The organism is Nitratireductor sp. StC3 (assembly GCF_003015025.1).
GTDB classification, from domain to species: domain Bacteria; phylum Pseudomonadota; class Alphaproteobacteria; order Rhizobiales; family Rhizobiaceae; genus Mangrovimarina; species Mangrovimarina alexandrii.
On sequence record NZ_PYBP01000005.1, the window covers coordinates 1 to 57,671 of the forward strand.

A 57,671-nucleotide genomic window follows, 5' to 3' on the forward strand; every position below is an offset into this window, starting at 1 on the left:
CTGCATCGACCGCACACGAGCCTTGAGGGCCTCACACCGAACGAATTTGCAACCCGGTCACGAATGGACCACAACGTGAACAGCGCTAGCCTATGAATGGGTACATTCAGGGGAGCACGTCACCGACAACGCTAGCCCCACCGCCGCTTCTGCCTCCTTTGCGACCAAGGGGTCTCCAGGCCCAAATAGATCATCTATGTCGAGCGATGCGGGAGACACATCGAAAAACATAAGTGAAATGTGGGCTCCGATTCTCCCGCACCTACTCGTAACTCATTGAAATCATAGCGAATGCGTTAGCCCTCCGGGCCCACCATTTTCCCGATCTCACGGCAGTTGGCGTCGCGCGCGCCCGGGGGCGTCGCGCGCCGAAAGGCGGGCCGCGGGCGCGGTCTTGTTCCGGGTCGGGGATTTCTTTCGCTTCCGGCAGAACCGCTTTGGAATCACCCCGTTTTAGGCCAACCGCCGCGGATTGGGCGCGCGGGGGCGGCCGTGGCTCCGGCGCATCGAGCGAAGAGGGGCGGGCGTTCTTTCGCCTGTCCTGGCTATTCCGGCCCGTGCCGCCGGCGTTTCGCCTGCGTCCGGCAATTTTGCGTCGATCCTTCGCAGTCTGCGGCTTGCCGACGAGGTCGCGACGGCCATGGCCCATCGGACAGGCGGGACTGCGCTCTGGTCAGACGCCGGCGGTGCGCCTAGCCTGTCGTCACGCAGGGCGGGACGCCGAGACGCCGAGACGCACCGGATGCCCCGCCGGAGCGGTCATCCACGCGCATGAGAGGAGCCATCCCGACCATGAACAAACCAGCCGAAATTTCCACCGCGCCGCGGCGCAGCGTCGTCGTGCAGGGATTCACCAACAGCGTGCTCGACCCGGACGCACCGATGCTCGGCCCGGTCGAGAACGGCGGCACCATCATCGCCAACACCGCGCCCGGCTGCTGGGGGCCGATGATCACGCCGCGCCTGCGCGGCGGCCATGAGGTGACGCAGCCGGTCCATGTCGACGGGGCCGAGCCCGGCGACGGCATCGCGATCCGCATTCGCGACATCACCGTGACCGCGCTCGCCACCGCGTCGGGCCACGATTCCTCGCCGGAGGGGTTCTGCCTCGGCGATCCCTATGTCGCCGCGCGCTGCCCGACCTGCGACGCGCTGTGGCCGGAAACCCATCTCGAGGGGATCGGCCAGGACGCGGTCAAGTGCGACCGCTGCGGCAACGCGGTCAAACCGTTCGAGATCGTGCACGGTTACACGGTGGTGTTCGACGAGACGCGCCAGGTCGGCGTTACGGTGCCGAAGGCGGCGGCCGAGACGATCGCGCGCAACGCCCATCACTACGCCGCGCTGCCCGACCGCTCGGTGCAGCATCCGATCCTCGCCTTCGCGCCGTCGGACATGGCCGGCGTGATGGTGCGCATGCGCCCCTTCCTCGGCCAGCTCGGCACCACGCCGTCGCACGCTCTGCCGGATTCGCACAATGCCGGCGATTTCGGCGCCTTCCTGGTCGGCGCGCCGCACGACTATGCGATCACCGCCGAGCAACTGGCGGCCCACAAGACCGACGGCCATATGGATATCGATGCCGTGCGGCCGGGCGCGATTCTGATCGCGCCGGTCAAGGTGAAGGGGGCCGGCGTCTATATGGGCGACATGCACGCCGCCCAGGGCGACGGCGAGATCGCCGGCCACACGATGGACGTCGCCGGCAGCGTGACGCTGCAGGTCGAGGTGGTGAAGGAGTATCCGATCGACGGGCCGGTGCTGTTTCCGCTGCTGGAGGACCTGCCGCCGCTGGCGCGCCCGTTCAGCGCCGACGAGCGCGCCCGCGCGCTGCGGCTGGCCAAGGGGTGGGGCATGGATACGGTCGAGGAGCTGGCGCCGGTCTCGGTGATCGGCACGGCGGCCGACATGAACGCGGCGATCGACAACGGGCTGCAGCGGGCGGCGACGCTGCTCGGCCTGAGCGTTGCCGAGGTGCGCAACCGGGCGACGATCAACGGCGCGATCGAGATCGGCCGCGCGCCCGGCGTCATCCAGGTCACCCTGCTCGCCCCGCTCGCCCGGCTCGACGCCGTCGGCCTGGGCGGCTACGCGCGCGAGCAGTACAATCTGTGAAGCCGGCCCCGGCCGCGCGGGTCGCATCGCGCGGCCCGCGCGCCGGCGCCATCGCCGGTTTGTCCGGGCGGGCGCGATGCGGTGACCGCGCCCAAGCCGGACGATCGCATGCCGACCCCTGATTTTTCGCTTGCGCGCCGCGACCGCGCGGGTTAGACGACCGCAAGTCGAAATATCCGGATTTCTGGAATTATGGATAAGATAGCCGCTCTGGACGCGCTGGCCGCGCTCGGCCAGGAGACCCGGCTGGAGGTGTTTCGCCTTCTGGTGCGCGCCGGGCCCGACGGGCTTGCGGCCGGCGAGATCGCGGCGCGCCTGTCGACGGTGCAAAACACCATGTCGGCGCATTTGAAGGTGCTCGACCGGGCCGGGCTGATCGCGGCGCGGCGCGAGGGCCGCAGCGTGTGCTACGCCGCCGACATGACCGGGTTTCGCGACCTGCTCGCCTTCCTGATGGAGGATTGCTGCAACGGCGCGCCGGACCTGTGCCGGCCGGCGATCGCGGCGGCGACCTGCTTGCGGCGGGACGAACACGAAGCAACCGAACACGATGCGTGGACAGGGGTGTCATGAGCGAACGGATCTACAACGTCCTTTTTCTGTGCACGGGCAACTCGGCCCGTTCGATCCTTGCCGAGGCGATCCTCAATCGGGTCGGAAACGGGCGCTTCAGGGCGTTTTCGGCCGGCTCGCAGCCGAAAGGCGCCGTCCATCCGGCCACGCTGCGGCTGCTTGAGGCGATGAACCACGATACCGGCTTCGCGCGCTCCAAAAGCTGGGAGGAATTTTCCGGACCCGACGCGCCGACCTTGGATTTCGTCTTCACGGTCTGCGACAGCGCGGCGGCCGAAAGCTGTCCGATCTGGCCCGGCCAGCCGATGTCGGCGCATTGGGGCGTGCCCGATCCGGCCGCGGCCGAGGGCACGGAGGCGGAGAAAAACCTCGCCTTCGCCGACGCCTACCGCATGTTGTCGAACCGCATCGCCGTCTTCACCAGCCTGCCGCTCGCCTCGATCGACCGACTGACGCTGCAAAAGCGGCTCGACGCCATCGGTGGCGATGTCGCCAAGGCCGGATGACCCTCGACCGAACCCCGCAGGACAAGCGCATGACAGACCAGGTTTTCAACCGCGCCGCGGCTTCTGCCGGCGGCATCGGCTTTTTCGAAAAATATCTGTCGGTGTGGGTGGCGCTGTGCATCGTCGCCGGCATCGCGCTCGGCAATCTGGTGCCCGGTCTGTTCGGCCTGCTCGCCGGTCTCGAATACGCCTCCGTCAACCTCGTCGTCGCCGTGCTGATCTGGGCGATGGTGTTTCCGATGATGGTCAATGTCGACTTTTCCAGCCTCGGCCAGATCGGCGACCGGCCGAAGGGCTTGGTGCTGACGCTGGCGGTCAACTGGCTGGTCAAGCCCTTCACCATGGCCGCGCTCGGCGTGTTGTTCTTCGAGCATGTGTTCGCGCCCTGGATCGAGCCGGCCGATGCACAGCAATATATCGCCGGGCTGATCCTCCTGGGGGCTGCGCCATGCACGGCGATGGTGTTCGTGTGGAGCCAGCTCACGCGCGGCGACGCCACCTATACGCTGGTGCAGGTGTCGCTCAACGACGTGGTGATGATCTTCGCCTTCGCGCCGATCGTCGCGCTGCTGCTCGGCGTCACCGACATCGCCGTGCCCTGGGAGACGCTGCTTCTGGCGACCGGGCTCTATGTGGTGATCCCGCTTGTCGCCGGCGCGCTGACGCGCCATTGGCTCACCCGGCGCGCCGAAGGCAGGGCCGCGCAGGAGGCCGTTTCCCGTTTCACGGCGTCGCTGAAACCGGTCTCGGTGATCGGCCTTCTGGTCACGGTGGTGCTGCTGTTCGGTTTCCAGGGCCATGTGATCGTCGCCCGGCCGATACTGATCGTGCTGATCGCCGTGCCGCTGCTGATCCAGTCCTACGGCATTTTCTTTCTCGCCTATGCGGCGGCGAAGGCGTGGAAAATACCGTTCAACGTCGCGGCGCCCTGCGCGCTGATCGGCACGTCCAATTTCTTCGAGCTGGCCGTGGCCGTCGCCATCAGCCTGTTCGGCTTGAATTCGGGAGCGGCGCTTGCCACGGTGGTCGGCGTGTTGGTCGAGGTTCCGGTGATGCTGTCGCTGGTGGCCTTCGCCAACCGCACCCGGCACTGGTTTCCGCCGGGGCCCGATAGCAAATAGAACGACGAGACACGCATGACGATCACCATCTACCACAACCCGGCCTGCGGCACGTCACGCAAGACACTCGCCGCCATCCGCGAGGCGGGCGTCGAGCCGGTCGTGGTCGAGTATCTCAAGACGCCGCCGACGCGCGAGAAACTGGTCGCGCTGATCGCCGCGATGGGCGTGGCGCCGCGCGCCGTCCTGCGCGACAAGGCCGCGCCCTATCACGAGCTCGGCCTGGGCGAGGGCGCCTGGAGCGACGACGCGCTGATCGATGCCATGGTCGCGCACCCGGTCCTGATCAACCGGCCGATCGTGGAAAGCCCCAAGGGCACCGCGCTCTGCCGGCCCTACGAGCGCGTGCTGGCGCTGTTGCCGGATGCCGGGCCCGGCGCTTTCGAGGGCCTGGACGGCGCGACGGCGGCCGCCGGTGCGGACAGACATGCCTGCGGTTGACGGGCCCGCGCCGGCGGCCGCTTGTGCCGGCCGCCTGCCGGTTCGGGCGGCACGTTTCCGCGGGGCGGCGGCGCTTTTGCGCCTGGCGCGGATGTTTTTGCCGTGATCGCAATGCCGCGGCGCCGCCGACGCGGGGCCTGCGACAGTGTTGCAGCGAGATCGTTGCACGCCCCCCTTGCAAGGCCGGCTTTCATGACGAGACTGGGCACGCAAGCCGGCCGCGGCTTGCGGCGACGCTGCTGTTTCCTTGCGCCGTCGTCATGTTCTAGTGTGTGTAAGGGTGTGACCGATGCCGGCAACCGCCGGATTGTCCGGTCGCGCCCCTGGGGAGGCTTTATTTGGCCGACGAATTGATGCTGGCGTTCGGCGTGCTTGCGTGCCTGCAGGCCAAGCATTTCATTGCCGATTATCTGCTGCAGCCACGCTGGGTCATCCGCGCCAAGGGGCATTTCGACCAGCCGGGCGGCTATTGTCACGCCGGCGTGCACGCGCTCGGCTCGGTGCCGGCGCTGCTCCTGGCCGGGCTTGGACTGCCGCTTTTGGCGGCCTTCATGGCGGCGGAGTTCGCCGTGCATTTTCTGATCGACCACGCCAAGGCCCGCCACGGCATGAAAAGCTGCAAGGGCCCCGATACGGCCGCCTTCTGGGCCATGCACGGCTTCGACCAGTTCCTGCATCATATGACCTATCTGGCGATGACGGCGGGCGCGCTGCGGCTGGCGGCACGGTCCGTGGTCTGACAGGCGGCGCGCCGGCGCGCGTGCCGCAGGCGCCTTTCGGCGTGAAACCAAAAGCGGCCTGTCGCGTTTGAAGGAACATGTCCTTGAGTTCGAATGACGAGTATCGCCGCCCCGGATCACTCTTGCTGCTGGCGGCGTTTCTGGCCGTCGTCATCGGCGTCGGCACTCTGATCGGTTCTGCGACGGTGCCGGGCGCGTGGTATGCGGGCCTGCAAAAACCGCCCTTCAGCCCGCCGAACTGGATCTTCGGCCCGGTCTGGTTCACGCTCTACGTGCTGATCGCCATTGCCGGCTGGCGGACCTTCCTCGCCGACCATGACGGCACCGCCATGAAACTTTGGTACGGGCAGATGGCGCTGAACTGGCTCTGGTCGCCGGTCTTCTTCGCGCTGCACCTGGTCTGGCCGGCATTCGTCGTGATCGTCGCCATGGCGCTGCTGGTCGTCGGCTTCGCGGTCAATCGCTGGCGCGCCGACCGCCTGGCCGCCGCCCTGTTTGTGCCTTATGCGGCCTGGGTCGGCTTCGCCGCCCTCCTCAACCTGTCGATCGCGATCCTCAATTAAAGCGTTTCCAGGCGAAGTGGAAGCCGGTTCGCCGTTCGGAAACGCGTCAAAACAATAGGTTGGAGCCGGTCTGCGATCCCGCGGAAAGCAGAACGGTTCGAGCCGGGCGTCAGAACACCGGCGCGCCGTCGCCGGCTCAGCGCGTCACGATCTCCGGGCCCATCAGGCTGTAGGGCAGCCAGGTCGACAAGACCGGCACATAGGTGACCAGGATCAGGAAGGCGAACAGCACCGCCACGAAGGGGGCGGCGGCGCGCACGACCTGGATCAGGCTCATGCCGGTGATGCCGGAGGTGACGAACAGGTTGAGGCCGATCGGCGGGGTGATCATGCCGATCTCCATGTTGACCACCATGATGATGCCGAGATGGACCGGGTCGACACCGAGTTCCATGGCGATCGGAAACACCACCGGCGCCACGATCAGGAGCAGGCCGGAGGGTTCCATGAACTGGCCGCCGAGCAACAGCAAAAGGTTGACCGCGATCAGGAAGGTGAACCAGTTGAAGCCGTAGCCGATCATCAGGTCGGTGATGGCGTCGGGGATGCGCTCCGAGGTCAGGACATGGGCGAAAAGCAGCGCGTTGACGATGATGAACATCAGCATGATCGTCGTCTTCGACGCGTCGGTCATGACCTTGCGCGTGTCCTCGTTGAAGAACATGCGGAAGAAGTTGCGGCCCATCAGCGCGACATTGCGGCCCCAGATCGGCAGGCCGGCGACGATGTAGCCGGGAATGTTGAAGGGGTTGGATTCGCGGTCGCGCCACACCGCGTAGGCGACCATGACGGCGAGCGACAGCACCAGGCCGACGAGCGCGCGGCCGCCCGCGGTCACGCCTTCCCATTCGGCGGTGGCGAAGAAGGACAGGATCATGAACACGAAAAAGAAGGCGAGGGCGTAGACGAGGGCCGAAAAGCCGACGCGGGCGCGCTTGCTGTCGGTGTCCTGGATCCAGCGCAAGCCCTTGAGCGGGCCCATGTCGCGATAGACGAACAGCGCGACGAAGAAGGCGTAGACGGCCGCGACCGCGGCGGCCTCGGTGGGCGTGAAGACGCCGCCATAGATGCCGCCCAGAATGATGATGATCAGGAACAGGCCCCAGCCTGCCTCCTTGCCGCCGGCCAGAATTTCGCCGAACCCCTTCCACTCCTCGGCCGGCAGGTTGCGGATGCGCGCCAGCACGTAGATCGCCGCCATCAGCATCAGCCCGGCGACGAGGCCGGGCACGACGCCGGCCAGAAACATGCGCCCGACCGACACGTCGGTGGCGGCGGAATAGACCACCATGACGATCGAGGGCGGGATCAGGATGCCGAGCGTGCCGGCATTGGCGATGATGCCGGCGGCGAAGTCCTTGCTGTAGCCGACCTGGCGCATGCCGGCGATGGCGATCGTGCCGATGGCGACCACGGTCGCCGGCGAGGAGCCGGACAGCGCGGCAAACAGCATGCAGGCCATGACGCTCGCCATCGCCAGGCCGCCGCGGAAATGGCCGACCGTGGCGATCGCGAAACGGATGATGCGCCTGGCCACGCCGCCGGTCGACATGAAGGCGGAGGCGAGGATGAAGAAGGGGATGGCGAGCAGCGTGTAGTTCTGCGAGGCGGTGAAAAGCTGCAGCGCCACCGAGGACATCGAATCGGCGGAGAAGAAGGCGATGATGATGATCGACGACAGGCCGAGCGACACGGCGACCGGCACGCCGAGAAACAACAGACCCAGGACGAGAACGAACAGAATGGCGGCTTCCATGGTGCTCAGTCCTTCAGGATGTCTTTGTGTTCGGAGACGAGCTCCTCGGCCTCGTGGCCGGCGATCACCAGTTCCCGCTCGCCGCGCAGGATGGCGATCATGGCTTCCAGAGACCGGAAGGCGAGCAGCGAAAGGCCGATCGGCAGCATCAGATAGGCGATCCAGCGCTGCACCCGCTCCTGGGTGCCGAACAGCGACTGGATCAGCTCCGGCCAGCGCAGATCGTCGAGGCCGGTGCCGCGGTCGAACATGAATTTCCAGTAGCCGATGGCGCCGGTCTGGCGCCAATTGGTGCTGACGTCGACCCCGAACCAGGCGAGCCAGCCGGCATGCAAGAGCATGAAGGCGTAGAGGAAGGCGCAAAACGCGCCGAACACGGCCACGACGCGGAAGGCGGGCTTGGGCAGGAAGCGGATGAAGGCGTCGACGCCCAGATGCATGTGCTGCTTGATGCCGTAGCTCATGCCGAACAGGATCAGCCAGGCAAACAGGATACGCGTCAGTTCCAGCGCGCCGCTCCAGCCGGTGTTGAAACCGTAGCGCGCGACGACCTGGAAGAACGACACCAGGGTAATGATCGCCATCAGCGCGGCGATGAAGTTTTCTTCAAGCCGGGTGATCGCCTCGGGCCAGCGCCGCTCGGCCGCGAAGAGGATCACAACGAGCGCGATCAGGCCGAGGATCGGCCACAACAATGCCATTGGATGGTTCCCCCGCTTTGGACCGGCCGCGCTTTAAGGCGCGGCAGGAGAAGGACACGGCCGGGTCGCCCCGGCCGTGTCCGCGTCTTTTACGATCAGGAGCCGGCGCCCGCGGCGGCGTCGATCAGGTCCTTGCCGATATCGCCCTCGAACTTGTCCCAGACCGGCTTCATGGTCTTGACCCATTCGGTCCGCTGCTCGGGCGTCAGGGTGCGGATTTCGCCGTTGGCGTCGAGGATGCCCTGGCGGCAGTCGGCTTCCTTCTTGCCGACCTCGTCATTGGCGGCGTTGGTGACGTCCTCGGCGATCGCCAGAAACTGGTCGCGGACGTCGGCGTCGAGGCCGTTCAGCCACTCGGTCGAGGTGACCAGCAGATAGGCCAGCGCCTGGTGGTTGGTCTCCGAGATGCCGTCCTGAACCTCGAAGAATTTCTGCTTGTAGATGTTGCACCAGGAGTTTTCCTGGCCGTCGACGACGCCCGTCTGCAGCGCGCCGTAGACTTCCTTGAAGGCCAGTTTCTGGGCCGAGGCGCCCATCGCCTCGATCATCGCCACGGCGACGTCGGAGGTCTGGACGCGGAATTTCAGCCCGTTGGCATCGGTCGGCACCAGGAGCGGCTTCTTGGCGGAGAAATATTTCATGCCCGACATCCAGTAGCCGAGTCCGGTATAACCCTGGTCCTCCATCACCTTGAGAAGGTTCTTGCCGGCCTCGCTGCCGGTGAAGGCGCCGACGGCTTTCAGGTCGGCGAAGATGAAGGGCAGGTCGAACAGCCGGTATTTCAGCGTGTAGGCCTCGAACTTGGACAGCGACGGGGCGGCGAGCTGGACGTCGCCGAGAAGCAGCGCCTCCATCACCTTGTCGTCGTCGAACAGGGTCGAGTTGGCGAACACCTCCATGCAGGCCTTGCCGTCCATCTCCTTGTTGACGCGCTCGGCCAGAAGCGTGGCGGCGTCGCCCTTGGGGTGGCCGGTCGCGGCCACGACATGGCTGAACTTGATGACCATCTCGCCATCGTCGCAGCCTTCGGACGCGACGGCCTGTCCGGCAAACAGCGCCATGGCGAGCGCCGATACGGCGCCGAGAAGCTTTTTCATGATCGTCCTCCACTTGGTGGGCCCAGGCCCGGTTGTGCTTTCACATCCACGGCTTCCGCCGCGCTTGCGCTCCCCGGGGAGCGCGGCAGCGGTCCGCGCCGTGGCGGCGGACGCGCCGCTCGTCGTCTTGCTAGCAAGAGCGGTGCCAGTTTCGAGACGCCGCAGGCTTTTCTTAAGAAATGCTTTCAAATCAGGCGGCTGGGCGTCTGTGCGCCCGCGACCGCCCGATCCGCTTGAAGTGGCGATGTTACGTCGATCACACATCGCGCCAGCGCCGTGGGTGGATATCTACCCATCGTCGTGCCCACCAAGTCCGAGCTTTTTCATCTTGTCGTAAAGGCCCTTGCGCGAGATGCCGAGCGCTTCGTAGGTCTCTTTCTGGCGTCCGCCGTGGCGTTTCAATTCGGCCTCGATGACCGAGCGCTCGAAGGCGGCGAGCCTGTCTGCAAGCGTGCTGGCGCCCCCGGCCGCGACGGGCGCATCCGGCGAAAAGCCGCGCCACAGCCCGAGCACCCAGCGATCGGCGACATTGCGCAGTTCGCGCACATTGCCCGGCCAGTCATGGGCGGTGAGCTCGGCTTCCAGCGCCGGGTTCATTTCGGGCATGTCGCGGCGGTAGCGGGCGCGCGCCTCGCGCGCCAGATGGGTGAACAGCAGCGGAATGTCGTCGCCGCGCTCGCGCAAGGGCGCGATCTTCAGCGTCGCCACGTTCAGCCGGTAAAACAGGTCGGCGCGGAAGCGGCGCGCCTCGCTCTCGGCCTTGAGGTCGGCCTTGCTGGCGGCGACGAAGCGCACGTCGAGCGGGATCGAGCGGTTGGAGCCGAGACGTTCGACGGTGCGGTGTTCGATGGCGCGCAGCAGCTTGACCTGCAGCTCGAGCGGCATCGATTCGATCTCGTCGAGGAAGACGGTGCCGCCGTCGGCGTGCTCCAGCTTGCCGATGCGCATTTTCTGGGCGCCGGTGAAGGCGCCGGCCTCGTGGCCGAACAGTTCGCTTTCGAAAATCTCCTTCGGTAGCGCGCCGCAATTGATGGCGACGAAATTGGCGCGCGCGCGATCGCCGAAATCGTGCAGGGCCCGCGCCACGACTTCCTTGCCGGAGCCGGTTTCGCCCAGAATGAGCACGTCGGCGTCGGTGCCGGCCAGAGCCGCGATCTCCTCGCGCAGGCGCCGCATGGCCGGGTTGCGACCGACCAGGCGCGATTCCAGGTCGCCGGAGGCGTCGAGCGTTTCGCGCAGGACCCGGTTTTCCAGCACCAGGCGGCGTTTTTCGATCGCCCGGCGTACCACCGATGTCAGGCGGTGGACGGGGAAGGGTTTTTCGATGAAATCGTAGGCGCCGTCGCGCATCGCCTGGACGGCGAGCGCAACCTCGCCATGGCCGGTGATCAGCACGACCGGCAGCGCCGGGTCGATCTCCAGGCAGCGGCGCATGAGTTCCATGCCGCCCATGCCGGCCATGCGGATGTCGGTGACGATACAGCCATAGAGCTCGCGGCCGATGTCGGGCAGCGCCTCCTCCGCGCTGCGGTAGGCGGTGACGGCGAGGTCCTCGATTTCGAAACCCTGGACGAGGGCGGGGCGCAGATCGTCGTCGTCGTCGACAAGCAGGACGCGGGCGTCGCTCATGAGGCTTTGGCGAGCGTCTGCGGGGGGGCGGCGGCGGCCGACAGCAGAACGGTGAAGCGCGCGCCGCCGCCCGGGACGGCGGAGACGTGCACCGCGCCGCCGAATTCGCGCACGATATTGTAGACGATCGACAGGCCGATGCCGACGCCTTCGCCGACGCCCTTGGTGGAGAAGAACGGTTCGAACACCTGCTCGCGCAGCGCGTCGGGAATGCCGGGACCGTTGTCTTCCACGGTCAGCGCGACGCGCTCGCCGAGGCGGCGCGCGCCGATCGTGACCAGGGGCGCGTCCGGCCGGCCCTGCGAGCCGATGCCGCAGAGCGCGTCGAGCGCGTTGTTGAGCAGGTTGACCACCACCTGGGTGAGGCGCAGCTTGCCGCCGCGCACCGCGAGGTCGGGCACGATCGCCTCGCGCCGGATCTCGATGCCGGCATTGCGCGCCCTCGGTCCGACGAGCATCAGCGCCTCCTCCAGCACCGGGGCAAGCGCGACATCGCCGATTTCGGTGCCCGGCTTGCGGGCAAACGACAACAGCGTGCGCGACAGTTCCGACATGCGGTCGACGAGACCGGAAATGCGGGTCAGCGCCTCGCGGACGGACTCGGCGCGGCCGCGCTGCAGAAGCGCGGTCGCATTGTCGGCATAGGTGCGGATGGCGGCCAGCGGCTGGTTGTATTCGTGGCTGAGCGTGGCCGACATCTGCCCGAGCGCGGCCAGCTTGGCGGCCTGGATGAGCTCGTTCTGGGTCTTGCGCAATTGCGCCTCGGCCTCGGTGCGTTCCCTGACCTCGTGGGCAAGGGCCGCGTTGGCCTGGGTCAGGTCGGCGGTGCGCTCCTGGACCAGATGTTCGAGCCGGTGCGCTTCGGCCTCAGCGCGCGCCTGGCGCAGCGCGAAGGCCTCGCGGCGCTTGACGAGGAAGAAGGAGAGGCTGCCGGCGAGCAGGGCCGCCAGCACGACGACGAGGCTGGCCGTGCGTCCGGCGGCCACCACCGGCGCGCGGTCGGCCAGCACATGCAGGGTCCAGCCCATCAAGGGCAGGTCACGCCGGGCGGAAATATAGCCGAGGCCGGATTCGCCGGTTTCGGCGACCACGCCGTCTCCGTCGGGATCGCCGCTCAGAACCGCGTCGCCGCCCGCCGGGCCGAACAGGCGGCGCTGGTTCCATTGCGTGCGGTTGGAGATGAAGACCAGGCCGCCGGCATCGGCCACGGCGATCGGGTTGGCCGAAAGCGACCAGGTCTGCTCGATCCGGTCGATGCGCACATAGACCGCGATCACCCCGACCAGCGCGCCGCCGCGCCGGACGGACGCGGCGAACACGTAGGCGCGTTCATTGTCGTCCGACCGGGTCTCGCGGCCGAGACGGCCCTGTCGCGCGGCGTCGAGCAGGGCGTTTTCGTTGAGGCGCGAATTGTCGAATATGCCGCGCGCGGAGGCGAAGATGCGACCGGTCGCATCGGCGAAGGCGACATCCTTGGCGCCGGAATAGCCGGCGATCTCGAAGGCGACGTGGCGGGCCGCCGCACGCGCCTCGCCGTCATGCGGCGGAGCGAACAGGGCGATGATGTCGTCGCGTCGCGCCAGCAGCGGCGGCAGGAGGCGGTATTTTTCGAGCACGCCCGACAGGGTCTCGGATTGCAGGGCCAGCGCCTCGCTGGCGGACGCCTCGACCGCGCGCCGGGCCTGGGCGCTGCCGAAGGCATAGCCGAGCCAGGCCAGCGCCGCGCCGCAGACCAGCGTGGCGGCCAGCACCGCGAAGCCGATGCGCGCATAGCGCCTCCGGATCAGGCTTTCGCCGGCATGGATTTCGGCCGGACCCACATTCTCCTCCCCGTGCGCCTTGTCCGCGACCGTGTCGTCGTGGTGCGGCGGCGCACTTGTTTTGCCATGGTTTGGGCAAAATATCGGTGCGCGTCCAGCCTTTTCTGGCGGTGCGCATGCTGGCCTGCCACAGGTGGCGCGAACGATGCGGCCACGCCATGACCTGGATCAAGCGCGGCCGGCGCCGCGGGGCGCGCGCCCTCAGCGCGGCTGCCGGTCGAACAGCGGCAGGATCCAATCGCGAAAGGCGCGCGTCTTGGGCGCGTTGCGCCGGGCCTGCGGATAGACCAGGAAATAGGCTTGGCCCTCCGTGCCGACGATGTCGAAGGGCTGGACCAGTAGGCCCGCCTCGATCTCCTGGCGGTAGAAGGCCGTCGTCAACAGGGCCACGCCCTGGCCGGCGATCGCGGCGCTCGCCTCGACGGCCTGCGACCCCAGGCTGGTGTGCGGCCGTCCGGCGAGCGCGTCGGGGGCAAGCCCGGCGCGCGCCAGCCAGTCTGGCCACCAGGGGTCGTTGGGCGACACGATCGGCAGCTTCAGCAGGTCGGCCGGCTCGCGCAGCCCGCCCGCCGAGGCGGCCAGCCCGGGCGACAGCATCGGCGAAAAGTCGGTGCCGATCAGTTCGTGCTCGATCAGGCCCGGCCAGCCGCCGGAGCCCGAACGAACGGCGATGTCGGCCTCGTCGCGGGCGAAATCGATGACCTTCTGGTCGGTCTCGATGCGGACCGCGATGCCGGGATGGGCGATCTGGAAAGAGCCGATATGGCGCGCGAGCCAGGCGGAGGCGAATGTCTGCAGCGTGTTGATGACCAGCGTGCCCTGCGCGCCGTGGCGGGCCTCCTGCCAGGCGGCGGCGATCCGCTCGAAGGCCTCGCCGATCGCCGGCGCCAGGCGGCTGCCGGTCTCGGTCAGCTCTATCCGGCGCGGGCGGCGGACGAAAAGCGGCACGCCGACCCGCTCCTCCAGAACCTTGATCTGATAGCTGACCGCGGCCTGGGTCATGCCGAGCTCGCCGGCAGCGCGGGTGAAGCTATTGTGCCGGGCGACGGCCTCGAAGGCGCGCAGCGCAGCCATGGGCGGGAGCGGCGCAACCATGATGGATAAAACTCCCTTATGTGTTCCGGTTGCCGTTTGATTGGAAAATCTAGGCTTTTCCGGTCAGAGTCCCGATCGACGCATCAATAATCAAACATAGGGAAGGCGGTGTGCCATGGCCAGCGCAGATTATCTCTCGCGACTTTTGGCGCCGCGTGGCCGGTCCTGGATCGGGCGTGTCGCGGCTTTCCTCGTCCGGCCGCGTTCGCGTCGGCGTCGCCTCGATCCGCGCACGCTTCCCGATCATCTCCGGCGCGACATGGGCTTTGCCGACGGCAACGACCCGCGCGGACGGCGCGCGCAGCGCCCGGACTGGCCCGACATGATCTGAACGGCATGGTGGCCGGGAGGGTCCGCACTTCCGCGACATCTGCAATATAATGCAATTATGGTCGCTGCCTTGGGTCAAGTTTTTGACAAAAAAGCCGAAACGAGGCTGATGCGGATGGAATGGTTTGCAATCCATGCGTTCGCCTCCAGGAGAATGCTTGCCTTTCGCGGCGTGTTTGTGCATGATATCGCATAAATCCGCCGCCTGATCATATGGTTGTCGCGGAGCCAGAATCGCATTCGGGAGGAGGATGGTTTTGGGTCAGGAGAACGGCAACGCCGCCGCCTATTTCATCGACAGGCATGTCGCGGCGGGGCGCGGCGAGGCCGTTGCCTTCGTCGAATGCGGGCAAGAGGGGCGGCGGCTGAGTTATGCCGACCTGTCGCGGGAGGCCGGCCGCATGGCCGACCTGTTTTGCCGCCACGGGGTGCGGCGCGAAGACCGGGCTACGATGATCGTGCTCGATCAGATCGAGTTTCCGGTGATCTTCTGGGGCGCGCTGAAGGCCGGCGTCGTGCCGGTGCCGCTCAACACGCTGCTTTCGGCCGATTATTACGAGATCATCCTGGCCGACAGCCGCGCCAAGGCGCTGTTCGTGTCGCGCGAGCTCCTGCCGGTGGTCGCGCCGATTCTCGGCCGGCTGCCGGAGCTCGCCACGGTGTTCGTGGTCGGCGGCGCGGCGGACGGGCATGCCGATTTCGCCGCCGAACTCGCCACCAGCCGGGACGGCGGCACGGTCGAGGCGAGCGCGGACGAATGCGCCTTCTGGCTCTATTCGTCGGGCTCGACCGGCCGGCCGAAAGGGGTTCGCCACCTGCATGGCAGCCTGAAGGCGACCGCCGATACGTTCGGCGCAAAAATTCTCGGCATGCGGGCAGACGATGTCGTGTTGTCGGCGGCCAAGCTGTTTTTCGCCTACGGGCTCGGCAACGCGATGACGTTTCCGATGGCGGCCGGCGCGACGGCGGCGCTGTTCAAGGGGCGGCCGACGCCGGACGACATGTTCGCCGCCATCGCCCAGATCAGGCCGACGATCTTTTGCGGCGTGCCGACGCTCTACGCGGCCATGGTGGCCGCCGCCGGCGGGGCGCGGCCGGACGGGATGGACAGGCTCAGGCTTTGCGTGTCGGCCGGCGAGGCGTTGCCGGCCGAAATCGGCAATGGCTGGAAGGCGGCGACCGGCGTCGACATTATCGACGGGGTCGGCTCGACCGAGATGCTGCACATCTTCCTGTCGAACGCGCCCGGCGACATCGTCTACGGCACGTCGGGCGTGGCCGTGCCGGGCTACGCGCTGCGGCTGGTCGACGAGACCGGCGTCGAGGTCGGGGTCGGCGAGGTCGGCGAGCTTCTGGTCGACGGTCCCTCCGCGGCGGAGAATTACTGGAACCAGCGCGAGAAGAGCCGCTCGACCTTCGAGGGGCGCTGGACGCGCACCGGCGACAAATACGAGCGCACCGCCGAGGGCCGCTTCGTCTATTGCGGGCGCACCGACGACATGTTCAAGGTTTCCGGCATCTGGGTGTCGCCGTTCGAGGTCGAGCAGGCGCTGGTGACCCATCCCGAGGTGCTGGAGGCGGCGGTGGTGGCCGACCGCGACGAGGCGGGGCTGGAAAAGCCGCGCGCCTTCGTCGTCTTGAAGACCAAGGTCGCGGGCGACGGGCTGGAGCAGGCGCTCAAGGACCATGTGAAGGCCAAGGTCGGCGCCTGGAAATATCCGCGCCGGATCGATTTCGTGCCCGACCTGCCGAAGACGGCGACCGGCAAGATCCAGCGTTTCAAACTCAGACAAGGAGCTGCCTGACATGTGGACCAGCGGCGAAAGCATGGTGATCCGGACCCGGGGCGTGTCGCTCGAGGGCAGGGGCTACGGCCCGACGCCGGAGCGCGCGCCGACGATCGTGCTCCTGCACGAGGGGCTCGGCTGCGTCGAGCTGTGGCGCGATTTCCCGCAAAAGCTCGCCGAGGCGACCGGTTATGGGGTGTTCGCCTATTCCCGGCAGGGATATGGCCGCTCGGACGCGGCAGCGCTGCCGCGCCCGCTCGACTACATGACCCGCGAGGCGGTCGACGTGCTGCCCGACGTGCTCAAGGCGATCGGCTTCAAGAAAGGCGTGCTCGCCGGCCATTCCGACGGCGCCTCGATCGCCGCGATCTATGCCGGCTCGGTCCAGGACCACCGGGTGCGCGGGCTGGTGCTGATGGCGCCGCATTTCTTCACCGAGCCGATGGGGCTCGACGCGATCCGCGACGCGCGCCAGGCCTATGACGAGGGCGACCTGCGCGCGCGGCTCGGGCGCTATCATCGCGATGTCGACAATGCGTTCCGGGGCTGGAACGACGCCTGGCTCGATCCGACATTCGAAGCCTGGAACATCGAGGAGGTGATCGCCTATATCCGCGTGCCGGTGCTGGCGATCCAGGGCGTCGACGACCAGTACGGCTCGCGCGCGCAGATCGAGGCGCTCGAGACGCAGAGCTACAATCCGGTCGACATTGCGATGCTGGAAGACTGCCGGCATTCGCCGCATGTCGACCAGCCGGCCCGCACGCTCGCGGCGATGGCCGAGTTCGTGGCGCGGCTCGACGCGATCGAGGCGGCCGAGGCGGAGGCGGCATAGCCGGCGAGGCGCGAACGGTGCCGGAAAACAGCATGTCCGATCGCATTTTCGGTCAAGTCGCGGCCTGGCCGCTGCCGGACACCGCCTTCGTGCCCGGCGTGACGCGCCGGCCCGAAAGCGGGGTCTTCATCGACATCGCCGATGCCGCGCCGGAGACGACCGATCCGGCCGGCTGGGCCGACAACCAGGCCTGGCTCTACGGTTTCGCGCTCTACGGCAACGGCTTCTTCTGGGAGGCGCACGAGGTCTGGGAGCCGGTGTGGATGGGGCTCAGGCCCAACAGCGCCGAGCGGATGCTCGTCCAGGGCATGATCCAGCTGGCCAATTGCTGCCTGAAGCTCGGCATGGGCCGGCCGCGCGCGGCCGGCCGTCTTGCCCATCACGCGGCCGACTGCCTGTGGAACGCCGGGCATGGCCGAACGGAGCGCGTGATGGGGGTCGACGTGGCGCAGCTCGCCGAGGCGTCGATCGCCTTCGCCGCGGCGATCGACGCGGAGGCCGGCTCCGGCGCCTTGGAGCGCCTTGTGGCACGGCGGCCCGTATTGGCATGGAAAACATGAATTATAATTCATATTGAGCATGAAATCTGCGGAGCAATCGGCGAAATATCGCTATAATTGAGCCAATCGGGCTTGGAATTTGCATCATATTGCACTAGAGTGCAGCAGCAAGGTGGAGGCAGAGCGTGGCCAAGACAATCGATTTCCAGACCGACCCGTCGCAGTATCGCCACTGGCGGATCGATTATGACGGCGAGGTCGCGCATCTGTTCATGGATGTCGACGAGAATGGCGGCCTGTTCGAGGGCTACGAGCTCAAGCTCAATTCCTACGATCTCGGCGTCGATATCGAGCTGGCGGACGTGGTCCAGCGGATGCGCTTCGAGCATCCCGAAATCAAGGTCGTTGTCCTGCAGTCGGGCAAGGACCGGGTGTTCTGCGCCGGCGCCAATATCCGCATGCTGGGCGGGGCGGCGCACACCCACAAGGTCAATTTCTGCAAATTCACCAACGAGACCCGCAACACGTTCGAGGCGGCGGGGGCGGAGTCCGGGCAATATTACATCTGCGCGGTCAAGGGCGCGTGCGCGGGCGGCGGCTACGAACTGGCGCTCGCCTGCGACCACATCATCCTGGCCGACGACAGCTCGTCCTCGGTCGCGCTGCCGGAAGTGCCGCTCCTGGCCGTGCTGCCGGGCACGGGCGGGCTCACCCGCGTCACCGACAAGCGCAAGGTACGCCGCGACCACGCCGACGTGTTCTGCTCGATCGAGGAGGGGGTGAAAGGGCGCCGGGCCAAGGACTGGCGTCTGGTCGACGACGTCGTGCCCAACACCAAATTCGCCGAGACGGTCGCGGCCCGCGCGCGGGAATACGCGGCCAAGTCGAAGCGGCCCGCCGACGCCAAGGGGATTACGCTGACGCCGCTCAAGCGCGATTTTTCCGAGGACGGATCGGCGACCTATTCGAGCGTCGAGGTCGAGATCGACCGCGAAAAGCGCATCGCGCGGCTGACCGTGCACGGTCCCGACGCCCCGGCGCCGGCCTCCGTCGAGGCGCTGCACGCCGAGGGCGCCGAAAGCTGGATGCTGCGGGCGGCGCGCGAACTCGACGACGCCATTTTGCATCTGCGCAACAATGAACTCGAGATCGGTGTCATCGTGTTTCGCAGCCAGGGCGACCCGGCTCTGGTCGCCGCGCACGAAGCGTTTTTGCTCGACAATCGCGACGACTGGCTCGCCAACGAGATCCTGCTTTACTGGAAGCGGGTTTTGAAACGCGTCGACATGACCTCGCGCTCGCTGGCGGCATTGATCGAGCCGGGCTCCTGTTTCGCGGGTCCCCTGGCCGAACTCGCCTTCGCCGCCGACCGCTCCTATATGGCCGACGGCGAGTTCGAGGGCGACAACCGCCCGGTCGCGACGCTGACCCTGACCAAGGGCAATTTCGGGCCGTACCCGATGTCGAACGACCTGACGCGCCTGGAGACGCGCTTTCTCGGCGAGCCGGCGAGCGTCGGGGCGGCCGAGGAACGGATCGGTGAGGCGCTGGAGGCGGACGCGGCGAGCGGGCTCGGCCTGGTCACCTTCGCCTTCGACGACATCGACTGGGAGGACGAGGTGCGCATCTTCCTGGAGGAGCGGGCGAGCTTTTCGCCCGACGCGCTCACCGGCATGGAGGCCAATCTGCGCTTCGCCGGGCCCGAAACCATGGAGACGCGCATTTTCGGCCGGCTGACGGCCTGGCAGAACTGGATATTCCAGCGTCCCAACGCGGTCGGCGAGACCGGCGCGCTGCAGCGCTACGGCACCGGGCTGCGCGGCGAATTCGACATGAAGAGGGTGTGAGGACCGTCCACGGCGCACGGCCGTTCGGGCCGGCCCGTTTCCTTCGCCCCGGCGACCAATCACGGCTTACAGTCTTGCGGGAGTGACCTATGTCCGAACTGATCAATGTTTCCTACGACACGATGATCCCCAACAATGTCGGGCTTTCGTCCGACCGGCGCGTTCTCAAGGCGCTGGAGAAGTGGCATCCGGGCTACATCAACTGGTGGAACGACCTGATCCCGCAGAAATTCCAGGAATCGCTGGTCTATCTGCGCACCGCGATCTCGGTCGATCCGAAGGGCTGGGCCAAGTTCGACTACGTCAAGATGCCGGAATATCGCTGGGGCATCCTGCTCGCGCCGCAGGTCGAGGATCGCCGCATCCCGTGCGGCGAACAATACGGCGAACCGGCCTGGCAGGAAGTGCCGGGCGAACACCGCGCCATGCTGCGCCGGCTGATCGTCATCCAGGGCGACACCGAGCCGGCCTCGGTCGAACAGCAGCGCCATCTCGGCAAGACCGCGCCGTCGCTCTACGACATGCGCAACCTGTTCCAGGTCAATGTCGAGGAGGGGCGGCATCTGTGGGCGATGGTCTATCTCTTGCAGAAATATTTCGGCGCCGACGGCCGCGAGGAGGCCGACGAATTGCTGCGCCGCTCGTCGGGGTCCGAGGAGGCGCCGCGAATGCTGGGCGCCTTCAACGAGGCCACGCCCGACTGGCTGTCCTTCTTCATGTTCACCTATTTCACCGATCGCGACGGCAAGATGCAGCTCGAAAGCCTGGCCCAGTCCGGCTTCGATCCGCTGTCGCGTACCTGCCGCTTCATGCTGACGGAGGAGGCGCATCACATGTTCGTCGGCGAGACCGGCGTGGGCCGGGTCATCCAGCGCACCTGCGAGGCGATGAAGGAGGCCGGCATCGAGGATCCCTACGACATCCAGGCGGTGCGCGCGCTCGGCGTCATCGACCTGCCGACGATCCAGAAGAAGCTCAACCTGCACTACACGCTGTCGCTCGACCTGTTCGGCTCGGAAGTGTCCACCAACGCCGCCAACGCGTTCGCCGCCGGCATCAAGGGCCGCTATCAGGAAACCAAGATCGACGACGACCACCAGCTCAAGGATGCGACCTATCCTGTCGTCCAGCTCGTCGACGGCAAGGTGGTGACGGCCGATCTGCCGGCGCTGTCGGCGATCAACATGCGGCTGCGCGACGACTATATCCGCGACTCCCAGGGCGGCGTGAACCGCTGGAACGCGATGATCGCCAAGATCGGCATCCCGTTCGAGATGAAGCTGCCGCATCCGGGTTTCCATCGCCAGATCGGCGTGTTCGGCCAGGCCAACATCACCCCCGACGGCGAGATCGTGTCGAAGGAGGAATGGGACAAGAAGCGCGACGAATGGCTGCCGTCGAAAGCCGACGGCGACTATATCGCCTCGCTGATGGTGCCGGTGTGGGAGCCGGGCAAGTTCGCCGGCTGGATCGCGCCGCCGCGCGTGGGGATCGACAACAAGCCCGGCGATTTCGAGTATGTGCAGCTGCACATGGCGTAAGGCGAGACCCGGCCTGCGCGCCCGCCAGAGGGGGCGCGGGACCGGTCTTGAAACCAGAACCCCGGAGCGAAGATTTTCATGACCGCGCTCGTCAAACAGCATCTGATCGATCCGGAAATCTGCATCCGCTGCCACACCTGCGAGGAGGCGTGCCCGATCGACGCGATCACCCACGACGACAACAATGTCGTGGTCGACGCCTCGATCTGCGATTTCTGCATGGCCTGCATCGCCCCGTGCCCGACCGGCTCGATCGACAATTGGCGGATCGTCAAGACGCCCTATTCGCTGGAGGAGCAGCTGTCCTGGATGGAGCTGCCCGAACAGGAGGAGTTCGAGGCCGGGGACGGGGCGGGCGGCGGCGCGATCGAGGCGCTGGACGACGAGGTCGCCGCCCTTCTGGCCGAGGCGCACAAGGGCGCAGGCGGCGCGGCCAAGGCGCCGGCCTCCGCGGCCAAGCCGACGGTCAACCTGTTCACCGCCGCCAGCCCGGCCGTCGCCACCGTGCAGGGCAATTACCGGCTGACCGGCGACAATGCCGATTCCGACGTGCGCCACATCATCCTCGATCTGGGCACGACCTCGTTTCCGGTGCTGGAGGGCCAGAGTGTCGGCATCGCGCCGCCGGGCACGGACGAAAACGGTCGGCCGCACCGCATGCGGCTTTATTCGGTGTCCTCGCCGCGCGACGGCGAGCGCCCGAACACCAACAACCTGTCTTTGACCGTCAAGCGCGAGCCGCACGGGCTGGCCTCCAACTATGTCTGCGATCTCAAGCGCGGCGACCAGGTCAAGCTGACGGGGCCGTTCGGCTCGACCTTCCTGATGCCGAACGATGCGCGCGCCGCGATCTTGATGATCTGCACGGGAACCGGCTCGGCGCCGTTTCGCGGCTTCACCATGCGCCGCCAGCGCGCCGCGTCTGGCGAGACCGGCGGCATGATGCTGGTGTTCGGCGCGCGCCGTCCCGATTCGCTGCCCTATTTCGGCCCGCTGAAAAAGGTGCCGGACGCGCTGCTCGACAAGCATCTGGTGTTTAGCCGGGTGGAGGGGACGCCGCGCGAATATGTGCAGGACCGGATGCGGGTCGAAAAGGACAAGATCGCGACCATGCTGGCCTCCGACACCACCCATGTCTATGTGTGCGGGCTCAAGGCGATGGAAGCCGGCGTGGAAGAGGCTTTTGCCGACATCGCGCGCGGGGCGGGGCTCGACTGGAAGGCGGTGCGCGACACGATGCGCGACACCGGCCGCTACCATGTCGAGACCTATTAGCGGAGCAACTGGACGATGGATGCCAGGACCGACGACAAGGCGTCTCAGGCCGAGGCGGGCAGCGGTTTCGTGCACACGGTGCATGTGCGCTGGGCCGATTGCGATCCGGCGCTGATCGCCTATACCGGCCGCATTCCGTATTTCGCGCTCGAGGCGATCGACGCCTGGTGGGAGGCGCATGTCGGCCAGGACTGGTACCGGCTCAATCTCGACCGCAATGTCGGCACGCCGTTCGTGCATATGAGCCTCGATTTCCGCGCGCCGGTCACGCCCCGGCACCCGCTTGCCTGCGCGGTGACGCTCATAAAACTCGGCGAAAGCTCGGTGCGGTTTTCGGTCGCCGGACGCCAGGACGGGGGCTTGTGTTTCGAGGGCACGTTCGTGTGCGTGTTCGTCGAGGCGAAATCGTTCCGCAAGATGGCCGCGCCGCCGGATATCCGCGCCCTGATCGGGCCGCTGGCGGTATCCGGCTGACGGCGACGGCCGTTCTTGCGAATCTCGGCAATTTGTGCATTATAATGCATAAATTGGAACGGATCGTGAGTGCATGGACGAGATCGTCGGCTTCGATGGACGGGCAAGGCCGCCGGAAACGGCCGCCGGCGAGGACGCGGCCAACCGGGCCCTTTTGGCGCTGGTCGGCGAACGCGTGCGCACGGCGCGCGCCCGCAAGGGCCTGTCGCGGCGGGTGCTTTCGGAAAAGTCGGGGGTTTCGCAGCGTTATCTGGCCCAGCTCGAGGGCGGCGAAGGCAATATTTCCATCCTGCTTCTGCGGCGCATCGCCGAGGCGCTCGACCTGAAGATCGAATGGCTGGTCGCCGCCGACGATCCGTGGGCGTCGGAGGCGGGCACCGTGACGCGGCTTTTCCAGCGCGCGACGGCCGAGGAGCGCCGGCGGGTGATCGCCATCCTCGATCCGCAGAACCCGGCGCTCAGGCGTGCCCGGCGCATCGCCTTCATCGGCCTGCGCGGTGCCGGCAAATCGACGCTGGCGCGCATGGCGGCCGACACGCTCGGCCTGCCGTTCATGGAGCTGAACGAGGAGATCGAGGCGGCGAGCGGCATGCCGGTGACGGAGGTGATGGCGCTTTACGGCCAGGAAGGCTATCGGCGGCTGGAACGCCAGGCGCTCGAGCGCGTCATCGCCACCTGCGAGGACATCGCGCTTGCGGCGGCCGGCGGCATCGTCGCCGAGCCGGAAACCTTCGACATCCTGTTGCGCAACTTTCATACCGTCTGGCTGAAGGCGGCGCCCGAGGAGCACATGGCCCGGGTGCGCGCCCAGGGCGACACACGGCCGATGGCCGGCAATCCGGCGGCGATGGAGGAGCTGAAATCGATCCTGACCAGCCGCGAGGCGCTCTACGCCCGCGCCGGCCTGCATATCGAAACCTCGGGCCGCACGCCGCAGGACTGTCTGGCCGAGGTGATGGACAAGCTCAAAGGCCTCGGCCGCCCGGCGGGGTAGGGACGGCGCTCGCCTATTCCAGAAACACGTTGACGCTGGCCGCGCGGCCGGCCGCGTCGATGACGGTCAAGGTCGAGGCGCCGGCGCCGTCCGGCGTCCAGGCGGCGGTGCGTCGCCGCGCCGACAGCCGCACCGGGCGGCCGTTGGCGAGCCAGCGGAACGGCGCGCGGCCGCCATTGATCTTCAGCGCCAGCGGCATGGTGGCACCGGCGCGCAGGCCGAGATCGACACGCGCGCCCTGCGGTGGATAGACGATCTCCGGCGCCGGTTCGACCGGCGCGTCGGCGCTCTCGCGCGCCGAGGGGGCGAAGCGGCGCTGGGCGAAGGGCAGGTCGGCGCGTGCAAGCCGGACCGCGCCGGCCGGCGGACGCGGCTGGGGCGCGATGCCGAGCCCGGATTTGGCAAACGCCTCGAACAGGATCGGCGCGGCGGCGAGATAGCCGGTGAGGCCGGGCACCGCGCCGCCGTCGGGACGGCCTACCCAGACCCCGATGACGTGGCGGCCGTCATAACCGACCGACCAGGCGTCGCGATAACCGTAGGAGGTGCCGGTCTTGTAGGCGATGCCGAGCCGCGGCGCGCCCTGGGGCGGGGCGACGCCGGACAGGATGTCGGTGATCTGCCAGACGGCCTGCGGCGACAGGATCGGCTCGCCGGGCGGCTTTGGCAGCTCGGCGCCGGCGCGGCTGTGCAGCCGCGCGACCCGGCCGCGTTGCGACAGGCCGGTATAGAGCTGGACCAGCTCCTCCAGCGACAGGCCGACGCCGCCGAGGCCGATGGCCAGCCCCGGCCTTTCGCCCTCCGGCAGCGTCGGCGTCACGCCGCCGCGCTTCATGCGCGCGACCAGCCGGACCGGGCCGACCGTGTCGAGCAGCCGCACCGCCGGCACGTTCAGCGACAATTGCAGCGCCTGGCGCACGCTGACGTCGCCCTGATACTCCATGTCGAAATTCTTCGGCCGGTAGCCGGCGAAATTGGCCGGCCGGTCCTCGATCGTCGTCTCCTGCATGACCAGGCCGTCCTCGAAGGCGAGCCCGTAGATGAAGGGTTTCAGCGTCGAGCCCGGCGAGCGGGCGACGCGCGCCATGTCGATCCAGCCGGCGCGGGCAGCGTCGAAATAATCGGCCGAGCCGGCCTTGGCGAGAATGGCGCCGGTGTCGGCCCGGGCGAGCACGATCGCCACCGAGACTTTCGGGCCGATGCGCGCCGCCGCCTTTTTCGCGACCCGTTCCAGCCGTTCCTGCACGCCGCGGTCGATGGTGAGCTGGTGGCGTTGCGCGGCGGGTTCTTCGCGCAGCGCGGCGTCGGCGACATGGGCGGCGAAGCCCGGCAGCGGGCGGCGGACCGGCGAGACCGGTTCGGCGGCCGCGCGCGCGACCTCGCTGTCGATGATGACGCCGGCGCCTGCCATGCGCGCCAGCACGCGGTCGCGGGCGGCGCGCGCGGCGTCGGGATGCCGGTCCGGCCGGCGCGCCTCCGGCGATTGCGGCAGGGCGACCAGCAATGCCGCCTGCGGCAGCGACAGCCGGGCCGGCTCCTTGCCGAACCAGGCCAGGCTCGCCGCGCGCACGCCCTCCAGATTGCCGCCATAGGGCGCGAGCGTCAGATAGCGGGTCAGGATCTCGCGTTTCGACAACCGGCGCTCGATCTGCAGGGCGCGCGCCATCTGGCGCAGCTTGGCGCCGAGGCTGCGTTCGGCGCGCGGCTCGATCAGCCGGGCGAGCTGCATGGTCAGCGTCGAGCCGCCCGACACGATGCGGCCATTGGCGAGGAACTGGCCGGCGGCGCGCAGAAGCGCCAGCGGATCGACGCCGCGATGGCTCCAGAACCGCTGATCCTCATAGGCGACCAGCATGGCGACAAAGGCGCGGTCTATCCTGTCGAGATCGGCGCCGAGCCGCCAGCGTCCGTCCTCGAGCGCGTAGGCGCGCAAAAGCACGCCGTTGCGGTCGACGACTTCGGTGGAGATCGCGGCGGCGCTGTCGAGCGGCGGCGGAAACGCGCGGTCGAGCCGGTCGAGCAGCCACAGGCCGGCGCCGGCCACGACCGCCAGAACGGCGACGGCGAGCGCGCTCCGGCGCGCGAGACGGACAAGGGCCGGCCGGTTCAGGCGCATGACCTTTCCGCCCGGCGCGCGCCGCGCGCGGGCGGTCCCGCACGCCGGAAACGGCCCATCGGGCGCGTGCTCATCGTCGGCCTCCGTCTCTTACTCGCCCACCACCTCCATGAAGCCGGAGGCCGTGCGCGCCGAAAGCTGCGGGCGGTACATGTCCTCCACACTGGCGGCGGGGTGGACGAAGACGCCCGGCGTGACGGCGCGCACCACATAGGCGAGCGTGTAGTCGCGATCGCCGCCCTGGCCGCGGGTGAAGGCGGCGATGAACCGGTCGTCGCGGAACTCGGTATGCACCGCGTTTGTCTGGCCGAGCCATTCGAAATTCTTCAGCTCGGCGCTGCCGACCAGGCGCGGATTGTCGATCTCGAACCCGGCGGGCAAGAGATCGTTGACCAGGATGCGCGAGGGCCAGTCGTTGTGTTCGCGCACCTTGATCACCACCACGTAGCGCTCGTTCTGGCGGGCGGCGGCGATCGAGGCGGGCTTGCCGTCGAGCGTGTAGTAGCTGCGCTCGATCGAAAACCCGTCTCCGCCGGCCGGCAGAGGCTGTTCGGGGGCGGCGAGCGTGGTCACCACCGCCTCGACCGGCTCGTCGCCGCTGTTTGTGATCACGAACGGATCGGATGCCAGCGCCTCGCCGCTAAGACGGCGCGAGAAGGCGCCCTCGTGCGGGCTGCCGCCGATGTCGAGGCGGATGTCGTCGCTGGCGCCGGCGACGGCGCGCGCGGCGAGCAGCATCCAGGCCTGGTCCTGCGTGCTGAGATACCGCGTCTGTTTGCGGATATCGGAGACGTAGGAGACCATCTGCGGCACCAGCGCCGGCTCGGGCCGGCTTTCGGCCGCCAGCGCCAGCATGGCCGCGCCGTCGCGCAGCGCCGAGCCATAGTCGGCGCGGGCCTGCAGGCCGGGTTCCACGCCGCGCGCCAGGGTCAGCGCGGAGGAGAAGGCCTGGCCGGCACGCTGGGCGTCGCCGTAAAGCGACAGGCTGGCGGCGAGCTGGGCCCGTGCCAGCGGGCTGGAGAAGGCGCCGAGCTGGGTGTCGGAATAATAACGCAGATCGCCGGCCGACGCCTTGCGGTTGCGCGCCAGCACGTAGAGCGCGTAGGCGACCTCGCTGCCATTGGTGGCGAGATCGACATCGTAGGCGAGCGAGTTCTGCAGATTAAGCAGTGCCTGGTCCATGGCCGCGGCCGGCACGTGATAGTCCTGCTCGCGTGCGCGGGTCAGGAAATCCGTGACGTAGGCGTCGAGCCACAGATCGCCGGAGCCCGGGCCCCACAGTCCGAACGAGCCGGACGAGGCCTGATGGGACAGGACCCGTTCGATCGCGTCGGCCACGCGTCCGCGCAGGGCCGGATCGTCCTCCAGCCCGGCCGATTTCGACAATTCGCCGACATAAAGCAGCGGCAGCGCCCGGCTCGTCGTCTGCTCGGCGCAGCCATAGGGATACCGGTCGAGCGACATCAGCAGCGCCGGCACGTCGAAGGCGGAGCCGCGGGTGACGTTGACGGTGACCGAGGCGCCTTGCGCGATCGACGCGGCGAGCAGTTCGCCGTCGATCCTCAGGCTGCCGCCCTTGCCGGCCAGCGCCACGGTGCGCCGCGTCGTGACTGGCATGACGCCGGGCCGGACCGGCAGCGCGACCGTGCGTTCGATCGCCAGGCCGGAGGCATGGGAGAGCGTGAGCGTGATCGCGCCGTCGCCGGCGGTTTCGGCCGCGACCGGCACTGTGAGCGTCGTCTTGCCGCCGGCGGGCAGATCGAGGGTCGCGGGCAGGGCGCCGGTGTCGGCGACCAGGGCGGCGCCGGTGGCGAGGCCGAGCGTATAGGCGCCGGCCGGCCCGTCGGTGTTGGCGATCTCCAGCAGCAGCCGGGTCTGGTCGCCGGGCGCCAGGAAACGCGGCAGGCTCGCCGTCAGCACGACCGGATCGCGGATGACGATGTCCCGTTCGGCGCTGCCGGTGCCCGATTTCGACCAGGCGACCGCCATCACGCGGGCGGTGCCGTTGAATTGCGGAATGTCGAAGGCGACCGTGGCGCGCCCGTCCTCGTCGACTTTGACGATGCCGGAGAAGAAGGCGACCAGCTTTTCGGTCGGCGGGCTGCCCTGGGGGCTCATGCCGCCGCCGTCGCCGCCGGTGCGCAGCCGGCCGGTCGCGCCGGGCGAGCCGTCGATCAGCCGACCGTAGAGATCGCGCATTTCGATGCCGAGCATGCGCTGGCCGAAATACCAGCCGGCCGGGTCCGGCGCCTCGTAGCGGGTGAGGTTCAAGATGCCGACGTCGACGGCGGCCACCGTGACATAGGCCTCCTCGCCCGGCTGCAGGCCGGTCACGGCGAGCGGGATGGTGAGCGGCTGGCGCGGCTCGGTCTTTTCAGGCAGTTCCAGGGCGACGGCGAGCTTGCGCGGGCCGGGGTCGACGGTCAGCCATTTCACGCCGATGGCGCGCATCGGCAGGCGCGTCTCGGCGGCCTCGCCGGGCCTGAACAGGGTGGCCGTCACATAGGTGCCGGCGCCGAAGTCCTCGGTCACCGGGATCTCGATGGTCGCGCCGTCGGCGGGAACCGCGGCGGTGACGGTCGAAATCAGGCTTTCGGACCCGACGGCGACCAGAACCTGGCCGGCGAAACGCGACTCGATCTTCAGCCGCGCGGTGTCGCCCACCCGGTAGCTTTCCTTGTCGAGCGCGATTTCCAGCCCGTCCGGCGTCTCGGTCGAGCGCGCGGCGACGAACCAGCCGGCGGAAAATTCCACGCTGGTGACCGGCCCCGCGGGGTCGTCCGTCTCAATCTCCAGCCGGTAGCGGCCCCAGTCGACCGGAACGCTGATCTGGGCCTCGCCCGCCGCCGTGGCGTCGATGCTGCCTTCCTCGACCAGGCTGGTCGAAACGATGGGCTCGTAGCGCCAGGAATTGCCGCTGCGATACCATTGATACTGGCGGTTGATCTTGACCAGCGACCAGGACAGGCCGGCGGCGTCGAGCCGCGCGCCGTCCGGGCCGACCGCGATGGCGCGGAAACTGGCGATGCTGCCTTCCGGCACCTGGCCGCCCTCGAATTCGGGCTTGAGGCCGAGCGAGGGACCCTCGGGCTCCACGCCGAGTTCGAGCGTGCGCTCGACGGCGCGACCGCCGGCCTCGACCATGCGCACCGAGATCTCGGCCGAGAGCAGCTGGGTGGTGGAGGGCACTTGCGCAAGTTCGACCGGGAAGGCGGCCTTGCCGTCCGGGCCGGTGCGCGGCAGGCCGTCGAGCGCGACGCGCACGTCCTCGACATCCTCCTCGTCCTCGAGGCCGAACCGGTAACCCGGGAAGCGCGCCCATTCGCGGCTGCGCGTGATCGCCAATTGGCCTTCGAGCGCCAGGCCCTCGGCCGGCGCGCCGTAGAGATAGCGCCCGTCGACCTCGACGGAGGCGGCCTCGCCAAGGGCGATGTCCTCGCGGTCGGCGGCGAGATCGAACTCGATGCGGTCGGGCACGAAATCCTCCACCAGGAAGAATTTCTCCGACAGCGGCGGCTCTTTGGGATCGGCGTGGATGCGCAGGCTCCAGGTGCCGCGCATGGCGTTGTCGGTCAACTCCAGCTCGACGGCATGGCCGCCGAGCTCCGCACCGTTGGAAACGATGCGGCGGTCCTCCACCCCGTCCGGGCGCTGGAAGATGAAGGTCAGCGGCAGGTCGTCGATGGCGTCGGCGGCGGGATTGCGCGCCAGGGCGGCGGCGTGCACGGTCTCGCCGGCGCGGTAGATGCCGCGCTCGGTCCAGGAATAGACGTCGAGCGCGCCGGGCGAGGGCCGGCCGGTGACGCCGCGGTCGGACAGGTCGAAACCGGCCCGTGTCATGTCGAGAAAGACGAAATCCTCGCCGGTCTCGGCGGTTATGACGGCCGGGGCAAGGCCGTTTTCGCCGCGTGCGAGGCCGGCGTCGAAGCGGGCGCGGCCGCCGTCGTCGGTGCGCGCGGTGGCGAGCACCTCGTTGTTGCGCGCAACGAGCTGCAGCGTGACGTCGGCAAGCGGCGCGGCGCTGTCGAGCGAGCGGGCAAAGACATTGAGCCCGTCCTCGCCGGCGAAGGTGGCAAGCCCGATATCGGAGACCAGGAACCACTGCGTTGCGCGCGAATCCCAGCTGTCGCGGCGGTCGTTTTCGGGCACGGCGGTCATCACGTAGACGCCGGGCTCGCGCTCCGGGACGGCCTCGTCGACAGGGAAGGAGGTGATCACCTCTTTGTTGCGGTCGGCGGCGATGTCGATCGTGCCTTCGAAGACCGGCGCGCCGAGATCGTCGGCGATGCTGCCCAGCTCATAGGCGTCGAGCTGGCGCAGGAACCGCGATTCGCCCATCAGCCGGGCGAGCGAACGCGCGCCGATGCGGTAGAGCGCGATCTCGGCCTTGTCGGTGTTCACCGAGACCAGCGGGATGCCGCGGCGCGCGCTGTCCGGCAGCACGAAATTGTCGCCGGTGAAGCGGATCGAGGGCGACCGGTCGCGCACATAGATGTCGAGCGCGACGGGCTCGGCGATCACCTCGCCGATCGCGGCCGGCAGGCCCTGGCGGATGACGATGCGGTAGCGCCCGCCATGCTCGAGCCCGGCGACGCACAATTCGCGCTCGCCCTTGTCGACGGCCGTGGTCGGCGCGTTGTCGACACGCACGAATTGCGCGTAGTCGATGCCGCTCTTGACCAGATCCTCGGAGAACTGGACGCACACGCGCGGCGTGGCGCTGTCGGAATCGATCGTGTGTTCGACGACGCGGAACCCCTTGCGGCGTTTCAGGTCGGCGTAAAGCGCCTGGATCCGGGGCGAGGCTACTAGCGCCAGGCTTTCCTCATAGGCGGTGATCGCCGGGCGGAACATGCTGCGTTTTTCAAGCGCCGGCGCCAGTTGGTTGAGCGCGTCGGCGCGCTGGTTGGCGGTGCGCGACAGGAGATAGGCGTTGATGGCGGCTCCCGTGCCCAGGCGCTGGAAATAATAGGCGCTTTCGCCCGAGCGCGGCACGACCGCGTTGGCGGCGGCGGCAAGCCCGGTCCAGATCGCGGTGTCGTCGGGCAGGATCGCGAGCGCGTTCTGGTAGTTGAGCAGGGCGGCGCGCGGATCGTTGGAGGCCATGGCGTTTTCGGCCGCCTGGACCAGGAAGGCGAGGCCGGCGCCGCCGGCATTGGCCTTGCCAAGCACGTCGGCGCGCAGGCGCTCGGCATCGCCGGTCACGTGGGCGGGCACGAAGGAAAGCGTTTTCGGCGCGCCGATGTCGGGCTCGCCGAGGGCCGTCTCGACCTTGCCGGCAACCGCGCCGGGAAACGGGTTCAGCTGATTGTAGTCGGATTTGAGAAAACACCATTTCGCGCTGGTGTTGAAGGTGAAGGCGCGGCAGGCCGGATCGGCCAGGCAGGCGGCCTTGCATTGGTCGAGCGAGACGTCGCGCTCGGTGCGCAGGTCGAAACCGTAATAGTCCGAATCGGCGGTGGTGACGATCTGGCGCGTTTCCTGGCCGAAGGCCGGCGCCGCAAGCAGGGCGAGCGTCGTGAAAAGGGTAAGAAAAAGGCCTTTGCCCGTGCGTGGCGACATGAAATCCTCCGGCGGTCGGCGCGTGGTCGCCGATATTTGGCCAAGCTTTGTGTCGGCTTGTCAATCAATGTGATGGTAGGCGCGCGAATGCGGCCAGAGCGTGTCGCGCCGCCTTCGCGATCGAGGCCGGACGGCGCCTTTCGCCGTCTTCGCAGCAGGAGGCCGGGCGTCGGGCGGCGACGCACGGGCCGGCCGGCGCTCAGGCGAAAAACGCCGCCAGCCTGTGCTCGACCCTGGCCAGGAAGGCCGCGCGGGCCGGTTCGTCCGCCGCGTCCATTTCGTATTTGGCGAGGTAGAGTGTGCGGCAACGGCGCGCGCACAGCGCCCGGATGCCGCGCAATAGGGTCTTGCGTCCGGGGTGGCCGACGAGAAAGGACCACCAGCGCGGCGCGCCGCAGGTGGTGAGGATGGCGAGCTTTTCGACGTGGCGCATCAAAGGCTCGATCCGCCCGCCTTCGTCCGCAAGCGTGAAGGCGACGTCCTTGGCCCAAACCCGCTCGAACCAGCCTTTGAGCATGGCCGGCTGGCCGTACCACCATGTCGGGTAGACGAACACCATCGCCTGGGCCCAGCGCAGCGCCTGGATATGGGGTGCGAGCCTGTCGTCGACCGGTTCGTGGATGTTGTAGCCGCGCCGTTCCTCGGCGCCCATCACCGGATCGAAACCCTCGGCATAAAGGTCAACAAGGCGTGTTTCGTGACCGGCCGCGGCGAGCGCGGCAAGGGCGCGGTCGCGCAGGGCGGCGCAAAAACTCTCGGGCACCGGATGGCAGTAGACGACAAGCACACGCATCGGGCGCGGTTCCTTCCGTTCGCCGCGCTGGGGGGCCGGTAAAGCCATCCGGGCGGCGCCGATTTGCGTATCAGCTTGCCGTAATGGTGAAAACAGGGCGAAGCGATCGTCGTTTTTTTTCCGGCGAACCCCTTGTGAAATCACCCAAGCATGCGAAGGGAGGGAACCGCGGAGGTGCATCCCGTTTCCACATCCGCTAAAACCTTCAGGGCAATTTTAACCATTATCGCTATGTTGGAGCCATGCTGAGCCCGGGCGCGGAAAGTTCTGGAGTACCGCACGGCAGGCGCGTTCGTCGCGGCCTGGCTTCCGTGTCCGCCGTCGCCTTGGCTCTCGTCCTGGCGCCGGGGCCGGCTTTTGCGTTCGAGCTTTTCGGCATCACGCTGTTCGGCTCCAAGCAGGAAGACGACGTCGCGGCCGTCGTCGATCCGCTCACCTATGCGGTCGAACTCGAAACCGGCGATGCCGGGTCCGAGCTGGACGGCAGGCTGAAAGCCGCCTCGACGCTTCTCGCCGACGCCGACCGTCCGGTGTCGGGGTCGCTGGGCCTGTTGGCGAAGGCGCGCACCGAGCGCGAATTGCTGGTCGCCGCGCTCTACGAGGCAGCGCGCTACGACGGCACGGTGGAGATTTCGATCGCCGGGCGGGCGCTGGACGACCTGCCGCCCGACGCGGAATTTACCGCCGAACCGGTGCCGGTGCGGGTGGTGGTGACGCCGGGCCAGGTCTTCCGTCTCGGCCGGATCGACGTCGGCGGCGATACCGGCGACATCGCGCCGGCCCGCTTCGGTCTCATGCCCGGCGGCGAGGCCGGCTCGACGGTGATCCTCAACGCCGAAGCGAAAATGGTGCGGGCGCTGCGCGACAGGGGCCACCCCCTGGCGCAGGTGACCGAACGCGAGATCGTGGCCGATCACAAGACCGGCCTGCTCGACGTCACCCTGGTGCTGGAGGCGGGGCCGGTCGCGCCTTTCGGCGCGACGCGCGTCGAGGGGACCGAAAGGGTCGACCGCGAGTTCACAGCCTATATGGCGGGGATCGAACCGGGCGCGACCTATTCGCCCGACGAGTTGGAGGCGGCGCGCGAACGGCTCCTGGAGCTCGAAGTGTTCGACAGCGTGGCGGTCAACGAGGCCGACGCGCTCGATGCCGACGGCAGCCTGCCGGTCGATGTGACGGTGTCGGAGCGCAAGCATCGCTTTTTCGGCGTCGGGGCCACGTTCTCCAATACCGAGGGCGCGGGGCTCGAGGGCTATTGGGGGCACCGCAACCTGTTCGGGCGGGCGGAAAAGCTGCGCGTGGAAGGTTCGATCAGCCGGATCGGCGACACGACGCAGTTCGGCAAGCTCGACTACCGGGCCGGGCTGCTGTTCGAAAAACCGGGCGTGATCGGGCCGCCGTCGAAATTCATCGCGCGGCTGGACGCCACGTTCGAGCATCCCGACGCCTTCGACCGCTTCTCGGTCAAGGGCGCGACGGGCCTGCGCTACGAACTCACCGACACGCAGACGGTGTCGGCCGAGGTCGCGCTCGACTATTCCAAGATCGACGATTCCTTCGGCAGCAACGAGCATCTGATCGCCAGCACGCCGATCCAGTACGTGTTCGACAACCGCGACAACAGGCTCGATCCGAAATCCGGCTTCCGTCTGCTCGCCTATGTCGAGCCGGCGCACGACTTCCTCAACGCGACCAGCTTCGTCAAGATCAAGGGCGAGGCGTCCGCCTATCGGGCGCTGGACGAGGCCAAGCGCTTCGTCGCCGCCGGCCGGGTCGCAGCGGGCTCGATCTTCGGCGCGCCGCTTGCCGCGATCCCCGCCGACCGGCGCTTCTATGCGGGCGGCGGCGGCTCGGTGCGCGGCTACGGCTACCAGGATATCGGTCCGCGCAATGCCGCCGGCATGCCGACCGGCGGGCTTTCCTACGTCGAGATGTCGGCGGAGATGCGCATCCAGGTCACCGACAGTTTCGGCATCGTGCCGTTCATCGACGGTGGCGCGGTTTCGACCTCGACCACGCCCGACTTCGCCGACATGCAGTTCGGCGCCGGCCTCGGGGTGCGCTACCTGACGCCGTTCGGTCCGCTCAGGGTCGATGTCGGCGTGCCCTTGAACAGGCGCCCCGGCGATCCGACCTTCGGCATCTATGCCGGCATCGGCCAGTCCTTCTGAGGTGTCCGGCGCCGGTGCGGCACGGCCTGCATGCCGCAGAGGGCCGTTCAACATGATTTCGGCGGAAATCACCCTATAGTCGTTGCCAGACGGACTGATTCACGGTCCGGCCGAAAGGATAGTCGTGCTTCGCAGAATCCTGCGCTCCGTGCTGATCGGGCTCGTCCTCGTCGTGGTGTTCGCGGCGGGGATGCTGGTGGTGTTCACCCAAACGCAGGCCGGGCGTGCCAAGCTGGCCGCGATCGCCTCGGGCCTGGCCTCGGGGCCGGAGCGCACGGTGCGCATCCAGGGGCTGGATGGGCTGCTTTCGGGGCAGGCGCGGGTCGGCTCGGTCGTCGTGTCGGACAGACGCGGCGCGTGGCTGTCGCTGAGCGATATCGCGCTCGACTGGTCGCCGCTGGCGCTCGCGGGGTTCGCGTTCCAGGCCGAGCGGCTTCATGCCGGCAGCATCGACATGCTGCGCCTGCCGGAGGCGGCCGAACCGGCCGACACCGATGACGGCGGCGGCTTCTCGCTTCCGGTTTCGGTCGAGATCGCGCGCATCGACCTGCCGCGGATCGCGCTCGGGGCCGACGTCGCCGGCGAGGCGATGACGCTCGCCGCGCGCGGCTCGGCGATGGCCGATGACGCGCCGCTGAGGATCGGCGCCGATCTTCAGGCCGAGCGCATCGACGGCGCGCGCACCGAGGTCAGCGCCAAGGTCGATTTCGCGCCGGACCAGAACCGTCTGGCGCTCGACGTGACCGCGCGCGAACCCGATGGCGGCCTTTTGGCCGGGCTCTTGAAACTGCCGGGCGCCCCCGCCGTCGAACTCGTGGTTTCGGGCAGCGGCCCGCTTGCCGACTGGCAGGCGCAAGGACGCCTGTCGGTCGACGATAAGGTGGTCACGAGCCTTTCGGCGCAGCATCGCCAGAGCGGGGCCGGGCGCTTCGTGGCGGCCAAGGGCGAAGGCGATTTTGCGCGCTTCCTGCCCGACGGGCTGGCGCCGGCGGCGGCCGGCACGATGCTGTTCGACCTCGCCGCAACGCTGGGCGAGGACGGCGCGGTGGCGATCGAACGCGCGCTGGTGCAGTCGGACGCGCTCAGCGCCACAGCGTCGGGGCGGGTCGATCCGAAAGCCGAGAGCGATCTCGACATTAAGGCCGCGGCGCAGAACGGGCCGGTCATGCTCACCTTCGGCCCCGATGCCGATCCGGTGATCGTGGGGGTGCGCGAGGCGCATGTGCGGGTGACGGGCAAGGGGGCGGCGCCGGCCTTCGAGGCGGCGCTGTCGCTCGCGTCCGCCCAGGCGGCGGGTTTCGGTTTCGCCGACATCGCGGCGCGCCTCTCCTCGGAGGGGCTCGACATCGCCGAGCGGACCGGTCCGGTGTCGCTGCGCCTGTCGGCGGGGGGCGTGGGCACGGTTCAGACCGCGCTCGCGCCGCTGGTGGCCGGGCCGCTCGACATGACGGGCAAGGCGCGTCTGGAGACCGGCCGGATCGTCTTCGACACGATCGCGGTCAAGAACAACCAGCTCAGCGCCAGCGCCGATGGCGCCTTCACGATCGAGGGCGCTGCCGTCGAGGCCAATTTTGCCGCGGACCTGCTGGTTGCGGCCCTGCCGGAAGCCGCGCGCGCCTATCTCGGCGACAGGCTGGCCGTCTCGGGCCGGCTCGAGCGGGGAGGCGATGGCGCTCTGGCGCTCAGCGACCTCGCGCTGCGTTCCGATCCGCTCGCCGCCGAAGGGCGGGTATCGCTTTCCGACGGCGCGCTCGACGCGCGGCTCGACGGCCGCTACGGCGCCGTCGCGCGGCTTTCCGACCAGGCGCAAGGCGCGATCAGCTTCGCCCTGGCGGCGACGGGCGAAGTGGCCCGGCCGGACGTCACGGTCACGGTGGAAAGCGAGCGCATCGAAAGCGCCGGCCGGGCGATCACCGATCTCGTGCTCGAAGCCTCCGGCACGGCCGATCTGGCGCGACCGGTCGCCGACATTTCGCTCAGCGGCGCGATCGAGGGCGAGACGATCAAGGGCAAGGCAACCCTGCGCTCGGCCGACGGCGCAAGCCGGGTCGAGGAGCTTTTGGTCGAGGTCGGCGAGAACCGCATCTCCGGCACGCTCGATCTCGACGACGCCTTCGTGCCGGTCGGCGAACTGACGATCGCGCTGCCCGATATCGGGCCGCTGGCGGCGATGGCGCTGGAAGAGGCAAGCGGCGATGTCTCCGGGTCCATCCGCTTCGGCAAGGACGGCGCGGTCCCGGTGGTCGATCTGTCGGCGCAGACGGGGCGGATCGTGCGCGGCGACATCGTTGTCGACGAGGCCCGCGTGAGCCTCAGCGCGCGCGACTATCTCGCCGCGCCGACCCTTGCCGGGCGCGTGCAGGCAAACGCGGTCAGGGCGGGCGGGGCCGATATCGGCGCGATCGACCTGCGGCTGACGCGCGAGGGCGCATGGACCGGCTTTTCCGGCGGGGCGACGGTTGCCGGCATACCGGCTTCGGCCGCCGGCCGGGTGGCGGTCGCCGACGGCGAGACGACCGTTGCGCTGGACGCGGCCAGGGGCACGTTCCGCGGCATTTCGGCGACGCTGGCGCGGCCGACGACGGTCACGGTGCGCGACGGCACGGCGGTGCTCGACCGGCTGGCACTCGGCCTCGGCGGCGGCGAAGCCGAGATTTCGGGCACGGCCGGCGCAACGCTTGATCTCAAGGTCCGGCTTTCGGGACTGCCGGCCTCGCTTGCCAACGGATTCGCGCCGGGACTCGGTGCGACCGGCGCGATCTCGGGCACGGTGGATGTCGCCGGCGCGGCGTCCGATCCCCGCATTGCCTATGCCGTCGACTGGCGCGACATGGCGACGAGCCAGACCCGCGAAGCCGGGTTCGGCGCGCTGTCGATCGCCTCCAGCGGCACGTTCCAGCAGGGCCGGCTGCGTTTCGACGCCGATGCGGGCGGTGCCGGCGGGCTGGGTGTGAAGGGCGGCGGCACGGTCGACACGGCGGGCGCCATCGCGCTCGATCTCAACTTCGCCGGCAAGGTGCCGTTTTCCTTCCTGACGCGGCGCCTGGCCGCGCAGGGGCTTGCCCTCGACGGCGGCGCCGATCTCCAGGTCGCGGTCTCCGGCCCGGCCGGCGCGCCGGCGATCTCCGGAACGGTCAAAACCACCGGCGCGCGGCTTGTCGATGCGCGCTCGGGCATCGCGGTCAAGGACATCGCCGCCGATATCGGTCTGGCCCGGAATGTGGCCACGATCCGCTCGATGACCGGCACGTTGTCGACCGGCGGGCAGTTGAGCGTCGGCGGCACGCTGGCGATCGACCCGGCGCGCGGCTTTCCCGCGGATCTGACGGCGCGGGTCACCGACGGGCGCTACACCGACGGGCGCGTGGTGACGGCCAATTTCGGCGGTACGCTGACGGTGACCGGCGGGCTGACCCAGTTGCCGCTGCTTTCGGGCCAGGTCGATCTCGGCAGAACCGTGATCACCGTGCCGGAAAAACTGCCGCCGTCTCTGGCCCAGCTCGACGTCAAGCATCGCAACGCCACCGGCGCGATCGAGGCACAGGCCGAAGCCATGCGTCCGGCCGAAGCGGGCGGGAGCGGCGGCGGCGGGCTGACGCTCGACGTCACGGTCGACGCGCCGCGCCAGATCTTCATCCAGGGCCGGGGCATCGATGCCGAGTTCGGCGGCAGGATCCGCCTGACCGGCTCGGCGTCGGCGCCGCGTGCGATCGGCAATTTTACCATGCGGCGCGGGCGGCTTTCCATCCTCGGACAACGGCTGGACTTCACGCGTGGCACGCTCGACTTCGCCGGCTCGCTGATCCCGCGCCTGGATTTCGCCGCCGACACAAGGGCCGACGACGTCACCGCGACGGTGGCCGTGACCGGCCAGGCGAACAATCCGAAATTCTCGTTCACCTCGACGCCCAGCCTGCCGGAAGACGAGGTGCTGGCGCGGGTGATCTTCCGCCGCTCGTTGTCGAACCTGTCGCCGCTGCAGATCGCCCAACTCGCCGCCGCGGCCGCCCAACTGGCCGGCGTCGGCGGCTCGACCTCGCTGCTCGACAATCTGCGCGACCAGATCGGCGTCGACGACATCGACATCAAGACGGACGCGGAGACCGGCAAGGCGTCGGTTGCCGTCGGCAAATATCTCAACGACCGCACCTATGTGGGCATCGAGAAGGGCGACGGCGCTGGCACGGGCAAGGCCCGGATCGACCTCAATATCGGTCGCGGGGTGAAGCTGCGCGGCGAAGCCAGCGACGACGGCGAGGCCAAGGGCGGCATCTTTTTCGAACGCGAATACTGAGCCTGTTTCGCGCCTGCGGCGGCGGTCTCGACAAGCCGGGCGATTTTTTCTGCAACCGCGGCCTGTCGCGGGCAAAAGTCAGGGCAGGCAAGGCCTCGCGTCCCGATGCGTCGCTCCCGCGCGGCCTCGTCACGCCCGCGCGGCCGGTGCGCAACCATGGCGCGAGCCGCGCACGCGATCGTGGCCAGTGGCGTGCTATGCGCAACAATTCGGCGGCTTCGCGGCGATTCTAGCCTGTTCTTGTCGCAATCGCGGCATCTTGTCCTTTGGCGAAGTTGCACATTTCGCTCGGGAATGTCCCGTGTCCGGCTTTTGACAAGTGTGGCCGGATGCGGAATGCTAATAGGCGAAAAGCCAAACAACGGGAGAGTGCGATGAAGTTCTACAAGAGCAATGGCGACCGGGTGCCCGAGAAGATTGCCGAGCTCGCCGAGAGCGTGAAATCGGGCAAGATGGATCGCCGCGAGTTCCTCACCATGGCAAGCGTGTTCGGCGCCTCGACGGCGATGGCCTATGGCATGATCGGCCTGACCGCGCCAACCAAGGCTTTGGCGCAGGAGCCGAAGAAGGGCGGCGTGCTGAAGGTGGCGATGTGGGTGAAGGATCCCAAGGACCCGCGCACGGCGGACTGGTCGGAAATCGCCAATGCCCAGCGCCAGACCCTCGAGCCGCTGGTCAAATACACGCATCAATATACGATCGAGCCTTATCTGCTCGAAAGCTGGGACGTTAACGACGACGCCACCGAATATGTGCTTCACGTGCGTCCGGGCGTGACCTGGAACAATGGCGATACATTCAATGCCGACGACGTGATCTTCAATTTCACCCGTTGGGCCGACAAGAGCTCGGAAGGTAATTCCATGCCGGGCCGTCTCGGTTCGCTGGTGGACGACGAAACCGGCAAGCTCAGGGAAGGCGCGATCGAGAAGGTCGACGACATGACGATCAAGCTCAAGCTGACCAAGCCCGACATCGCCTTGATCCCGAACCTCACCGACTACCCGGCGCTGGTCGTGCACCGCAGCTTCGACGAGACCGGCGCGAACTTCGTCGAGAACCCGATCGGCACCGGCCCGTTCGAACTGGTCTCCTACGATGTCGGCCAGAGCGTGGTCTACAAGCGCCGCGAGAACGGCACGTGGTGGAACGGCGAAGCCTATCTCGACGGCGTCGAGTTCATCGACTACGGCACCGATCCTTCGGCGATGGTGTCGGCGTTCGAGGCCGGCGAGGTGCAGGCCAACCACGAGACCTCGGCCGATTTCGTCGACATTCTCGAAGGCGTCGGCATGGACACGTCGGAGACGGTCACCGCCGCCACGATCGTCGCGCGCACCAATGTCAACAACAAGCCGTATGACGACATCAAGGTGCGCAAGGCGCTGCAGATGGCGGTCGACAACAAGATCGTGCTCGCGCTCGGCTACGGCAATGCCGGCGAGCCGGCGGAAAACCACCACGTGGCGCCGATCCATCCCGAATATGTCGAGCTGCCCCCGCAGGAACGCGACGTCGAGGGGGCGAAGGCGATGATGGCCGAGGCCGGCCAGAGCGACTACGAGCACGAGCTGATCACGGTCGACGAGGACTGGCACAAGAACACCGGCGACGCGATCGCCGCGCAGATCCGCGAGGCCGGCATCAAGGTCAAGCGGACCGTTCTGCCCGGCTCCACCTTCTGGAACGACTGGACGAAATATCCGTACTCCATGACCAACTGGAACATGCGTCCGCTTGGCGTGCAGGTCCTGTCGCTCGCCTACCGCACCGGCGAGGCTTGGAACGAGGCCGGCTATTCCAACGCCGAGCTCGACGGCATGATCAACGAGGCGCTGACCATCGCCGATGCCGACAAGCGCAAGGTGCTGATGGAAAAGATCGAGAAGCACCTGCAGGATTCGGGCATCATCATCCAGCCCTATTGGCGCAAGCTCTACAATCACCACGCGCCGGAGGTGATGAATTTCGAGATGCATCCGACGTTCGAGCACGATTTCGGCAAGGTCTGGCTCGACAACGCGTAAGGAAAATCGGGAATGGGGGCGCCAGCGCCCCCATTTCGCGCGGGGAACGCCGCGGTCGGGCCGCCCAGAGGGAACAAGAAGAGCCGGAAAACCGGCTTGCATGGTGGAGTGGGTTTGGATGGAACGTCGATCCGTCCCGTTTTCGGCACCCGCAAAACATCCTTGATCTCGTAACGGCGACCCCGGCGCGCGGCATCCCCACCCGACCGGCAGGGGATAGAGATGATTTCATTCGTCGCGAGACGGCTCGGCACCATGGCGCTGACCATGTTCTGCCTGACGCTCGTCGTCTTTTTCATGGTCAATCTCGAGCCGAATCTGCGCAAGCTGTCGATCAGTCAGCTCGACATGCGCTCCTCGGACGAGCATATCGAAAGCTGGCTGGTCAAGAACGGCTACCGGGACAATTTCTTCGTCCGCTACGGCCGCTGGCTGGGCGTGGTCCAGAAACAGCCTTATGTCGACCCGGAGACCGGCGTGGCGACGGCGCGGTTCTCCTATTGCGACGAGCCCGACGAGCCCTATTACGGCGGCATTCTGCAGGGCGATTTCGGCTGCTCGACCAAGTTCAAGACGACGGTGGCGGCGAAGCTGTTTCCCGCGCTCGGCGCGACCGGCCTGCTGATGTTTTGGGTGATGATCGTGATGGTGCCGGTCTCGCTGTTGATCGGCGTGATCGCCGGCATGCGGGAAGGCACGCGAACCGACCGAAGTCTCTCGGTGGCCTCGATCGCCACCACGGCGACGCCGGAATATGTCTCCGGCGTCATCTTCACCGTCATCTTCGCCTCGTGGCTGGGCATCCTCAACGGATCGGCGGCAACCGCCACCAGCCGCGGCATCACATTCTCCAATTTCACGCTGCCGGTGATGACGATGGCGATCTACGGCATCGGCTATATCGCGCGCATGACGCGGGCCTCGATGGTCGAGGTGATGACCCAGCAATATATCCGCACGGCGCGCCTGAAGGGCCTGGCCTTCAACGCGGTGGTCATCAAACACGCGCTCAGGAACGCGCTGATCGCCCCGTTCACGGTGATAATGCTTCAGTTCCCGTGGCTGCTGACCGGCGTCGTCATCGTGGAGGTGATGTTCCGCTATCAGGGGTTTGGCTACACGCTGGTGGAGGCGGCCGGCAACAACGACATCGATCTTCTGCTCGGCTGCTCGCTGGTCTCGGTGTTCGTCGTCCTGTTCACGCAGCTCATCTCGGATGTGGGATATGCCTATCTCAATCCGCGCATCCGCGTAAGCTAGGGGGCGCTTCGCATGGAACTTGAATATCTCGGCGTCTTCCAGACCTTTGTTGGCGTGCTTGTCCGGTTCTGGCCGGTTTGGCTCGCGCTCGCGATCGTGTTGAGCCTGAGCATGACCTTCAAGGCCAGGCTCGGCCTTTACGGACAGCTCTTCGACACCGGTGCCGGCATCGCCGGCGTCGTCATCTGCCTGTTCTGGCTGTTCACGTCGATCTTCGCCGAAGTGATCTCGCCGTTCGACCCGCTGGCGCAGCTCTTCGTCATGAAGGATGCGCTGCCCGGCGCGATCGAGCCCGAATCGGGACAGGCGTTCCTGTTCGGCGGCGACCGGCTGGCGCGCGACATCTTCAGCCGGATGGTGTTCGGCAGCCAGATCGTGCTGGTGATCGCGCCGGCGGCGACCTTGTTCGCGCTGATGGTCGGCATCACGCTCGGCCTGCCGGCCGGCTATTACGGCGGGCGCATCGATTCGGTCCTGTCCTTCCTGGCCAATCTGGTGCTGGCCTTTCCGGTGATCCTGCTGTTTTACCTGCTGGTGACGCCGGGCATCATGGACACGCCGATCCCCTACGGCATGGCCGGCGTGTTCTTCCTGTTTCCGATCATCTTCTTCTGCACGCTGTTTTTCACGCGCTACAAGAGCCGCCCGCAACTGCTTGCCGTGCAACTGGTGGTAACGCTTTTGATCGGCGGCTGGGTCTATCTCGGGCTGGTCTTCGACGCCGATCCTTTCGGCATCATCGCCATCCGGCCGAACGAGCTCAACATCTTCGTGGCGGTCGTGTTCGCCTCGTCGCCGGGCGTGTTCCGCATCGTGCGCGGGCTGGTGATGGACATCAAGACCCGCGACTATGTCGCGGCGGCGCAGACGCGCGGCGAGAGCCCCTGGTACATCATGCTGTGGGAGGTGCTGCCCAATGCGCGCGGGCCGCTGATCGTCGATGCCTGCCTGCGGATCGGCTACACGACGATCCTGCTCGGCACGCTCGGCTATTTCGGCCTCGGCCTGGCGCCGGAAAGCCCTGACTGGGGCACGGCGATCAAGGAATCGAGCCGTCTCCTGCGCTCCTATATCCATCCGGCGCTGCCGCCCACGATCGCGCTGATGTCGTTCGTGCTCGGGCTCAACCTGCTCGCCGACGCGCTGCGCGAGGAGTCTTTGAAGGACTGACGGCAGCCGAACCACGATCTCCTCGCGTCCCGCCGCGCGGCGGGGCCCGCACAGACAGAAGAAACCGAGAGCGACGCCATGAACGAAGCCATCAGCATCTCGCGGAACCAGAAGACGGACGAACCGATCCTGGAAATCGAGAACCTGTCGATCTCGTTCTTCACCCGCAAGGGCGAGATCCCGGCGGTGATGGATTTTTCCTGTTCGGTGATGCCCGGCGAGGCGATGGGCATCGTCGGCGAATCGGGATGCGGCAAGTCGACCGTGTCGCTCGGCATCATGCGCGACCTTTCGAATGTCGGCCAGATCGTCGGCGGGCGCATCAAGTTCAAGGGCCGCGACATGGGCGACATGTCGGACGCGGAGCTGCGGGCGATCCGCGGCAACGAGATCGCCATGATCTATCAGGAGCCGATGGCGAGCCTGAACCCGGCCATGAAGGTCGGACAACAGCTCATGGAAGTGCCGCTGATCCACGACAAGGTGTCGAAGGAGGAGGCCTATAGTCGCGCGCTGGAGATGGTGCGCTCCGTGCGCCTGCCCGACCCGGAGCGCATGATGCGGTCCTATCCGCACCAGCTTTCGGGCGGCCAGCAGCAGCGTATCGTCATCGCCATGGCGCTGTTGTCGAAGCCGGCGCTGCTTCTGCTCGACGAGCCCACCACCGCGCTCGACGTGACGGTCGAGGCCGGGATTGTCGAACTGGTCAAGGGGCTCGGCAAGGAGTTCGGCACGTCGATGATCTTCGTGTCGCACAATCTCGGCCTGATCCTGGAGACCTGCGACCGGATCACGGTGATGTATTCGGGCGAGGCGGTGGAAACCGGCAATATCGACGACGTGTTCAACCAGATGCGCCATCCCTATACGCAGGGCCTGTTCCGCTCGATCCCGCTGCCCGGCGCGGACAAGAACTCGCGGCCGCTGATCGCCATTCCCGGGCAGTTGCCGCTGCCGCAGGAGCGTCCGCGGGGCTGCAATTTCGCGCCGCGCTGCCACCATTTCGTGGAAGGGGTGTGCGACGCGGCCGAGATCCCGATGATCGACGTCGAGGGTCACGACCGGCACCAGAGCCGCTGTGTGCGGTTCAACGAACTCGACTGGGAGGCGCTGCCGGAAGGCGCGACGGTCGAGCACGAGGCCACCGAGCCGGGCGCGCCGGCGCTGGTGGTCGACAAGCTGAAGAAATATTACCACGTCGCCGCCAACGCGATCTTCGGCGGCTCGGAGACGCGCACGGTCAAGGCGAACGAGACGATCAGCTTCGAGGCGCGCGAGGCCGAGACCGTGGCGATCGTCGGCGAATCGGGCTGCGGCAAGTCGACACTCGCCAAGGTGCTGCTCGGCCTGGAAACGGCGACCGAGGGAAGGGTGACGCTGGGCAACAAGGAAATCCAGTCGACGCCGATCGAGGAACGCGACGTCGACACGATCTCCTCGATCCAGATGGTGTTCCAGAACCCGTTCGACACGCTCAATCCGAGCCATTCGGTCGGCTCGCAGATCATCCGCACGCTGGAGAAATTCAAGGTCGGCAACAGCCAGGCCGACCGCCATACGCGGATGCTGGAACTGCTCGACCTGGTCAAGCTGCCGCGCGCCTTCGCGGTCAGGATGCCGCGCCAGCTTTCGGGCGGCCAGAAGCAGCGCATCGGCGTGGCGCGCGCCTTTGCCGGCAATGCCAAGGTGGTGGTCGCCGACGAGCCGGTGTCGGCGCTCGACGTGTCGGTGCAGGCCGCCGTCACCGAACTCTTGATGGACATCCAGCGCAAGAACAAGACGACGATGCTGTTCATCAGCCACGATCTGTCGGTGGTGCGCTACCTCGCCGACCGGGTGGTGGTGATGTATCTGGGCTACATCGTCGAGCAGGGCACGACCGACCAGATTTTTTCGCCGCCCTACCATCCCTACACGGAGGCCCTGCTTTCGGCGATCCCGATCGCCGACACCAGCGTGGTCAAGCAGCATATCGTGCTTGAGGGCGATATTCCCTCCGCGCTCAACCCGCCCACCGGCTGTCCGTTCCAGACGCGCTGCCGCTGGAAGTCGCGTGTGCCGGGCAATAAATGCGAAACCGAGGTGCCGCCGCTCAAGGAACTCGGCAATGGCCACAGAAGCCTGTGCTGGCTCGACGACGAGATCCTGGACGAGATGGAGCCGGTGATCAGCTTCGAGGTCGGCGCCAGCAAGGTCGCCGAAACGAAGCGCAAACCGGCATCCGCCAAGGCCACCAAGGCCGCCGAGACGGCCCCGTCGCCCCGGCAAAAGGCGAAGGGCGAAATTCCGGCAGCCCGCGAGGCGGCGGCGAAGAAGACGGGCAGCGCGCGCACGCGCAAGACACCCTCGGCGCTGCCGGGCGAATCCGCGCCGGCCAAGGTGATGTCGCAGGTCGGCGCCGGCCGGCAGGCGGTGAGCGCATCGACCAAGCCGGCCACCGCGAAGCGGCCGAAAACGGCCAAGCAGGCCGCGCCCGACACCGATCTTGCCGGCCGCAAGGCCACCCCGGCGGGGCCGAAGAAAGTGTCGCGCGGAGAGCTTGCCGCGCGCGGACCGGCACCGAAGACCGCCAAAAAAGCGCCGTCGGCTGCGGCCCGCAAGGGTAGCTCCGTCGCCGGGAAGGCAGGGCCAGCCAAGGCCCAGCCGGCGCCCGACCCGGACAAGAACCGCCCGCCGGCGATGAAAAAGCCGGCCAAGCCGGACGATCTCAAGCTGATCTCGGGCGTCGGCCCGAAGATCGAAGGCATTTTGAACGGGCTCGGCATTTACAGCTACGGCCAGATCGCCTCGTGGAAGAAAGCCGAACGCGCGTGGGTCGACGGGCATTTGAAGTTCCACGGCCGCATCGAGCGCGAGGATTGGGTCAAGCAGGCCAAGGCGCTCGCCAAGGGCGGCGAAGCCGAATATGTCAAGATATTCGGCAAGAAGCCGCGCTAGCCGCCGGAGCCGTTCTGCTTTTCACGGCTTCGCAGACCGGCTCTGACCTATCGTCTTGACGCGTTTTTGAACGGCGAACCGGCTTCCACTTCGCCTGGAAACACTATGGCCGCAAAGCGCCGGTCTTGCCGGCGACCGAAGCCGTCGGCCCGGGAGGAGGGGCTGGACGCGATCGCCCGCCCCTCGCCGGACGCGGCCCGTGGCATCGGCCGTGCGGGATGTTTTCCTCCACAACCCACTGCAACCAGGGCCTGTTATGGGCGGAAACCCGCGCGTGTCCGTCTTGGCGGTTATGGTGCCGGCGGGGTGAGTGACAGTTTTGAAAAGGGGGATTTCGTCGTGGGCGCAAGAACGCGGGGAAGCCGGCATCAACGTCTGGTCTATCTACAAGAGCATTTGCGCGAGTTGCGCCAGCTTGCCGAAGGCGACGGGTTGCCCCTGATCGGCTATTTTGTCGAGATGGCCTATATCGAAGCGTGCGACACGGTGCGCAAGGAGCGTCCGTTCGATGCGTCTGTCGGTAACAACAATGTGCCGCATCCGGCCCTGGCCAGGGACTAAGCGTCCTGCTTTCCACGGTTTCGCAGACCGGCTCTGACTTTTCGTCTTGACGCGTTTGCGAACGGCGATCCGGCTTCCTCCTCGCCAGGAAACTCCAAAACGGGCTGATGTCCTTATCGAGTGGGGTTCGGCGGGCTGGATTTTTCGGCCCGCGCGGAAACCGCGAGCCATGAGGACGGATTATCGCTGTGTCGCGCTCTGGTCGCGCGCGGCCGCCGGCGTCCATTTTTCGGGTGTCTGTTGCAGGCAGCGTTTTTCGATCTCTTCTCGAACCGCCCGCGCAAAAACCTTGTTGACCGCCTGATCTTCCGCGCGGGCTGCCTGCCGCAACGCGTGCTGCGGGTCTTCGCCGCCATAAGCTTCCATCACGGCGTCGGCGGCGCGCATCACGTCGGCGGGATCGGGTCTGCTTGTCATGCGGGTCAATCCAGGCTGAATGATTTGATATCCAAGTTTTTATAGCAAGAAACTTGCGTTCATACGATTCAATCCATCTATTTTCCGCAAGGCCAGTGAAGAAGTACACAGGAATCGTCAGGATTTTTGAATATCAGACCTGACGCGGACTTGCGAGTCGGACGGAGCGAAAGTAGTCGCCGTCTTCGGTCGGCTCAATTGTGAGAAAATCTGAGAAAGATTGAATTCTTCTCAGCGATGTTTGCCGGGCGGTCGGCCCCGTTGCGGACTCGGCGGCGACGGGGTCGCGGCCTTGCCGACACGCCGCGTGTCCCGCACGGAGCGACCGGCCGCGGGTTGCGCGTCGGGTGGCGATGACGGCAATGAAACCGGAAAAGGGGACGGGCGGCGACGCGGCTGTCGCCGGCCCGCCGTCCCGGTCGGGGCCAAACCCGCCATGCCTGGAGATGACCCGGATTCCCGTTCCATAAAAACATGAAAGTAATAGTCAAGTAATAATCGTGGCCTGGCGCGGTTTAAAAATTTGACCGATTGATAAAAAAACAAAACGTGCTAGATTTTTCCCAAACCAAGAATGGGGAACAGGGATGGCACAAGGCCAGTTCAAGGACGGGATCGTCGCCGGGCGACTGTCGCAGACGCAGTATTCGGACAATTTCTCCGACTTGCATCCGCCGCTCGACCGTCACGAGGCGGTGGTGGAGGCGGATCGCTGTTATTTCTGCTATGACGCGCCGTGCATGCAGGCCTGTCCGACCTCGATCGACATCCCCATGTTCATCCGCCAGATCGCCACCGGCAATCCGCTCGGTTCGGCCAAGACGATTTTCGACCAGAACATTCTCGGCGGGATGTGCGCGCGTGTCTGCCCGACCGAAACGCTGTGCGAGGAGGTGTGCGTGCGCGAGGTCGCCGAGGGCAAGCCGGTCCAGATCGGGCGGCTGCAGCGTTATGCCACCGACGTGGCGATGGAGGCCGGCAAGCAGTTTTACGAACGCGCCGCGCCGAGCGGCAAGTCGGTCGCCGTGGTCGGCGCCGGGCCGGCCGGTCTCGCCTGCGCCCACCGCCTGGCGGTCGCCGGCCATACGGTCACCATCTACGAGGCCAAGCCAAAGGCCGGCGGTCTCAACGAATACGGCATCGCGGCCTACAAGACCGTGGACGACTTCGCCCAGGCCGAGGTCGACTATGTGACGGCGGTCGGCGGCATTGCCATCGAATACGGCAAGGCGCTCGGCCGCGATATCGCGCTTGCTGAGCTCGCGGCCACGCACGACGCCGTTTTCCTGGGCATGGGGCTTGCCGGGGTCAACGCGCTGCGCGCGGAGGGCGAGGACGCGCCGGGCGTGGACAACGCGGTGGAGTTCATCGCCGGCCTGCGCCAGGCGGACGATCTCGGCTCGATCCCGGTCGGGCGCCGGGTCGTGGTGATCGGCGGCGGCATGACGGCGATCGACGCGGCCATCCAGTCCAAGCTGCTCGGCGCCGAGGAGGTGACGATCTGCTACCGACGCGGCAAGGAGCACATGAACGCCTCGGAATACGAACAGGATCTCGCCGCCTCGAACGGCGTCGTCATTCGCCACTGGCAACAGCCGAAGCGCGTCGTTGCGGTCAACGGCACGACGGTCGGCATCGAACTCGAATATACGCGCCTGGACCAGGGAAAGCTGGTGGGCACCGGCGAGGTGGTCACGCTTGCCGCCGACCAGGTGTTCAAGGCGATCGGCCAGACCTTCGATGCCGCACCGCTCAACGGCAGCGGCAACGCGATCGCGCTCGAACAAGGCCGCATCAAGGTCGACGAGGAGGGCCGCACGTCGATGAAGTCGGTCTGGGCCGGCGGCGACTGCATTGTCGGCGGCGAGGATCTGACGGTGTCCGCGGTCGCGCAGGGGCGCGACGCGGCCGACAGCATCAACCGGGCGCTGTCGGGCTGACGGCGCGACACCGGCATGGACACCGCCCGTGCAAGGGAGGACGGGACCATGAACCATCATCCGGCACAACCGCACGGCGCGGCGACCGCTGCCTGGCGGGGCCCGTTCGTTCGGGACGCCCGCGAGCGGTATTGTGAGCATCGTTGCGTGGAAACGGCTGCAAAAAGCCAGGGCCGGCGTTGCGTCGCCGGCATCCTGTTGCGGGCTCGCGCAACCAACAAGGGGAACTGACCATGGCAGATATCCGCAACAATTTCGTCGGCATCAAATCCCCCAACCCGTTCTGGCTGGCTTCCGCCCCGCCGACCGACAAGGAATACAATGTGGTGCGCGCCTTCCGCGCCGGCTGGGGCGGGGTGGTGTGGAAGACGCTCGGCGAGGACCCGCATGTCGTCAACGTCAACGGGCCGCGCTACGGCGCGATCTGGAGCGGCGACCGGCGCCTGCTGGGCATGAACAATATCGAGCTGATCACCGACCGGCCGCTGCAGACCAATCTGCGCGAGATCAAGCGGGTCAAGAAGGAGTGGCCCGACCGCGCGATGATCGTCTCGCTGATGGTGCCGTGCGAGGAGGAGAACTGGAAGTCGATCCTGAAACTGGTCGAGGAGACCGAGGCCGACGGCATCGAGCTCAATTTCGGCTGTCCGCACGGCATGTCGGAGCGCGGCATGGGCTCCGCCGTCGGGCAGGTGCCCGAATATATCGAGATGGTGGTGCGCTGGTGCAAGCAGAACTCGCGCATGCCGGTGATCACCAAGCTCACGCCCAACATCACCGACATCCGCAAGCCGGCGCGCGCGGCCAAGGCCGGCGGCACCGACGCCGTGTCGCTGATCAACACGATCAACTCGATCACCGGCGTCGATCTCGACAGTTTCGCGCCGCAGCCGACGATTGACGGCAAGGGCTCCCATGGCGGCTATTGCGGGCCGGCGGTGAAGCCGATCGCGCTCAACATGGTGGCCGAGATCGCCCGCGATCCCGAGACCGCCGGCCTGCCGATCTCCGGTATCGGCGGGGTGACCACCTGGCGCGACGCGGCCGAGTTCCTGGCGCTGGGGGCGGGCAACGTGCAGGTGTGCACGGCGGCCATGACCTACGGCTTCAAGGTCGTGGAGGAGATGATCGAGGGCCTGAAGACCTGGATGGACGTCAAGGGCCACGCCACGCTCGACGACGTGATCGGGCGCGCGACGCCGAATGTCTCCGACTGGCAGTACCTCAATCTCAACTACGTCACCAAGGCGCGCATCAACCAGGATCTGTGCATCCAGTGCGGCCGCTGCCACATCGCCTGCGAGGACACGTCCCACCAGGCGATCACGGCGATCGTCGACGGCCAGCGCCGCTTCGAGGTGATCGAGGAGGAGTGCGTGGGCTGCAATCTGTGCGTCAATGTCTGCCCGGTCGAAAACTGCATCGACATGGTGGCGCTCGAGGCGGGGGCGCTCGACAAGCGCACCGGCGAGACGGTCGACCCGACCTACGCCAACTGGACGACGCACCCCAACAACCCGGCCGCAAGGCAGGCCGCGGAATAACACGCAGACGGCGCTGCCGTGGCCGATTGCGCGGGCGCCGTCACGCCCCGCCGGAGAGCATTGCGGCAGGGGCGGGCGGCGGTCGGGTATCGTGTCCGCCAAACCCTGCCGCGCCACGCGGAGACGGCTAACGCTGCGCCGAGACCAGCAGCATCATCGGCCGTTCGACCTCTTCGGCGAGATCCGGGTTCTCGGCGATCTGGCCGGCCGTCGGCGCGAATTCTTCGACCTGGCGGATCGCGAAACCCGCGCCGATCAGGCTGTTGAGGGTCGTGGCGACCGTGCGGTGATATTTGAGCACGCCGCTGGCGAACCAGTCGGTGCGGCGCTCGCCCTCGCGCGAATAGCCGTTGACCGGCCATGTCTTGCGACCGTCTTCGTCGCTCAGCCAGTGCGGATGCGCGGCGGCCATGAAGATGGGATGCTCGATGGTGAAGACGAAATGCGCGCCCGGCGTCAGGGCCTGCCGGACGGTTGCCGCGAGGGTGCCGAAATCCTCGATATAGTGGAAGGTGAGGGCGCTGTAGGCGACATCGAAACCCGCCCGCGGCAGGACGAGCTTTTCCAGATCGGCGATCTCGAAGCTGACCATCGGGTCGGTCGTATCGGCCCTGGCGCGCGCGATCATGTTCTGCGACAGATCGATGCCGAGCGCGCGGGCGGCGCCGTTTTCGCGCGCCCAGCGCGTGAACCAGCCGAAGCCGCAGCCCAGGTCGAGCACGCGCTTGCCGGCAAGGTCGGGCAACATGGCGCGCACGGCCGGCCATTCCGGCGCGCCGGCCAGGCCGTGCACCTGGCGCGGCAAGGCGCTGTAGCCTGCGAAGAACTCGGGTTTGTCATAGATATTCTGTGCCATTTTCTGTCCATCGATGGTGGCCGATGCGACGGGGCACGTCCGCTGCAGCAATAACCCCGTCCGTCGGCGGCGGGGTTGCTGGATACGCGATGCGTGCTGCTTTCAGCGTGCGCGTTTATCCGGCATCCCACCTGTCGGGATGCCGGCGAGCCGGGAAACGATCAGCGAGCCTTTTTCGCGTATGGGTCGATTATTAAGAACGCATCCCGGGCGCTGTCAACACATGCTCGGCCCCGGTTTGGCGCCATCCGCAAAGACGCGGGTTTGCGCCGTCGGCTGCGGTGCCGCAACCCTGGCAGGGCGTGTCAGGAGCAGGTCGCGTTCTTATTGAAGATAAAAAATATCCAAGATATAAAATATCGAAGATAGGAGATGGCGATGAAACTGTCCGAAGGCGTGGAGGCGGCGATCCATTGCGCCGCGCTGCTTGCCGGTCTGGCGCCCGGCAAGACCCTGCCGGCGGCTGCACTGGCGGAGTATCACGGCGTGTCGGCGAGCTATCTCGTCAAACATCTCAACAGGCTGGCGGCGGCGGGCGTGCTTGTCTCCGTGCCCGGGCCGCATGGCGGCTACCGGCTTGGCCGGTCGGCCAAGCGCATTTCGCTGCTCGATATCGTGCTTGCGGTCGAGGGACCGGAGCCGGCCTTTCGGTGTGCGGAAATCCGCCAGCGCAGTCCGGGCGCGCTGGAGCCCGACGCCTATCAAAAACCGTGCGGCATCAAGGTGGCCATGCTCAAGGCCGAACAGGCCTGGCGTCAGGCCTTGCGCGCCGAGCGGCTTGCCGACGTGATCGCCGGCTACGAGGCCGAGGCCGATCCGCGCGCGCTCGCGTTCGGCTGTGCGTTTTTGCAACGCCACCAACGGCCCGGCGACGCCGCCGCAATGTCCGCATCACCCGATCCCCAATGAAAGGAAACCCAATGCAACAGCGTCTCGACTACTGGAAGGCCGAACCGGCCTTGCTGAAGGCCGTGCTCGACCTCGACACCGCGGCGAGAGAGTCCGGCCTCGATGGCGGGCTGGTTCACCTCGTCAAGCTGCGCGCCTCGCAGATCAACGGCTGTTCCTATTGCGTGGACATGCACAGCCGCGAGGCGCGCCGCGACGGCGAGAGCGAACAGCGCGTTCAACTCGTCTCGGCCTGGCGCGAATCGCCGCTTTTTTCGCCGCGTGAACGCGCCGCGTTCGCGTGGACCGAAAGGCTGACCAGGATCGCCGACGGCCCGGTCGAGGACGCGGAGTACGAGGCGGTGTCGGCCCATTTCTCCGAGGCCGACCTGGTCAAGCTCACCGTCCTGATCGGCGTCATCAATGTCTGGAACCGGGTCGCGATCCCGTTCCGCACTGTTCATCCCGTCATCGGCGGCGAAAGCCGCGCCGCCTGACGGCGCGGTGCTTTTTGCAGAAAAGTCATCATGGCGGCCGTCCTTCCGGCCCCGGCCGAACCGGCCGGTCGCCGGTTGGCCGGCGCCGTGTCGGTCTTGGCCGGCTGGCGGCCGGCTAGGGCGGACCTTGCCGGCCCAGGACCAACGGAAAAAGCTTTTCCCGCCGCGGCCGGCGCGTTACGTCAAAGGGCCCGAAGGGAGAGTTGCTTGACACACGCCGCCGATATCCACGTCGCGCGCCGCCCCGATCACAAGAGTTTCGCTACCGGCAGGCAAAAGCTGCTCGGCCACCTGGCGGGGCTGTGTTTTGCGGCGCTCGTGGCGGGCTCGTTTTCCTTCGGCGCGCTGGCGGCCCCGCATATCGGGCCGGCCGCGATCAATGCGGCGCGGTTCCTGCTCGGCACCACCATCATGGGGGTTGCGACGTGGCTGTTGATCGGCGGCGGGGCGCTGGCGCGGCCGCGCGCGCCCTGGCGGTTCCTGGTGCTGGGCGGCCTGATGGCGATCTTCTTCGTGACCATGTTCGTGGCCCTGCAATTCACCGCGCCCGTGTCGACCGGCGCGGTCTTTACGCTGATGCCGCTGATGAGCGCCGGGTTCGGTTATCTGTTTTTGGGCCAGGTGCCGCGGCCGCTGGTCGTGTTCAGCCTGGTGGTTGCCGCCGCCGGCGCGATCTGGGTGATCTTTCGCGGCGATCTCGACGCCATTCTCGGCTTCGATGTCGGGCGCGGCGAGGTGATCTTCTTTTTCGGCTGCGCCTGTCACGCCGCCTATGCGCCGCTGGTGCGCAAGCTCAATCGCGGCGAGCCGGTGCTGGCCTTCACCTTCTGGACGCTGATGGCCACGGGCGTCGTCATCGCCGCCTACGGCCTGCGCGAAATCTTCGGCACGGCCTGGGCGGACCTGCCCGCGATCGTGTGGGCGGTGATCGCCTATCTCGCCGTCTTCACCACCGCCGGCACCTTCTTCCTGCTGCAGTTCGCCACGCTCCGGCTGCCGGCCTCCAAGGTGCTCGCCTACGGCTATCTGATGCCGAGCATCGTCATCCTCTACGAGGGCATGCTCGGCCACGGCTGGGTGAGCGCGAGCGTGGCGGCGGGCGCGCTGGTCACCGTTCTCGCCCTGGCGGTGGTGGTGTTTTCGCGCGACGGCTGAGGCCGCCCGCACCGCGGATGAAGGGATCAACGTCATGGAGGCGGCAATGGATCAAGCGCTTTTCGACTATGGCCGCAAAATCTTGGCCGCCCAGCCGTTCAGTGTTCTTCTGGGCACCGAACTCGTCGCCTTCGAGCCCGGCCGGGCCGAACTCGCGCTCGACTTGAAACCCGAACATTTGCAGCAGCACGGTTTCGCCCATGGCGGCATCGTCTCCTATCTGGCCGACAACGCGCTGACCTATGCCGGCGGCTCGGTGCTGGGGGATTCGGTGACGCTGGAGTTCAAGATCAATTATCTGCGGCCCGCCAAGGGCAGCCGGCTGGTGGCGCGGGCCCGCGTGACCGGCGCGGGCAAGACCCAGGCAGTGTGCCAGTGCGATGTGATGGCGATCGACGAGGCCGGCGTGGAAAAGCTGTGCGCGGCCGCGCAGGGGACGATCTGGAAGGCGGGCTGAGGCGGCCGACAGCCCCGCGCCGCGTCAGCCCTTCGGCTTGAGCCCGTCCATGAACAATTGCTCCAAAAACCGGGCGGCGTCTTCGAACCGGCCCTCGTCGTCGCGCCCGGGGCCGAGCACGGCGCGGACCTGAACGTCGAAATCGGCATAATGCTGGGTGGTGGCCCAGATCGAGAAGATCAGGTGCCGGGGGTCGGTGCGTGCGATCCGGCCGGCCTTCATCCAGCCCAGGATCACCTCGGCCTTCTCGTCGACCAGCGTCTTCAACTCGTCTTCCAGCATCGGCATGGCGCGCGGCGCGCCCTGCAGGATCTCATTGGCGAAAAGCCGGCTTTCGCGCGGAAAATCGCGCGCCATTTCGAGCTTGCGGCGGATATAACCGCGCAGTTCCGTCAGCGGGTCGCCGACCGCGTCGAGCTCGCGCAGCGGCGCCAGCCAGGTGTCGAGCAGGCGCTGGATCAGCGTGTGATGGATGTCTTCCTTGTTGCGGAAATAATAAAGCAGGTTCGGCTTCGACATGCCGGCGGCCTCGGCGATCTGGTCGATCGTGGAGCCGCGGAAGCCGTGCTGGGAAAACACCTCGAGCGCGGCTTCCAGGATCAGTTCGCGTTTCTGTTTCTGAATGCGGGTGCGGGTCTTCGGCGAAGGCGTATCCACGGTCGTATTCCTGCTCCACTGGCGACGCTCAGAACCGCTCCCGTTTTTTGGACCAATCGACTGGACCAGTGGCTGCCGGCTTGTGGAGCGCGAAGCCGGGCGCGCACTTCGTCTACAATTCCCTTGACCGTCTTCATGGCGGTGCTAACGTTTGTCCATTCGGTCAAAAAATGCGTAGCACAGTTACGCGCGAAAAACCAAACGTTGGCGCAACATCGGCTCAAACCACAAAATGAAAGGCCTGGTATGTCCAACAGACTGAATGTCGCACCGAACGATCTTTCCGCGTTCTGGATGCCGTTCACCGCCAACCGTCAGTTCAAGCAGGCGCCGCGCATGCTCGTCGCCGCCGAGGACATGCACTACACCGCGTCCGACGGCCGCAAGATCCTCGACGGCACGGCCGGGCTGTGGTGCGTCAATGCCGGCCATTGCCGCCCCAAGATCACCGAGGCGATCCAGCGCCAGGCGGCCGAGCTCGACTACGCGCCCGCCTTCCAGATGGGCCATCCGATCGTGTTCGAACTCGCCAACCGGCTGGTCGACGTCGCGCCGCAGGGCATGGACCATGTGTTCTTCACCAATTCCGGGTCCGAATCCGTCGACACCGCGCTCAAGATCGCGCTCGCCTACCACCGCGTGAAGGGCGAGGGCTCGCGCTTCCGGCTGGTCGGACGCGAGCGCGGCTATCACGGCGTCAATTTCGGCGGCATCTCGGTCGGCGGCATCGTCGCCAACCGCAAGATGTTCGGCACGCTTCTGACCGGCGTCGACCATCTGCCGCACACCCATCTGCCCGAACAGAACAATTTCGTGCGCGGCGAGCCCGAGCACGGCGCCGACCTTGCCGATGAGCTGGAGCGCATCGTGGCGCTGCACGACGCCTCGACCGTCGCCGCGGTGATCGTGGAGCCCGTCGCCGGGTCGACCGGCGTGCTGATCCCGCCGAAAGGTTATCTCAAGCGCCTGCGCGAGATCTGCGACAAGCACGGCATTCTGCTGATCTTCGACGAGGTCATCACCGGGTTCGGCCGTCTCGGCACGCCGTTCGCCGCCGATTATTTCGATGTCATCCCCGACATCATGACCACCGCCAAGGGGGTGACCAACGGCGTCGTGCCGATGGGCGCGGTGTTCGTGAAGAAGGAGATTCACGACGCCTTCATGAACGGGCCGGAACACCTGATCGAGTTCTTCCACGGTTACACCTATTCCGGCAATCCGATCGCCTCGGCGGCGGCGATCGCCACGCTCGACACCTACAAGGAAGAGGGTTTGTTGACGCGCGCGGCGGAGCTGTCGGAGCACTGGGCGAACGCGCTGCATTCGCTCAAGGACGCCCCGCATGTCATCGACGTGCGCAATATCGGTCTCGTCGGGGCGATCGAGCTGGAACCGATCGCCGGCCAGCCGAGCAAGCGCGCCTTCTCGGCCTTCGTGAAGGCGTTCGAGCGCGGCGCGCTGATCCGCACCACCGGCGACATCATCGCGCTGTCGCCGCCGTTGATCATCACCAAGGGCCAGATCGACGAACTCGTCGACCATGTGCGCGAAGTGCTGACCATGGTGGATTGAGATGGGCAGCGAACGCCCGAAAGCCAGCCACGACGTCTTGATCGACGACGAGCGCGTGCGCGTGACCCGGTGGGATTTCCCGCCGGGCGCGGAAACCGGCTGGCACCGGCACGGCATGGACTATGTCGTGACCACGCTCACGCCCTGCGCCTTCCTGCTGGAAGAGCCGGGCGGGGCGGCGCGCCGCGTCGACATGGAGGCCGGCGCCAGCTATCGCCGCGACGAGGGCGTCGAGCACAATGTCGTCAATGCCGGCGACAGGCCGATGGCCTTCGTGGAAGTCGAACTGAAATAGGGGAAATCAGCACATGGCCGCACCGGGCGAGAATTTGAGGATCAACGCCGACCGTCTCTGGGAGTCCCTGATGGAGATGGCGAAGATCGGTCCCGGTGTGGCCGGGGGCAACAACCGCCAGACGCTGACCGACGAGGACGGCGAGGGCCGGCACCTGTTCCAGCGCTGGTGCGAGGCGGCGGGACTGGAGATGGGCGTCGACGAAATGGGCACCATGTTCGCGCGCCGCGAGGGCACCGACCCCGACGCGCTGCCGGTCTATGTCGGCTCGCATCTCGACACCCAGCCGACCGGCGGCAAATATGACGGCGTGCTCGGCGTGCTCGGCGGGCTGGAACTCATCCGCACGCTCAACGACCTCGGCATCAAGACCAAACACCCGATCGTGGTCACCAACTGGACCAACGAGGAGGGCACCCGCTTCGCGCCGGCGATGCTGGCCTCGGGCGTGTTCGCCGGCGAACATACGCTCGACTGGGCCTATGCGCGCGAGGACGCCAAGGGCAAGACCTTCGGCGAGGAACTGGAACGCATCGGCTGGAAGGGCGAGGAAAAGGTCGGCGCGCGCAAGATGCACGCCTTCTTCGAGCTGCATATCGAGCAGGGGCCGATCCTGGAGGCCGAGGGCAAGGATATCGGCGTGGTCACGCACGGCCAGGGGCTGTGGTGGCTGCAGGTGACGCTGACCGGCAAGGATTCGCATACCGGCTCGACGCCGATGCCGATGCGCAAGAATGCCGGGCTCGGCATGGCGCGCAT

General features: G+C 67.2%; 43 protein-coding genes and 1 pseudogene (1 of these 44 running past the window's edge). 32 read left to right on the forward strand and 12 right to left on the reverse strand.

Features of this window, described 5'->3' with window-relative positions:
* Positions 1-792: 792 nt before the first annotated feature.
* From C7T96_RS11800 to C7T96_RS11830, 7 genes are all read left to right on the forward strand, one after another.
* Complete coding sequence (locus C7T96_RS11800; RefSeq protein WP_106571444.1) at positions 793-2,115, forward strand: acetamidase/formamidase family protein; 1,323 nt, start codon at positions 793-795, stop codon at positions 2,113-2,115.
* Positions 2,116-2,307: 192 nt separating this feature from the next.
* Entirely contained in the window at positions 2,308-2,688 is a 381-nt protein-coding gene (locus C7T96_RS11805; RefSeq protein WP_106571445.1) for a metalloregulator ArsR/SmtB family transcription factor, read from the forward strand.
* Positions 2,685-3,194, forward strand: a complete 510-nt coding sequence (locus tag C7T96_RS11810; RefSeq protein ID WP_106571446.1) for an arsenate reductase ArsC — start codon at positions 2,685-2,687, stop codon at positions 3,192-3,194. The genes C7T96_RS11805 and C7T96_RS11810 overlap by 4 nt, the downstream gene beginning before the upstream one ends.
* Before the next feature lie 29 nt (positions 3,195-3,223).
* Positions 3,224-4,315 carry an ACR3 family arsenite efflux transporter gene (gene arsB / locus C7T96_RS11815; RefSeq protein WP_106571817.1) on the forward strand — a complete coding sequence of 364 codons (1,092 nt, stop codon included), beginning with the start codon at positions 3,224-3,226 and terminating at the stop codon, positions 4,313-4,315.
* Between the two features lie 15 nt (positions 4,316-4,330).
* Complete coding sequence (arsC, locus tag C7T96_RS11820; protein ID WP_106571447.1) at positions 4,331-4,756, forward strand: arsenate reductase (glutaredoxin); 426 nt, start codon at positions 4,331-4,333, stop codon at positions 4,754-4,756.
* Positions 4,757-5,094: 338 nt separating this feature from the next.
* Positions 5,095-5,496: a DUF3307 domain-containing protein gene (locus tag C7T96_RS11825; RefSeq protein WP_238719866.1), complete on the forward strand. Its 402-nt coding sequence runs from the start codon at positions 5,095-5,097 to the stop codon at positions 5,494-5,496.
* Positions 5,497-5,579: 83 nt separating this feature from the next.
* On the forward strand, positions 5,580-6,059 hold the full coding sequence (locus tag C7T96_RS11830; RefSeq protein ID WP_338036304.1) for a TspO/MBR family protein: 480 nt from the start codon (positions 5,580-5,582) through the stop codon (positions 6,057-6,059).
* Between the two features lie 136 nt (positions 6,060-6,195).
* Here the strand turns inward: C7T96_RS11830 and C7T96_RS11835 are convergent, their stop codons facing one another.
* The 6 genes from C7T96_RS11835 to C7T96_RS11860 form a co-directional block, all read right to left on the reverse strand.
* A complete protein-coding gene (locus C7T96_RS11835; protein WP_106571449.1) occupies positions 6,196-7,815 on the reverse strand; it encodes a TRAP transporter large permease in 1,620 nt (539 codons plus the stop codon).
* Positions 7,816-7,820: 5 nt separating this feature from the next.
* Positions 7,821-8,516, reverse strand: coding sequence for a TRAP transporter small permease (locus C7T96_RS11840; protein ID WP_106571450.1), 696 nt, complete (start codon positions 8,514-8,516; stop codon positions 7,821-7,823).
* Between the two features lie 95 nt (positions 8,517-8,611).
* A complete protein-coding gene (locus C7T96_RS11845) occupies positions 8,612-9,613 on the reverse strand; it encodes a DctP family TRAP transporter solute-binding subunit (RefSeq protein ID WP_106571451.1) in 1,002 nt (333 codons plus the stop codon).
* 288 nt (positions 9,614-9,901) lie between these two features.
* Positions 9,902-11,242, reverse strand: coding sequence for a sigma-54 dependent transcriptional regulator (locus C7T96_RS11850; RefSeq protein ID WP_106571452.1), 1,341 nt, complete (start codon positions 11,240-11,242; stop codon positions 9,902-9,904).
* Positions 11,239-13,062 carry an ATP-binding protein gene (locus C7T96_RS11855; protein WP_106571453.1) on the reverse strand — a complete coding sequence of 608 codons (1,824 nt, stop codon included), beginning with the start codon at positions 13,060-13,062 and terminating at the stop codon, positions 11,239-11,241. Before C7T96_RS11855 ends, C7T96_RS11850 begins: the two co-directional genes overlap by 4 nt.
* 201 nt (positions 13,063-13,263) lie before the next feature.
* The gene (locus C7T96_RS11860; RefSeq protein ID WP_106571454.1) at positions 13,264-14,157 is read right to left on the reverse strand and encodes a LysR substrate-binding domain-containing protein; all 894 of its coding nucleotides are present in this window, start codon (positions 14,155-14,157) and stop codon (positions 13,264-13,266) included.
* A gap of 115 nt (positions 14,158-14,272) precedes the next feature.
* Here C7T96_RS11860 and C7T96_RS11865 point away from each other — a divergent pair, with 115 nt between their 5' ends.
* The 9 genes from C7T96_RS11865 to C7T96_RS11905 all read left to right on the forward strand — a co-directional run bounded on the left by C7T96_RS11865 (position 14,273) and on the right by C7T96_RS11905 (position 23,740).
* Positions 14,273-14,488 (forward strand): hypothetical protein, encoded by a 216-nt coding sequence (locus C7T96_RS11865; RefSeq protein ID WP_106571455.1) that lies wholly within the window; start codon positions 14,273-14,275, stop codon positions 14,486-14,488.
* Between the two features lie 256 nt (positions 14,489-14,744).
* Complete coding sequence (locus C7T96_RS11870) at positions 14,745-16,292, forward strand: benzoate-CoA ligase family protein (protein ID WP_199190471.1); 1,548 nt, start codon at positions 14,745-14,747, stop codon at positions 16,290-16,292.
* Position 16,293: 1 nt separating this feature from the next.
* Entirely contained in the window at positions 16,294-17,109 is an 816-nt protein-coding gene (locus C7T96_RS11875) for an alpha/beta hydrolase (protein WP_106571457.1), read from the forward strand.
* Positions 17,110-17,141: 32 nt separating this feature from the next.
* On the forward strand, positions 17,142-17,669 hold the full coding sequence (locus tag C7T96_RS11880; RefSeq protein WP_106571458.1) for a DUF309 domain-containing protein: 528 nt from the start codon (positions 17,142-17,144) through the stop codon (positions 17,667-17,669).
* Between the two features lie 125 nt (positions 17,670-17,794).
* Positions 17,795-19,456, forward strand: a complete 1,662-nt coding sequence (gene boxC, locus C7T96_RS11885) for a 2,3-epoxybenzoyl-CoA dihydrolase (protein ID WP_106571459.1) — start codon at positions 17,795-17,797, stop codon at positions 19,454-19,456.
* Positions 19,457-19,545: 89 nt separating this feature from the next.
* Positions 19,546-20,997: a benzoyl-CoA 2,3-epoxidase subunit BoxB gene (gene boxB, locus C7T96_RS11890; protein ID WP_106571460.1), complete on the forward strand. Its 1,452-nt coding sequence runs from the start codon at positions 19,546-19,548 to the stop codon at positions 20,995-20,997.
* Between the two features lie 78 nt (positions 20,998-21,075).
* Positions 21,076-22,272 carry a benzoyl-CoA 2,3-epoxidase subunit BoxA gene (gene boxA / locus C7T96_RS11895; protein WP_106571461.1) on the forward strand — a complete coding sequence of 399 codons (1,197 nt, stop codon included), beginning with the start codon at positions 21,076-21,078 and terminating at the stop codon, positions 22,270-22,272.
* Between the two features lie 15 nt (positions 22,273-22,287).
* A complete protein-coding gene (locus C7T96_RS11900; protein ID WP_106571462.1) occupies positions 22,288-22,746 on the forward strand; it encodes a thioesterase family protein in 459 nt (152 codons plus the stop codon).
* Between the two features lie 73 nt (positions 22,747-22,819).
* Complete coding sequence (locus C7T96_RS11905; RefSeq protein ID WP_106571463.1) at positions 22,820-23,740, forward strand: helix-turn-helix transcriptional regulator; 921 nt, start codon at positions 22,820-22,822, stop codon at positions 23,738-23,740.
* Positions 23,741-23,753: 13 nt separating this feature from the next.
* Here the strand turns inward: C7T96_RS11905 and pbpC are convergent, their stop codons facing one another.
* The 3 genes from pbpC to C7T96_RS11920 all read right to left on the reverse strand — a co-directional run bounded on the left by pbpC (position 23,754) and on the right by C7T96_RS11920 (position 32,211).
* On the reverse strand, positions 23,754-25,856 hold the full coding sequence (pbpC, locus tag C7T96_RS11910; RefSeq protein WP_106571464.1) for a penicillin-binding protein 1C: 2,103 nt from the start codon (positions 25,854-25,856) through the stop codon (positions 23,754-23,756).
* Positions 25,857-25,946: 90 nt separating this feature from the next.
* Positions 25,947-31,418 carry an alpha-2-macroglobulin family protein gene (locus C7T96_RS11915; protein ID WP_106571465.1) on the reverse strand — a complete coding sequence of 1,824 codons (5,472 nt, stop codon included), beginning with the start codon at positions 31,416-31,418 and terminating at the stop codon, positions 25,947-25,949.
* Between the two features lie 199 nt (positions 31,419-31,617).
* Positions 31,618-32,211 carry an NAD(P)H-dependent oxidoreductase gene (locus tag C7T96_RS11920; RefSeq protein ID WP_106571466.1) on the reverse strand — a complete coding sequence of 198 codons (594 nt, stop codon included), beginning with the start codon at positions 32,209-32,211 and terminating at the stop codon, positions 31,618-31,620.
* Between the two features lie 311 nt (positions 32,212-32,522).
* On the opposite strand from C7T96_RS11920, the gene C7T96_RS11925 reads away from it, so the two are divergent.
* The 7 genes and pseudogenes from C7T96_RS11925 to C7T96_RS24045 all read left to right on the forward strand — a co-directional run bounded on the left by C7T96_RS11925 (position 32,523) and on the right by C7T96_RS24045 (position 46,631).
* Positions 32,523-34,382, forward strand: coding sequence for an autotransporter assembly complex family protein (locus tag C7T96_RS11925; RefSeq protein ID WP_348627235.1), 1,860 nt, complete (start codon positions 32,523-32,525; stop codon positions 34,380-34,382).
* A gap of 124 nt (positions 34,383-34,506) precedes the next feature.
* Entirely contained in the window at positions 34,507-38,676 is a 4,170-nt protein-coding gene (locus tag C7T96_RS11930; protein WP_348627236.1) for a translocation/assembly module TamB domain-containing protein, read from the forward strand.
* A gap of 374 nt (positions 38,677-39,050) precedes the next feature.
* A complete protein-coding gene (locus C7T96_RS11935; protein ID WP_106571468.1) occupies positions 39,051-40,703 on the forward strand; it encodes an ABC transporter substrate-binding protein in 1,653 nt (550 codons plus the stop codon).
* A gap of 222 nt (positions 40,704-40,925) precedes the next feature.
* Entirely contained in the window at positions 40,926-41,963 is a 1,038-nt protein-coding gene (locus tag C7T96_RS11940) for an ABC transporter permease (protein ID WP_106571469.1), read from the forward strand.
* 12 nt (positions 41,964-41,975) lie between these two features.
* A complete protein-coding gene (locus tag C7T96_RS11945; protein ID WP_106571470.1) occupies positions 41,976-43,133 on the forward strand; it encodes an ABC transporter permease in 1,158 nt (385 codons plus the stop codon).
* Positions 43,134-43,211: 78 nt separating this feature from the next.
* Positions 43,212-45,311 (forward strand): annotated as a pseudogene (locus tag C7T96_RS11950) (ABC transporter ATP-binding protein); the annotation flags it as partial.
* Positions 45,312-46,376: 1,065 nt separating this feature from the next.
* Entirely contained in the window at positions 46,377-46,631 is a 255-nt protein-coding gene (locus C7T96_RS24045; protein WP_158264355.1) for a hypothetical protein, read from the forward strand.
* A gap of 180 nt (positions 46,632-46,811) precedes the next feature.
* Here the strand turns inward: C7T96_RS24045 and C7T96_RS11960 are convergent, their stop codons facing one another.
* Complete coding sequence (locus tag C7T96_RS11960; protein WP_146149177.1) at positions 46,812-47,048, reverse strand: hypothetical protein; 237 nt, start codon at positions 47,046-47,048, stop codon at positions 46,812-46,814.
* Positions 47,049-47,635: 587 nt separating this feature from the next.
* Between C7T96_RS11960 and C7T96_RS11965 the strand changes: the two genes are divergently transcribed.
* Entirely contained in the window at positions 47,636-48,988 is a 1,353-nt protein-coding gene (locus C7T96_RS11965; protein WP_106571474.1) for an NAD(P)-dependent oxidoreductase, read from the forward strand.
* Positions 48,989-49,221: 233 nt separating this feature from the next.
* Positions 49,222-50,532, forward strand: a complete 1,311-nt coding sequence (preA, locus tag C7T96_RS11970) for an NAD-dependent dihydropyrimidine dehydrogenase subunit PreA (RefSeq protein WP_106571475.1) — start codon at positions 49,222-49,224, stop codon at positions 50,530-50,532.
* A gap of 127 nt (positions 50,533-50,659) precedes the next feature.
* Here the strand turns inward: preA and C7T96_RS11975 are convergent, their stop codons facing one another.
* Entirely contained in the window at positions 50,660-51,388 is a 729-nt protein-coding gene (locus tag C7T96_RS11975) for a class I SAM-dependent methyltransferase (RefSeq protein ID WP_106571476.1), read from the reverse strand.
* 378 nt (positions 51,389-51,766) lie between these two features.
* Here C7T96_RS11975 and C7T96_RS11980 point away from each other — a divergent pair, with 378 nt between their 5' ends.
* From C7T96_RS11980 to C7T96_RS11995, 4 genes are all read left to right on the forward strand, one after another.
* Positions 51,767-52,297 (forward strand): Rrf2 family transcriptional regulator, encoded by a 531-nt coding sequence (locus C7T96_RS11980; RefSeq protein ID WP_106571820.1) that lies wholly within the window; start codon positions 51,767-51,769, stop codon positions 52,295-52,297.
* Positions 52,298-52,308: 11 nt separating this feature from the next.
* Positions 52,309-52,773, forward strand: coding sequence for a carboxymuconolactone decarboxylase family protein (locus C7T96_RS11985; protein WP_106571477.1), 465 nt, complete (start codon positions 52,309-52,311; stop codon positions 52,771-52,773).
* Positions 52,774-52,980: 207 nt separating this feature from the next.
* Positions 52,981-53,928: a DMT family transporter gene (locus tag C7T96_RS11990; protein WP_245414134.1), complete on the forward strand. Its 948-nt coding sequence runs from the start codon at positions 52,981-52,983 to the stop codon at positions 53,926-53,928.
* A 46-nt stretch (positions 53,929-53,974) separates the two neighbouring features.
* A complete protein-coding gene (locus C7T96_RS11995) occupies positions 53,975-54,385 on the forward strand; it encodes a PaaI family thioesterase (protein WP_106571479.1) in 411 nt (136 codons plus the stop codon).
* 24 nt (positions 54,386-54,409) lie between these two features.
* Here C7T96_RS11995 and C7T96_RS12000 read toward each other — a convergent pair whose 3' ends face one another.
* Positions 54,410-55,042 carry a TetR family transcriptional regulator C-terminal domain-containing protein gene (locus tag C7T96_RS12000; RefSeq protein WP_106571480.1) on the reverse strand — a complete coding sequence of 211 codons (633 nt, stop codon included), beginning with the start codon at positions 55,040-55,042 and terminating at the stop codon, positions 54,410-54,412.
* Positions 55,043-55,288: 246 nt separating this feature from the next.
* Between C7T96_RS12000 and C7T96_RS12005 the strand changes: the two genes are divergently transcribed.
* The 3 genes in view from C7T96_RS12005 to C7T96_RS12015 are tightly spaced (at most 13 nt apart) and all read left to right on the forward strand, a layout consistent with a single transcriptional unit that may run on beyond the window.
* Complete coding sequence (locus C7T96_RS12005) at positions 55,289-56,617, forward strand: aspartate aminotransferase family protein (protein WP_106571481.1); 1,329 nt, start codon at positions 55,289-55,291, stop codon at positions 56,615-56,617.
* Position 56,618: 1 nt separating this feature from the next.
* Positions 56,619-56,912 (forward strand): cupin domain-containing protein, encoded by a 294-nt coding sequence (locus tag C7T96_RS12010; protein ID WP_106571482.1) that lies wholly within the window; start codon positions 56,619-56,621, stop codon positions 56,910-56,912.
* A 13-nt stretch (positions 56,913-56,925) separates the two neighbouring features.
* Positions 56,926-57,671: the 5' portion of a Zn-dependent hydrolase gene (locus tag C7T96_RS12015; RefSeq protein ID WP_106571483.1), read on the forward strand. 505 nt of this gene lie beyond the right edge of the window; only the first 746 of its 1,251 coding nucleotides appear in the window; it begins with the start codon at positions 56,926-56,928; the stop codon falls past the right edge of the window.

What these genes read in the sequence shown, in the direction of transcription:
- C7T96_RS11880 (WP_106571458.1), top strand. Translation starts at nt 17,142, where the DNA reads ATGTCCGATCGCATTTTCGGTCAAGTCGCGGCCTGGCCGCTGCCGGAC.
- C7T96_RS11845 (WP_106571451.1), bottom strand. Translation starts at nt 9,613, where the DNA reads ATGAAAAAGCTTCTCGGCGCCGTATCGGCGCTCGCCATGGCGCTGTTT.
- arsB (WP_106571817.1), top strand. Translation starts at nt 3,224, where the DNA reads ATGACAGACCAGGTTTTCAACCGCGCCGCGGCTTCTGCCGGCGGCATC.
- C7T96_RS11905 (WP_106571463.1), top strand. Translation starts at nt 22,820, where the DNA reads ATGGACGAGATCGTCGGCTTCGATGGACGGGCAAGGCCGCCGGAAACG.
- pbpC (WP_106571464.1), bottom strand. Translation starts at nt 25,856, where the DNA reads ATGCGCCTGAACCGGCCGGCCCTTGTCCGTCTCGCGCGCCGGAGCGCG.
- C7T96_RS11920 (WP_106571466.1), bottom strand. Translation starts at nt 32,211, where the DNA reads ATGCGTGTGCTTGTCGTCTACTGCCATCCGGTGCCCGAGAGTTTTTGC.
- C7T96_RS12010 (WP_106571482.1), top strand. Translation starts at nt 56,619, where the DNA reads ATGGGCAGCGAACGCCCGAAAGCCAGCCACGACGTCTTGATCGACGAC.
- C7T96_RS12005 (WP_106571481.1), top strand. Translation starts at nt 55,289, where the DNA reads ATGTCCAACAGACTGAATGTCGCACCGAACGATCTTTCCGCGTTCTGG.
- C7T96_RS11900 (WP_106571462.1), top strand. Translation starts at nt 22,288, where the DNA reads ATGGATGCCAGGACCGACGACAAGGCGTCTCAGGCCGAGGCGGGCAGC.
- C7T96_RS11940 (WP_106571469.1), top strand. Translation starts at nt 40,926, where the DNA reads ATGATTTCATTCGTCGCGAGACGGCTCGGCACCATGGCGCTGACCATG.
- preA (WP_106571475.1), top strand. Translation starts at nt 49,222, where the DNA reads ATGGCAGATATCCGCAACAATTTCGTCGGCATCAAATCCCCCAACCCG.
- C7T96_RS11980 (WP_106571820.1), top strand. Translation starts at nt 51,767, where the DNA reads ATGAAACTGTCCGAAGGCGTGGAGGCGGCGATCCATTGCGCCGCGCTG.
- C7T96_RS11835 (WP_106571449.1), bottom strand. Translation starts at nt 7,815, where the DNA reads ATGGAAGCCGCCATTCTGTTCGTTCTCGTCCTGGGTCTGTTGTTTCTC.
- C7T96_RS11985 (WP_106571477.1), top strand. Translation starts at nt 52,309, where the DNA reads ATGCAACAGCGTCTCGACTACTGGAAGGCCGAACCGGCCTTGCTGAAG.
- boxA (WP_106571461.1), top strand. Translation starts at nt 21,076, where the DNA reads ATGACCGCGCTCGTCAAACAGCATCTGATCGATCCGGAAATCTGCATC.
- C7T96_RS11800 (WP_106571444.1), top strand. Translation starts at nt 793, where the DNA reads ATGAACAAACCAGCCGAAATTTCCACCGCGCCGCGGCGCAGCGTCGTC.
- C7T96_RS11875 (WP_106571457.1), top strand. Translation starts at nt 16,294, where the DNA reads ATGTGGACCAGCGGCGAAAGCATGGTGATCCGGACCCGGGGCGTGTCG.
- C7T96_RS11850 (WP_106571452.1), bottom strand. Translation starts at nt 11,242, where the DNA reads ATGAGCGACGCCCGCGTCCTGCTTGTCGACGACGACGACGATCTGCGC.
- C7T96_RS11865 (WP_106571455.1), top strand. Translation starts at nt 14,273, where the DNA reads ATGGCCAGCGCAGATTATCTCTCGCGACTTTTGGCGCCGCGTGGCCGG.
- arsC (WP_106571447.1), top strand. Translation starts at nt 4,331, where the DNA reads ATGACGATCACCATCTACCACAACCCGGCCTGCGGCACGTCACGCAAG.
- C7T96_RS11915 (WP_106571465.1), bottom strand. Translation starts at nt 31,418, where the DNA reads ATGTCGCCACGCACGGGCAAAGGCCTTTTTCTTACCCTTTTCACGACG.
- C7T96_RS11810 (WP_106571446.1), top strand. Translation starts at nt 2,685, where the DNA reads ATGAGCGAACGGATCTACAACGTCCTTTTTCTGTGCACGGGCAACTCG.
- C7T96_RS11945 (WP_106571470.1), top strand. Translation starts at nt 41,976, where the DNA reads ATGGAACTTGAATATCTCGGCGTCTTCCAGACCTTTGTTGGCGTGCTT.
- boxB (WP_106571460.1), top strand. Translation starts at nt 19,546, where the DNA reads ATGTCCGAACTGATCAATGTTTCCTACGACACGATGATCCCCAACAAT.
- C7T96_RS11935 (WP_106571468.1), top strand. Translation starts at nt 39,051, where the DNA reads ATGAAGTTCTACAAGAGCAATGGCGACCGGGTGCCCGAGAAGATTGCC.
- C7T96_RS11840 (WP_106571450.1), bottom strand. Translation starts at nt 8,516, where the DNA reads ATGGCATTGTTGTGGCCGATCCTCGGCCTGATCGCGCTCGTTGTGATC.
- C7T96_RS11995 (WP_106571479.1), top strand. Translation starts at nt 53,975, where the DNA reads ATGGATCAAGCGCTTTTCGACTATGGCCGCAAAATCTTGGCCGCCCAG.
- C7T96_RS11860 (WP_106571454.1), bottom strand. Translation starts at nt 14,157, where the DNA reads ATGGTTGCGCCGCTCCCGCCCATGGCTGCGCTGCGCGCCTTCGAGGCC.
- C7T96_RS11960 (WP_146149177.1), bottom strand. Translation starts at nt 47,048, where the DNA reads ATGACAAGCAGACCCGATCCCGCCGACGTGATGCGCGCCGCCGACGCC.
- C7T96_RS11965 (WP_106571474.1), top strand. Translation starts at nt 47,636, where the DNA reads ATGGCACAAGGCCAGTTCAAGGACGGGATCGTCGCCGGGCGACTGTCG.
- C7T96_RS11805 (WP_106571445.1), top strand. Translation starts at nt 2,308, where the DNA reads ATGGATAAGATAGCCGCTCTGGACGCGCTGGCCGCGCTCGGCCAGGAG.
- C7T96_RS11975 (WP_106571476.1), bottom strand. Translation starts at nt 51,388, where the DNA reads ATGGCACAGAATATCTATGACAAACCCGAGTTCTTCGCAGGCTACAGC.